The following is a 42,452-nucleotide window of genomic DNA, read 5'->3' on the forward strand; positions in this document are numbered from 1 at the left end:
TTCTTCCTGCGTCATCGTGATTTCTCCATGTGCAAGCGAAGCGCGCAGCGAGGCGGAGTCCTCGGAGCCGAGCGAAGTCAATGCGGTAGCGCGCGCGACGCGAGCTGGCCGTTCGTCGTGATCGGCGCCGGCGCAGCGGGGCTCCTCGCGGCGCTGTTCGCGGCGCGCGCAGGCGTGCGCACGCTGCTGCTCGAGTCGCACGCGAAGCCCGGCGCGAAGATCCGCGTGAGCGGCGGCGGGCGCTGCAACGTGCTGCCGAGCGCGGCCTCGCTCGCCGACTTCCACACCGAGGGCTCGCGCAACGCGCTCCGCAACATCCTCTTCTCGTGGCCGCTCGCCGAGGTGCGCGCGTTCTTCGAGCGCGACCTCGGCATCGCGCTGAAGGTCGAGGCAACGGGCAAGGTGTTTCCCGCGAGCGACGATCCGAGCGAGATCACGCGCGCGCTGCTCGGCGCGTGCGAGCGCGCGGGCGTGACGCTGCGCGCCGGCGTCCGAGTGCGCGAGTTGCGCAAGCACGAGAGCGGCTTCGAGCTCGCGCTCGCGAGCGGCGAGACGCTGCGCGCCGAGCGCGCCGCCTTGTGCACTGGCGGTCTCTCGCTGCCGAAGACCGGCAGCGACGGCTGGGGTTATCAGGCCGCCGAGCGCCTCGGTCACACGCTGCGCCGCCGCTATCCCGCGCTCGTCCCGTTGCTCGCGAGCGACTCGCGCTGGGCCGATCTCGCCGGCGTGAGCGTGCGCGCGCGCCTCAGCGCCGTGCGCGAGAGCAAGCTGCTCGAAGCGCGCACCGGCGACATGCTCTTCACTCACCGCGGCTTCAGCGGCCCTGTTGCGCTCGACATCTCGCACCAGCTCGCGCGCGCGGACCACGGCGACGTGCGGCTCCTCGCCGCGTGGCTCGGCGACGACGCGAGCGCGTGGGACGCGCGCCTGCGAGAAGCGGGCGCGCGCACCGTGCAGGCCCTCGCGCGCGCCCACCTCCCGAAGCGCCTCGCCGACGCGCTGGTCGCGCGCGCCGGCGTCGACCCCGAGCGCGCCTGCGCGCGCCTGACGAGAGACGAACGCACGCGCGTCGCGGAGATGCTCGGCGCCTGCGAGCTCGAGATCGCCGGCGACGAGGGCTACCGCACCGCCGAAGTGACGGGCGGCGGCGTGCCGCTCGAAGAGGTGCACACGCGCACGCTCGAGTCGCGCCGCGTGCCGGGCCTCTACTTCGCGGGAGAGATCCTCGACGCGACGGGACGCATCGGCGGGTTCAACTTCTTGTGGGCGTGGGTGACGGGGCGGAAGGTGGGAGAGGCGGTGGCGGAAGCGCAGGGCGATTAGGTCCGCCTCCCCTCCAGCTCCTCCCACCGCGCATACACCGCCTCCAGCTCCGGCGCGATCGCCGCCACGCGCGCTTGCACGCGCGCCTGCTCCTGCGCGTCGCTCTTGTAGAACGCCGGCTCGCTGATGCGCGCGTGCAGCTCGGCTTGCTCGCGCTCGAGCGCTTCGATCTTCGCGGGCGCTTCGTCGAGCTCGCGCTGCTCCTTGTACGAGAGCTTCGCGCTGCGCGGCTTCTCGCGCGGCGGCGCGGCGGGCGCGGGCTTGTCAGGCGCGCGGGCGACGCGCGCGGCGGCTTGCTTGTCGGCGAGGCGGCGCCAGTCCGAGTAGCCGCCGACGTATTCCTGCACGCGGCCCTCGCCCTCGAACACGAGCACGGAGGTGACGACGTTGTCGAGGAACGCGCGGTCGTGGGAGGCGATCAGCAGCGTGCCGGGGTAGTCGACGAGCAGCGCTTCGAGCAGCTCGAGCGTCTCGAGGTCGAGGTCGTTGGTCGGCTCGTCGAGTACGAGCAGGTTCGCGGGCTGCGCGAACAGCCGCGCCAATAACAAGCGGTTGCGCTCGCCGCCGGAGAGCGCCTTCACAGGCGTGCGCGCGCGCTCGGGCTCGAACAGGAAGTCCGCGAGGTAGCCGAGCACGTGGCGGCGCTCGCCGTTCACCTCGGTGTACTCGCGGCCCTCGGCGATGTTGTCGAACACGCTCTTCTCGAGCTCGAGCTGCGCGCGCAGCTGATCGAAGTACGCGACCTGCAGGCGCGTGCCGAGGCGAATCGTCCCTTTGTTCGCCGCGAGCTCGCCGAGCAGCAACTTCAAGAGCGTGCTCTTGCCGGCGCCGTTGGGGCCGACGAGGCCGATGCGGTCGCCGCGCATGATGCGCAGCGAGAGCTCGCGCACGATCTCGTGCTCGCCCCACGCGAAGCTCGCGCGCTGCGCGTCGACCACGAGCTTGCCCGAGGCCTCGCCGGCGTCGATCGCGATGCGCGCCGTGCCCTCCACCTCGCGTCGCTGCGCGCGCTCCTCGCGCAGACGCACGAGGGCGCGCACGCGGCCCTCGTCGCGCGTGCGGCGCGCCTTGATGCCCTTGCGAATCCACACCTCTTCCTGCGCGAGCTTCTTGTCGAACTCGGCGTCGTGGCGCTCCTCTTCTCCGAGCGCGGCGGCGCGGCGTTCGAGGAAGCGCGCGTAGTCGCCGGGCCAGCTCGTGAGATGGCCGCGGTCGAGCTCGAGGATGCGCGTCGCGAGGCGCGTCAGCAGCGCGCGGTCGTGCGTGACGAAGAGGACGCCGCCGCGGAACTCGGCGAGCTGCGCTTCGAGCCACTCGATCACCTCGATGTCGAGGTGATTGGTGGGCTCGTCGAGCAACAACAAGTCGGGATCGCACACCAGCGCGCGCGCGAGCGCCACGCGCCGCTTCCAGCCGCCCGAGAGGGCGCCGAGCTTCGCGTCCGCCGGCAGCGCGAGCCGCTCGATCATCGCATCGACGCGCTGCGAGAGGCTCCAGCCGCCCCGCGCTTCGAGCTCGTGCTGCAGCTCCGTCATGCGCCGCAGCGCGTTCGCATCGTTGCCCGCGTCGTGCGCCGCGTGGTGGTACCGCGCGAGCAGCGCGCCCAGCTCCGCAAGGCCGTCCGCGACCGCGTCGTAGACCGTGGTGTCGTCGCCGAGCGGGAGCTCCTGCGCGAGCCGCGCGATGCGCAGTCCCGGCGCGCGCCACACCTCACCCGCGTCCGGCGTCACCTCGCCATCGACGACGCGCAGCAAGGTCGATTTGCCCGCGCCGTTGCGCCCGATCAAGCAGACGCGCTCGCCCGCATCGATCTGGAAGCTCGCGTCTTCGAGCAGCGGCGCGCGGCCGTAGGAAATCGCGACGCGGTCGAAGGAGAGCAGCGGCATGGGCGCGGGAAGATAGGGAGGTGAGGCGCGCGGTCAGCAGCGCGGTGCGCCCTCGAGGTTCGCGAGGTCGAGGAGATGACACGCGACCGGTGCGATCGACGCGCCGAGACCATCGCGCACGGTGTGATCTGCCGGGAGCAGCGGCTTCGAGGTGCCACAACGCGCCATCGAGTCCGCCCGGCGAGGTCGGCTGAAGGCTCGGATCGAACACGCGTCACTGGTGCCATGCCCTGTGTGCTCGTTGCCGAGATTCCGGCGAGTCGAGGAAGGCAAGCCTCGTGAGGAGATCGCCAGTCTCGAGAATCGGACCACCGCCCCAACAGTCGGTCGCATGGGAGCGCGTGGAGTCAGCAACCGCGAGCAGCATCAAGAAGCCGCTGTCGCCGAAGTGCATGGAACAAGGGAGCGGCTTCGCCGGGAACCAGAACCAATCGCGCGGCTCGCCGTGAAGAAATGTGAGGGGAGCCGGCAGACTCCAGTAGTCGGCGGTCGCGAGGCCATCGGCTAGCGCTGTCCAGTCGTCCCAGCCGAGTGTTCGCTCGACGATTCGCCTCGGTTCCTCACCCCGCCGGAAGGCGAGCCCTCGCGGAGATGAGAACTCTCGCGCGATGAGCGTTCGCTCCGCTCCGGTCGCATCCACCTCAACCTCGACGCTGCGCTGGCCCCACTCGAACAGCCAGAAGCGCAAGGTTCGTACCGGCGACGAATTCGGCGCGCGTTCGAAGATCGCACGGTGCGGTTTCGGCCACGTCGCAAGCATCCACGTCACTGCCATCGCGACGACCAGTACGACGGACGTTGCATACGCGCCGAAGTCTTCTTGCTCACACGCTCTCGCTCGTGCACGCATCGCGTCGCCTCCTCGTCCGGGACTCACGCCCCACGTCGGCAAGCCTATGCGTCACGGCGAGTGGTTCGAGCGAGCGCTTCATCGCGCGTTCATGTGAGCGCGGCGCGCTGTCAGCTCAGCGGTCTGCCGGCCCCTTCAGCTCCACCACGTTGCCGTCGGGGTCGCGCACGTACATGGACGGCCCGTTGCCTTCGGCGCCGTAACGAGTCCCGACTTCGCCGGGGTCGATGCCGTGCGCGCGCAAGTGCGCGGCGAGCGCGTCCGCATCGAACGCGTCGATGCGCAGGCAGATGTGGTCGACGTTCTTGCCGTCGGGCGCGGGCGTGCCGCCGCCGGCTTTGCCGAGCGGCGAGTCGATCGGGACGAGATCGATGAGGGACGCGCCGGCGCGGAGCTGCACGAGACCGAGCGCATCGATGCGACGCTCGATCGCGCAGCCGAGGGAATCGCGGTAGAAGCGCAGCGCGGCATCGAGATTGCGCACGCGCAGCACGACGTGATCGAGGCCGAGGATGCGCAGAGGCATGGCGCGCAATCTGCTCGATCGAAGCAAGCGCGCCAAGTGACGCCGCGTCCCGCCAAGCGGATCAGCCGCGACGCGCAGCGTCGCCGGCTGCATCCGCCATGCGCGTCGCCACGGCCATCTCCCGCAACCTGCCCGCACCCAGCTCGCTGCTCACACCTTGTACGAGCGCTCCAGCTTCTCGCGGCTGCGCCCGCGCATCAGCGCGAGCTCGATCAGGCGATCGAGCAGCGCCGGGTAGGAGACGCCGCTCGCCTGCCAGAGGCGCGGATACATCGACACCTGCGTGAAGCCGGGCAGGCTGTTCAGCTCGTTCAGCCAGATGCGGTCCGTACCCTTCTCGACGAAGAAGTCGACCCTCGCGAGGCCGGCGCCTTCGAGCACGCGGAACGCCTCCACTGCGAGGCGCTGCAGCTCCGCCGCGAGCTTCTCGCTCACTTGCGCGGGCACGATCAGCTCGGTGGTCTCGTCGAGGTACTTCGCCTCGTAGTCGTACCACTCCTTGTGCGGAACGATCTCGCCCGGCACCGAGGCTTCGGGCCGCTCGTTCCCCAACACCGCGATCTCGATCTCGCGCGCGTTCACGCCCTGCTCGACGAGCACCTTCTCGTCGTAGCGGAAGGCCTCGCGCAGCGCGGGCGCGAGCTCGGCGCGCGTCTTCACCTTGCTGATGCCCACGGAGGAGCCGGTGTTCGCGGGCTTCACGAAGCACGGGAGGCCCACCACTCTTGTTAGGTGGTCGACCAGCGTGTCGAGCATCGCGAGCTCGTGCTTGCGTACCGTCACCCACGGCACGACGGGAATGCCGGCCGCGGCGAGCAAGCGCTTCGAAACGTCCTTGTCCATCTGGATCGCGGAGCCGAGCACGCCGGCGCCGACGTACGGCACCCCCGCGAGCTCGAGGAAGCCCTGCAGGCAGCCGTCCTCGCCGCCGGTGCCGTGCACGATGGGCACGATCACGTCGAGCTGCGCAGCGGGCTTGCCGCTGTCGGCCGACACCAAAGTGCGTTGCCCCGGAATCGCGGGCAGCGTGACCTCGGGCGCAGCGACGACCGCGGCGGGCAGCATCTTCGGTCCGCCGATGTGCCAGCGGCCATCGTGCGAGATCGCGATCAGCGAGACGTCGTATCGCGCGGGATCGAGCGCCTGCAGGATCGAGGTCGCGGAGTTGATCGAGACTTCGTGCTCGACCGAGCGACCGCCATACACGATGCCGACGCGAATCTTCGCCACGCGTTCCCCCTCAGCCTCGAATCTCTCACAGACTCGCAGCAACAAGACAACGGCGCAGCCGCGCGGGTTCTGAAGCGACGAATCAAGGGCTAGCGTGCGCGGCCATGGCAGACGTGACCGCCGACACGCTCGCGAAGCAGGACGCGCTGTTTGCGCGCCTGCGCGCCGCGGGCCGCGTGATGGTCGCGTTCAGCGGCGGCGTGGATTCGAGCTACCTCGCCTGGGCGGCGCACCGCGCGCTCGGCGCCGGCGCGCTCGCGGTCACGGCGGTGTCGCCCTCGTACCCCGAGAGCCACCGCAAGCTCGCAGACGAAGTCGTCGCGCAGTTCGCGCTCGCGCACCGCTTCGTCGACACGCACGAGATGGAGCGCGCTGGCTATCGCGCGAACGGGCCGGACCGCTGTTACTTCTGCAAGACCGAGCTGTTCGAAGTGATGGCAAAGCTTCGCAACGAGCTGCGCTTCGACGCGGTCGCCTACGGCGTGAACACGGACGACCAGGGCGACTTCCGGCCCGGCCACCGCGCCGCGCAGGAGCACGGCGTGCTCTCGCCGTTCCTCGATGTGGCGCTCTCGAAAGCGGAGATTCGCGCGCTCTCTCGCGCCGTGGGCTTGCCGACCGCCGACTTGCCCGCGAGCGCGTGCCTCGCTTCGCGCCTCCCGTACGGCACTCAGGTGACGCCGGAGCGCCTGCGCCAAGTCGAGCGCGGCGAGGAGGCGCTGCGCGCGCTCGGCTTCCGGCAGGTGCGGCTGCGCCACCACGGCGCAATGGCGCGCGTCGAGATCGAGCCGAGCGAGCTCGCCCGCGCCCTGACGCCTGAGATGGCGCGCGCGATCTCGGCGGCGATCAAGCCGCTCGGTTTCCGTTACGTCGCGCTCGATCTCGACGGCTACCGCACCGGCGCGCTCAACGAAGTGCTCACGATCGCCGGAGCCCCGAAGACGGCATGAGCGGCTTCCCGCGCGTCCGTTGTCACGGCGCGCCGCGTGATCTCGGGCTCGATCAAGGCGCGGCGTTCGGCGCCGAGATTCGCGCCCTCGTGGCGAGGCGAGGTGGCGGCGCGTTCGCGCGAATGCTCGCGACGCTGCGCCCGCCCGCGGCGCAGCGCGCGGTCGAGCGCGACACGTACCGTTACTTCCCGCACATGGCGGAGCGCACGGCCGGGTTCGCGCGCGGCGCAAAGGTGCCGGTGCTCGCGCTCGCGGAGATCTCTGCGCTGCCCGAGCGCGCGCCCGCCGATGCGCTGCGCGTGGTGACGGGCGCGCGCGGCCCGGCGCTCGCTCGCGCGCTTCCGCCGGACGCGCTGATCGCGCTGCGCGAGAGCGCGCCCGATACCGACTACCGCTCGCTCGAGCTGATCGCCCTCGCGCACGTCGCGCCGCTACTCGGCGTGAACGAGCACGGGCTGGCGGTGGGCGCGGTGTTGTTGGGCGCGCCCGCCGGCGAGTGCAGCGCGCCCGCCGCACTCCTCGCGCAGGACTGTCTGCAGCGCTTCGACCGCGTCGAGAAAGCCGTCGAGTGGATCGAACGCCGCCGCGGCGGCGGGTGCGCGCTGATCGTGCTCGCGGACACGACGGGCGCGGCTGCCGCGGTCGAGGTCGAGCACGCAGAGCGCAGGCGTGTCGCGCCGCCCGAGCTTCCGCTCAGCGGCAGCACCGCCGATCGCTGCTGCATCGCGGTGGCGGATCCCGCTTCACGCTCGCTGGCGTGGACCCACGCGGACGGCGCGACGGGCGAGGCGAATCTCTCGTAGCGAAGTGATCGCCTGACTCGGCTAAGCGCGCGCGGCGACCCGCGTAGAGGCGCGCCCACGCGAAGCGCTCGCGCAGCATCTAGCCGAGGGCGAGCTCGCCGCGGTCGACGCCGACGATGAGCTCGCGCGAGAGCGCAGTCAGCTCGCCCGCGGCGCGCAGCGCGTCGTGAAGGCCCGTCTCGTGGTACTTCGGCTGCCACACGCGCACGCGCTCCAGCGCGGCCCGCTTGTACGAGACGTTGAGGTCGCTCACGAACTGCGCCGGGCCCGCGTCGAGCGGGTTCTGGTAACGGCCCGCGTCGTAGAAGAAGAGGGCCCAGTTGAGCGCCTGGTCGCGCTCGTTCTCGATCGCCCCGCCGATCGCTGCGTGCGCTTGCGCTGCGTGCAGCGCTGCGATGCGCGCGCACCAGTCGGCGCGCGGGCGCGCGTGCTCGTCCGTGAGCGCGACGATCTCGCCGCGCACTGCCGCGATGCCGGCACTGCGGCGCAGGTCGATCGCTTCGTGCGCGATGCCCGGATCGCGCGAGCGCGAGAGCTCGGCGGTGCCGCTTACCGCGACAAAGCGCACGCGCGAAAAGCGCGCGGCCAGCTCGGCGTGCGCGATCGACTCGTCGACCGGAACGATCACCTCGAACGGGGGCGCATCGCGCTGCGCGGCGAGCGCCCCGAGCGCGCCCGCGAGAAACGCACCGCGCGCCGCGGTGGGCGCGACGACGACGGAGAGGGTGGGGTCCCGGTGGTGCGTCATGAGCTTTGATCGGCCGCTCGCTTCAGCGGCAAGCGAGATGGCCGAAATTTACGGCTAGACTGCAGCGAGTCCATTGCCAAGGAGAACCAGCATGCCGAAGCGAGAAGTCGCCGTCGGGGATTTCCGGCAGCGGGCCACGGAGCTGGTTCGCCTCGTCGAAAAGACTCGCCAGCCGATCCGCATCACGCGGCACGGTGTCCCGGTCGCGGAGCTGCGTCCAGTCTCTTCGGCGTCGGACGACCTGCTCGGTTCGGTGACGTTCCTGGATGACGACCTGACGAGGCCGGTTCTCGAACCAGAGGACTGGGAAGCCGCTCGGTGATCCTGCTCGACACTTCGACGTGGATCTGGAGGACGAGTGAGCCGGCTCGTCTCTCGCGTGCGGCAAAACGCGCGCTCGAGAGTGCAGATCGCCTGTTGGTCAGCGCAATCAGCATCTGGGAGCTCTCGATGCTCGTCGCGAAACGGCGAATCGCGTTGGATCGGCCCATCGAGGACTGGGTCGAGGCGGCCCTCGCGCTGCCGGGCGTGGATGTCGTTCAACTCGAGGCGCGGATCGCGATTCGCAGCACACGGCTGCCTGGCGCGTTTCACCCGGACCCGGCCGATCGCATCATCGTCGCCACTGCCTTGGAGCGCTCGGTCCCGCTCGTCACTCCGGACGACAGGATCCGCGATTACCAGCACGTCCAGTCAATCTGGTGATCGATGCGATGCGGCGAGTCTCCTCTCTATATCTCCCCCAGCCCCCAGCGGATGCTGCGCCGTAACAACTCGTAGTACTCCGGCTTGTCCCACGAGCAGCGCTCGATCTTCGGGTAGAAGTCGACGACGGGGCGCATGTCGTAGTGGCCGCGGCAGTGGCCGAGCGTGTTGTAGAGGACCGAGCCGCTGCCGAGCGGGCGCAGGTACATCACGAGGTGCTGCTTCGTGTGCGACCAATCCTCGGCCGCGAAGCCCTGCGCTTTGCCCGAGTACTCGGTCTCGAGCAGCGCCGTGAGCTTGTCGCGGTCGTGGTACTCGGAGAGGTAGAGCTCGTCGTCGGTGTCGAACTCCTTCACGCCGCTCACGAGCGGATGACTCGGCGCGCTCACCTTCACGTGGTACGGCTGGATCGGCGGGTGCGCGATGAACTGGCTGCCGAGCGTGTGCGCGAGCGTTCGGATCGTGCGCGGCGCGTCGACGCCCTTCGGCGTGAAGTCGAGCGCCGCGTTCGTGCCGTGCAGCGCGATCCAGCGCCCGCCGCCCTTCACGTACGCCGCGAGCGCGTCTTGCTGCGCCTGCGTCGGCCGCACGTCGCAGCAGTAGGTGACGAGGAACTTCGCCTTCGCAATCGCGTCCGTGTCGGCGTAGTCGGCGCACACCTTCACGCGCAGGTTGTCGTGCTCGGCGAGCAGCTTCAGCAGCTCGAGCCGCGCGAAGTCGATGTCGTGGTACTTGCCCGCGGCGACCAGCACCGCGTCGAGAATGGGCTTGCTCATGTCGCCTCCTCGCAATCGGGGAGACCAAGCATGCACGAGCGCGCAGCGCGCCAGCAACACGCACGCAGGTGCCGGGCCGCGATTTCCCGCCGCAATGGCGCTCTCTCGGCGCGTGCGGAGTGCCGATGAAGCGCAGTCACTCGCGCCCGCGAGCGGCCGGTAGCTCTACGGAATTGGCGCCGCATCGCTCGAACTCGGAAGCCCCCGATGAAGCTCGAAAAGAAGAAGCTGTGGCCGCTCCTGGTGCTGACCGGCGCGCTGCTCGCGAGCACTGCGCTCGTGGCGCTGAAGCCCGACCCGAAGCCGCGCGCCATCGAGTCGATCCTTCCTGTGGTGGAAGTGCTCGCGGCGCAGCCCGCAGCGCAGCGCGTCACGGTGCGCGCGCAGGGCACGCTCGCGCCGCGCGACGAAGTCGATCTCGTCGCGGAGGTGGCCGGGCGCGTCGAGTGGATCTCGCCCAGCTTCGATGGCGCAGGCGAGTTCGCGAAGAACGAGCCGCTCGTGCGCATCGCGCGCGCGGACTACGAGATCGCCGCCGAGCGCGCGCGTGCCGCGGTCGCGCGCGCCGAGAGCCAGCTCGCGCTCGCGCGCGCGGCGCAGTCGCGCAGCGACGCTCTCTTCGACGCCGGCGCCGCGAGCCCCGCGGCGAAAGAGCAGGCTGCGGGCAACGCGCTCATGGCGGAAGCGAGCCTGCGCGACGCGCAGGCCGCTCTCGCGCAGGCCGACCTCGCCCTCTCGCGCACGCAGATCCGCGCGCCGTTCGCGGGCCGCGTGCGCGAGCGCAGAGTCGCGCTCGGCCAGTACCTCGCGCCGAGCGCTCCGGTGGCGCGCGTCTACGGGGGCGACGGCGCCGAAGTGAAGCTCGCGCTGCGCGCGGAAGACGCCGCGTTCGTGGAGCTGCCGAGCGATCCGACGCAGCCGGGCCCGCGCGCGAAGCTGTTCGCGAACGTGGCGGGCGAGACGCGCGAATTGTCAGGGCGCGTGGTCGCGAGCGCGGGCGCGCTCGATCCGCGCACGCGCATGCTCGCGATCACGGTTCGCCTCGACGACGCGCGGGCCGCGGACGCAGCGCTCGCGCTCGGCAGCTTCGTCGAGGTCGAGATCGAGGGCCGCGAGCTCGCGAGCGCAGTGAAGCTGCCGCGCGCCGCGCTGTCCGGAGACGGCGCGGTGTACGTGGTGGGCGACGGCGACACGCTCGAGCTGCGAACCGTCGAGGTCGCGCGCGCCGACGATGCGGCCGCATGGGTGACGAGCGGGCTGCGCGCCGGTGAGCGCGTGTGCGCGCACGCGCCGAGCTCGCTCGCGCCGGGCACGCGCGTGCGCATCGCAGCGAACGAGAGCGACCCGCGATGAGCGGCGTCGTCGCCTGGTTCGCGCGCAACCCAGTCGCCGCGAACCTGCTGATGGGCTTGATGATCGCCGGCGGCCTGCTCATGGGGCCGCGCATCAAGCAGGAGATGTTCCCCGACGTCGAGCTCGACGTCGTGACGATCGCAGTGCCGTATCCAGGCGCGTCGCCGGTCGAAGTCGAAGAGGGCGTGTGCGTGCCCGTCGAAGAGGCGCTGCAAGGCCTCGCCGGCATCAAGCGCATTCGCGCGACGCCTCCGAGAACGTGGGCATGATCGCGGTGGAGCTGATGAGCGGAGAAGACGTCGCGCGCCGGCTTGCCGACATCCGCGCGCGCGTCGATTCGATCGACACGCTTCCCGAAGAGGCGGAGCGGCCGATCGTCTCGCAGGCTGAGCTGCCGAGGCAGGTGCTCTCGGTCGCGGTGTACGGCGACGTCGACGAGCGCGTGCTCAAGGAAGCGGCGAAGCGCGCGCGCGAAGAGCTCGCGGCGTTGCCCGAGATCTCCGAAGTCGCGCTCGCCGCGGTTCGCCCATACGAGATCGCGATCGAGATCTCCGAGAGCGCGCTCGAGCGGCACGGGCTCACCTTCGACCAGGTGGCGCTCGCGGTGCGGCGCAGCTCGCTCGACCTGCCCGCGGGCGTCGTGCGCGCGGATTCGGGCGAGATCTTGTTGCGGGCGCAGGGCAAAGCGCGCAGTGCGGAAGAGCTCGCGCGCATCCCCGTGCTGACACGCCCCGACGGCACGCGTCTCGCGCTCGGCGATGTCGCGCACGTCGTCGACGGCTTCGCCGAGAGCGACCAGAGCTCGACCTTCGACGGCGATCGCGCGGCATTGGTCCAGGTCTCGCGCGTCGGCGATCAACGCGTGACGGACGTCGCCGACGCCGCGCACGCCTACGTCGAGCGCGCGCGCGGGTCGCTGCCGCCCGGCGTGCAGATGGTCGTGTGGCAGGACATGTCGGCGATTCTCAAGGACCGGCTCGACAACATGAAGTCGACCGCGTGGCAGGGAGCGCTGCTCGTGCTCGCCGCGCTCGCGCTGTTCTTGCGGCTGCGCCTCGCGTTCTGGGTCGCGTTGGGCGTGCCGACGGCGCTGCTCGCCACGTTCGCGGTGCTGCCCTTCTTCGGCGTCTCGATCAACTGGATCTCGCTGATGGGCCTCGTGCTCGTGCTCGGCATCCTCGTCGACGACGCGATCGTCGTGGCCGAGAACACCTACGTCGAGCAGCAGCGCAGCAAGAGCAAGCTCGACGGCGCGATCAAGGGCGCGGAAGACATCGCGATCTCGGTCGTGTTCGGCGTGCTCACCACGATCGCCGCGTTCGCGCCGATGCTCGCGGTGCCCGGATCGATGGGGAAGATGACGCGCGCGCTGCCGGTCGTGGTGATCGTGAGCCTCACCTTCTCGCTGCTCGAAGCGCTCTGGATCCTTCCCGCGCACCTCGCGAGCGGCGGGCCGGTCGATGCGCCGGCGCGCAGCCTGCTCTCGAAGCGCTGGCGCGCGCTTCAGGATCGCGTCGCGAGCGGCTTCGATGCGTTCGTGCGCGGCAAGCTCGCGCCCGCGCTCGATCGTGCGCTCGAGTGGCGATACCTGACGATCGCGAGCGCCCTCGGCGCCGTGATCTTCACCATCGCGCTGATCGCCAGTGGGTGGATGCGCTTCACGTTCCAAGAGCCGGTCGACGGCGACGTGATCATCGCGTACCTGACGATGGAGCCGGGCACGCCGGCGCACGTGACGGCCGCGGCGATCCGCGAGATCGAGGCGGCAGCGACGCGCGTCCAGCGCGAAGCCGACGCGACCCGCGACATGGCGGGGGGCAGCATCTTCACGCACATGCTCGCTGCGGTGGGCGAGCAGCCGTTCCGCAACTTCCAGTCGCAGCTGCCGTCCGGCGGAACTTCGGCAGGCTCGGGCTCGCACCTCGGCGAGATCCAAGTCGAGATGATCGCCGCCGACGAGCGCGACATCTCCACGTCCGAGATGCAGCGCCGTTGGCGCGCAGCGGTGCCGCCGATCTCGGGCGTCGCCGAGCTCACGTTCATGAACGCGATGGTGAACTCGGGCAAGCCGATCGAGCTGGAGCTGCGCGGGCAGGACCTCGCGCAGCTGCGCGCCGCGGCGGCGTGGCTGCGCGGCGAGATCGCGCAGTACCCGGGCGTGTTCGACGTGGCGGACTCGTTTCGCGCGGGCAAGCAGGAGCTCGGGTTCGCGGTGAAGCCGGGCGCGGAGGTGTTAGGGGTCGGGCTCGCCGACGTCGGCCGCCAGGTGCGGCAGGCGTTCTGGGGCGAGGAAGTGCAGCGCGTTCAGCGCGGGCGCGACGAGGTGAAGGTGGTCGTGCGCTACCCGGCCGAGGAGCGCCTCTCGCTCGCGGATCTCGAGCGCATGCGCATTCGCAGCGCGGACGGCGTGGCGCTGCCGTTCGCGAGCGTGGCCGAAGCCAAGCTCGGCGCCGGCCACGCCTCGATCCAGCGCGTCGACCGCGAGCGCGTGATCTCGGTGAGCGCCGACGTCGACGTCGCGCTCGGCAACGCCAACGCGATCACGGCGGACCTGCGCGAGCACGCGCTCGCCGATCTCGCGCAGCGCTTCCCGGGCGTGCGCTTCGCGTTCGCGGGCCAGCAAGCCGAGCAGCGCGACTTCCTCGACGCAATGCTGCGCGGTCAAGTCTTCGCGCTGCTCGCGATCTACGCGCTGCTCGCGGTTCCGCTGCGCTCGTACCTGCAGCCGTTCATCATCATGAGCGTGATCCCGTTCGGAATCGTCGGCGCCGCGATCGGTCACTTGTTGTTGGGATACGACCTCTCGATGTACTCCGTGATCGGGCTCGTGGCGCTCTCGGGCATCGTCGTGAACTCGAGCCTCGTGCTCGTGGATCAGGTGAACGCGCTGCGCGCCTCGGGCGTGCGCCTCGCGGAGGCGGCGCGCGAGGCCTCGATCTCGCGCGTGCGGCCGATCTTCCTCACGACGCTGACGACCTTCCTCGGCCTGATGCCGATGATCTTCAGCAACTCGATCGCGGGAAAGATGACGGTGCCGCTCGCAATCACGCTGGCGTTCGGTGTGCTGTTCTCGGCCGTGCTCACGATGTTCCTCGTGCCCTGCCTCTACCTCGCGCTGGAAGACGCGACGATGCTCGTCGCGGGCCGCAAGCGAACGCGCAGCGGCGAGCGCCGCGAGCGCGGCAGCGACACGGCGCGCAGCGCGGAGAGCGCGGAGCAAGAAGCCTCCGCGTGACGCAGCGGTGCTGCGCTTCGCGCTAACGAGGCGCGAAGGAGCACCGCCGATGGCTCGCCCCACCGCACTGGAAGCACGCCTCGATCGCCTCGAGTCGGAGAGCGAGATTCGCCAGCTCGTGGCGAAGTACTGCGTCGCGCTCGACATGCGCGACCTCGACGCGCTGTGCGGACTCTTCCCCGCGGACGTGCGCGTCGGGAAGCACGAGCGCGGGCGGCGCGCGCTCAAGCGCTGGTTCGACGAGACGCTGCGCACGCAGTTCACGGGCACCGCGCACGTCACCGGGAACCACATCATCGAGTTCGACGACGCCGACCGTGCGCGCGGGCTCGTCTACAGCCGCAACGAGCACGAGACCGGCGAGCGCTGGATCGCGATGACGATGATCTATTGGGACCGCTACGAGCGCATCGACGGGCGCTGGCTGTTCCGCCGCCGACTCCCGCTCTACTGGTACGCGTGCGACCTGCGCGATCCGCCGATCGGCGCAAACAAGATGCGCTGGCCGGGCCGCGAGCCGTACGAAGGCGGCTACGCCGATTTCTTCCCGAGCTGGCGCGAATTCTGGACGCCGGGCTTCGACGCTGACTCGGATGTCGCGGAGCCGGCGGCGGTGGACGAGTTCCTCGCGCGCCTACGACCGGGCGACGAGAGCGCGTCCGTCCGCGTGCGCTGAGGCGTACTCCGCGCGGAATACCTACCCGCGGTATAAAAAGATTGACTCGCGTCGCCGAACCGGTGTAGGGAAGCGCGTCGCGCGGCAGACCATCTCGCAATGTCGGAGGAATCTCGCAATGTCGGAGGATTTTGTGCACGCGAAGTCAAGGCTGTCTCTTGCTTTCCTCATCGCTAGCTGTCTCGCTGCGACCGCAAGCGCACAGGACTCGGCGCCCGAAGCGCCGCCGGCCGCGGAGCCCGCCCCCGCGGTTGCAGAGCTGCCGAGGGGCATCGAGGAGATCGTGATCACCGCGCGCAAGCGCGAGGAGAATCTGCAGCAGGTGCCGATCGCGGTGACGGCGTTCGGCGAAGTGCAGATCGACAACCAGTATGCGAACGACATCGGCGAGCTCTCGAAGTTCACGCCGAACGTGATCCTCGCGCGCCAGCCTTACGCCGGGAACGCGCTCTTCGGCGGCATGCGCGGCATCGTGTTCGGCGACCTCGAGAAGAGCTTCGATCCCGCGGTGGGCGTCGTGATCGACGGCGTGCCGCTCGTGACGAACACCGGCGCGCTGATCGACGCCTTCGACCTCGAGAGCGTCGAAGTGCTGCGCGGCCCGCAGGGCACGCTCTACGGCCGCAACACGATCGCCGGCCTCGTGAACGTGCGGCGCTCGCGGCCGACCAAGGAATGGGGCCTCAAGATGCAGGCCCGCTACGGCTCGTTCGACGAGATCGACGTGAAGGCGGTCGCGAACGCGCCGATCGGCGAGACGATCGGCGTGAAGCTCGGCGTCTTCTACGACAAGAGCGACGGCTTCACCGAGGACGCGATCTTCGACCTGCCCAGCGCGGCGATCACCGGCACGGGCAAGCAGACCGACGGCGAAGACACGATCAACCTGATCGCGAGCGCGCTGTGGGAGCCGAGCGAGAACTTCGACGCGCTGCTCACCTACGAGTACACGGACGACGACTCGACGCTCGCGACACCGACGAATCTCACCGTCGAGGGGCTCTCGCGGACTCCGCTCGCCGACCCGATCGGTGCGCCCATCGGCTTCGCGAACGACTGGGACGACGTGACGAACCGGATGTTCTGCAACTTCCTGCCGGCGGGTACGCCTTGCGCCGGCTTCGGTGTGCCTGGCGTCTCGAGCGGCGGAGGACCGGGAGCTGCGATCGGCGGAGCGATCGGCCAGACGCTCGGCAGCGGCGGAAACTTCTGTGACCTCTACGCCACGGTGTTCACGCAGCTGTTCGTCAACGCGGTGCGCGACGTCGCGTGCGCCTCGCAGGGCTATCTGCGCGGCGAGGCGAACGGATACAAGTACTCCTACACCGCCGTTCCGTTCGTCAACAACATCAAGCAGCACGGCGTGACGTTCGAGATGAACTGGGACATCGGGGAGTACACGCTGACTTCGGTGACCGGGTACCGAAAGTCCGACGAGATCCTGAACGAGGACAACCTCGGCGCGGCCGTTCCGATCTTCAATCCCGTGCGCCCGCAGAGCTTCGATCAGTTCAGCACGGAGCTGCGCGCGGCGTCGAGCTTCGACGGCATCTTCAACTTCGTCGCCGGCGCCTACTACGTGCAGTCCGAGTACGAGATCAGGCAGTCGATCTTCGTGTTCGGCACGCAGTTTCCGTCGGGCTGCCCCGGCTGCGCGCTTCCGCCGGCGGGCCCCTCGCCCGACGGCGACGCCGGCCAGGATCTGCGCTCGGTCGCGCTCTTCGGCGAGGCTTACGTCGACCTCACCGAGAAGGCGAAGCTCACCGTCGGAGCGCGCTGGACCTGGGAGGAGAAGGACTTCTTCATCTTCCAGCGCGTCTCGGGCGACAGCAGCGGACTTCTGCCGGGGACTTGGGGCTGCGGGAATCTCTCGAGCTCGCAGCAAGCGGCCGCGGATGCAGCGCTGGCGGCCCATCTCGCGATTCCGCGCACGCCCGCGCAGCAGGCCTTGGTCGTTGCGGGCAACATCTGCAACGACAGCGACGGGAAGGAGACTTGGACCGAGATCACGCCGCGCATCGCGATCGACTACTCCTTCACGGAGGACGTGCTCGGATACGTCTCCTGGTCGCGCGGCTTCCGCTCGGGTGGTTGGAACGGGCGCGCGACGACGCCGACTTCGATCGGCGCCTACAACCCGGAGACGGTGGACAACTACGAGCTCGGCCTGCGCTCGGACTGGTTCGAGAACCGGCTGCGCCTCAATCTGACCTACTTCCATGCGAAGTACGACAACAAGCAGGAGAGTCAGATTTACGCGTTCGGCACCGCGACCGAGACGATCGTCGATAACGCCGCCCAGGCGATCATCAACGGGATCGAGGCCGAGACTCAGTACCTACTGACCGACGAGCTGATGCTCCGCGGCGCGTTCGGGTGGGTGAAGGGCAGCTACGACAAATTCGAGGCGTTCAACCGGGTTACTGGGCGAATCGAAGATGTCTCCGACATTCGCGCATTCGGATTCGCGCCCGAGTTCAACGTGAACGTCGGCTTCGACTACCGCATGCCGCTGCCGGGAGAGTTCGGCGAGCTCAACTGGCTCGCGAACTACTCATGGGCCGACGGCACGACCGGCAACTTCGGCCAACCCGATCTCACGGGGCTCGGCCGCAACGTCTTCGACTCGCGCGGCGAGGCGGACTTCACGCTCGCGTGGGAGAAGGAAGGCTGGTTCCGGTTCGCGGCGTTCGTGAAGGATGCCTTCCACGAGAACAACTACCTCGCGACCTCGGTCGACGTGGGCGTGTTCTGGTTCGGCGCCGTCGCGCCGGGCCGGACGTGGGGCATCGAGCTCACGAAGGAGTTCTGAGAGGTCCCTTCGAGGGTCCCGCCAAGGCAAGCGGGGGGCTGGCGCGAGCCGGCCCCCGCTTGGTCTTTTCGCGCGAGACTGCGCGACCTGGAGGAACGCCAGATGCCGCGCACTCACCGCCACGTCGTCCTCGCCGCTCGCCCACGCGGCATGCCGGTAGAGAGCGACTTCCGCGTCGAGGAGGCGGCGCATCCGCCGCTCGGCGACGGCCAGTTGTCATTGGAGAACGCCTTCGTCTCGCTCGACGCGGGCTTTCGCAACTGGATGGACGAGGGCAGCGGCGACAACGTGCTGCCCGCGATGAAGCTCGGCGCGCCGGTGATGGGTCTCGTGCTCGGGCGCGTCGCCGAGAGCCGCCACGCGGCGCACGCCGTGGGCGACTGGGTGATGGCGCGGCTTGCCTGGGAGGAGCGCTCGCTCACCGACGCGAGCGACTTCCTCGTGCCCGTGCCGCGCGACACGAAGTACCCGCGCAGCTTCTATCTCGGTGTGCTCGGCGACACCGGGCTCTCGGCGTACTTCGGTCTCTGCGACCACGCGGCGATCGCGCCGGGCGAGACCGTGCTCGTGAGCGCAGCGGCCGGCGCCGTCGGCAGCATCGCGGGGCAGGTGGCGCGCATTCTCGGTGGACGCGCGGTCGGCATCGCGAGCGGCGCCGACAAGTGCGCGCGGCTCGTGCGCGAACTCGGCTACGCGGCGGCGGTAGATCGCACGCGCCCCGACTTCGCCGAAGCGCTCTCGCACGCGTGCCCGCACGGCGTCGACGTGTACTTCGACAACGTGGGCGGCCCGCTGCTCCAGCTCGTGCTCGAGCGCATCAACGAGGGCGCCCGCATCGTGATGTGCGGGGCCGTAGCGAGCTACAGCGCGCAGCAGCCGCTACCCGGACCGAGCAACCTCTTCCAGATCGTGACGAAAGAGGCGCGCGTGTTCGGTCTGATGACGCACATGCACGCGGCCCGTTACGACGAGGGCCGCGCGGCGCTCGGCCGCTGGATCGACGCGGGCGAGCTGCGAGTGCCCGAGTACGTGCTGGCAGGCATCGCCAGCGTGCCGCGCGCGTTCTGCGACCTGTTTCGCGGCGCGAACTTCGGGAAGACGATCGTGAAGCTGTGAGGGCGCGCGCCTTCAACGCGCGCGCCCGAGCGGGAATCGTCGCGGCCTAGAGCCCCGGCGCGAAGCTCGCGCGCCGACGCTCCTGCACGCGGCGCCGAGCTACCCGGCCACGCGCTCGCTCAGCGCGGCGGCAGGCCGCGGCGCGCGCGCTCCGCGTTCATGCGGTCTTGGTCGACGGCGAGGCGCGGGCCGAGATCCTTCTCGTCGATGGCGCCCGCCATGTGCGCGCCGGCCTTCTTGCCGTTGTACATGATCTTCTTCACCGGCGTGATCGAGAGGACCGTGCGCAGCGGGGAGTCGAGCAGGCTCCAGAAGAACTTCTCGCCGGCCGCGTTGTTGGGGTTCAGCTTCTTCGAGAGCTGGGTGTAGAACCAGTGACGCGTCTTCTCGTCGTCGTGGAACTGCGCGTGGCCCTTGAACGTGATCGCGCCGCCCGGAAGCGTGTCGGGCGCGCCCGGCGGATAGCCGTGGCTGCTCACGTTCACCGACACGCGGTTGTCGCGCTTGATCGCCTCGGTGCGATGGCGATGCGCCGAGAACGTGAGCCAGATCTTGCTGCCATCCCACACGAAGGCGTGCGTCACGCCGACGGGCCAGCCGTCTTTGGTCGCCCACATCAGCACGCACTCGACCGCGCCGTTCATCAACTGGTCGATCTCGGCGTCGCTGAAGGGATAGATCGAGACGATCTCGTGGTCGTGGGTCTGGGCCATGGGGGGTCCTCGGTGTGATGGGATGGAGATGAAGCGCGAAGAGTGGCTCAGTCTGCGGCGAGGAGCAGCTTGCCGGTGTGGCCGCCGGTGAACAGCGTCGCGAGCGCGGCGGGGAAATTCTCGATGCCGCGCATCACGTGCTCGGGCAGGCGAACGCGCCCGCTCACGAGCCAATCGGTGAGCGCCTTCTCACCCTCGGCATACAGCTCGGGGAAGTGATTCACCGCGAAGCCTTCCATGCGCGACTGGCGCTCGGCGAGGCGCAGGTAGAGCGCGGGGCCGCGCACGCCCTTCGACATGTCGCCCGAGTACTGCGAAATCGCGCCGCAGATCACGACGCGCGCGCGCAGGTTGATCTGATCGAGCACGACGTCGAGACCTTCGCCGCCGACGTTGTCGAAGAACACGTCGACGCCCTTGGGCGCCGCCTCCTTCAGCTGCGCTGCGAGATCGCCGCGCTTGTAGTCGATCGCGGCGTCGAAGCCGAGCTCGCTCGTGAGGAACTTGCACTTGTCAGGGCCGCCCGCGATGCCGACGACCCGCGCGCCGTCCACTTTCGCGATCTGCCCCGCCATGCAGCCGACCGCGCCCGCTGCTGCGGACACGACGAACGTTTCGCCCGCGCGAACTTGACCGATGCGCCGCACGCCCACGTACGCGGTGAGCCCCGTCGTCAGCCCCAACACGCCGAGGTACGCAGAGGCCGGCACGCGCGTCACGTCGAGCTTGCGCAGCATCGCTGCGGGCAGCGTAGCGACGGTTTGCGCCATCAGCGGCCCGTTCACCCAGTCGCCCGCCGCGAGCTCGGGCGCGCGGCTCTCGCGCACGCGACCGACGCCGAGCGCCACGACCGTCGCGCCGATCGGCACCGAGCCGTGATAGCCCGCGGTCTCGAGCGTGGTGCGAATGAACGCGTCGATCGAGAGCCGCGATACGTCGATGCGCACCTGTCCGTCGCCGAGCGGCGCGAGCGCCTCCTCTTCGACACGAAAGTTGCTCGCCGCCGGAATGCCTTGCGGACGCGAGGCGACGACGACTTTGCGATTCACTGATGCAGTCAAGAAAACCTCACTTCACTCGTAGAGCGGACACCACGACTGAGGAGCGGATTCGCCCGGCTGGCGAGGCGCCGCGGAGCGAAGCTGTATCGAGAGATACAGCGAGCTCCGCGCAACGAACCCAGACTGGCGAAGACGCCCTTAGTCGCGGATCCAGCTGCCGTGGAACCCGTAAGGAACGCGGCGCGGCAGCTGAACGCGAGCGACGGGCCCCTTCGAGAAGTTCTGGGCGTCGATCACCACCAAGTCACTCGCGTTGCGCTTGGCGTCGTACACGAAGGTGAGGACGTATCCCTCATCTTCGCCGTGGCCCGCGCGCGCGAACACGGGCTCACCAGCACCGTTGCCCTTGCCGCACTCCCACACTTCGCTGCGCCCGCTCGCCAGGTCGTACTTGATCAGGTGGCCGCCGAACTGGTCCATGTCCTTCAGGCCCGTCATGTAGCCGTAGCGGTGCTTCAGGCCGACGCACTCGTCCGCGACGCGGGGGAAATCTGCGGCGCGGTCGTCGAGCGGGATCTCGCGCACCTTGCCGGCCTTGCGGTCGATCACCCAGCGGTGCAGCAGCGCCGGCGTGCCTTGTCCGTCGGCGGGGCTGAACGCGAGCTTCTTGAAGCGCGCGACGTCGATCACGATGTCGTCGCCGTCTTCGTACGCGTTCATCGGATGGAACACGTAGCTCGGCTCGACCTCGTACCAGACCACGTCTTTGTTCGTGCCGTTGCGCGGCATCACGCCGAGGCGCGCGCCGTAGTCGTCGCTCCAGCGGATGGGCATGCCACCGCTCGCGAGCATCGAGAGGTCGAAGATCATCGGGAGATCCATGAACACGACGTAGTTCCGCGTGATGTTCCAGTCGTGCATCATGGTCGGGCCCTTGACTGTGATCTCTTCGCTCTGGACGAGCGTGCCGTCGGCCGCGACGCGGTGGTACGTCAGATACGGCGGCAGCGCGCCGTAGCCGAAGAACAGCAGCTCACCCGTGACGGGGCACAGACGCGGGTGCGCGGTCATCGCCGACTTCAGCTTTCCGCCGAAGTCGTGGCAGCCGACCGTTTCGAGCTCCGGCGACACGATCCACGGGAAGTGACCCTCTTCGAGCGCGAGGATCTTGCCCGCGTGCGCGACCACGTGCGTGTTCGCGAGCGAGGCGCTCATGTCGGTCTTGCCGTCGGGCCCGATCGCCGCGGCGTTCGCGTCCTTGAAGAGCGTCGTCTTCACGTAGCGATTGCGGTACCAGCGCGCGCGCCCGTTCTCGAGCCGCACGCCGTGCAGCATGCCGTTGCCGAGGAACCAGTGCGGCGACGTTCCGCTCTGCGGGTTCGAGCCGTTGCGGAAGAAGCGGCCGTTCAGCTCCTTCGGCAGAGCGCCCTGCACGGGCAGGTCGGTGAGCGTCACTTCGTCCATGACTGGCGCGAAGTTTCCTTGCAGATGAAACGGGGTGGAGAACATCGAGGGGGCGGTAGCCATTGGATCCTCCGAGTTGCGCCGAAGCGCGGGCGCGATGTGAATCGAAACAGTCTGGAGCGCTCAGCTCATGGAGCGCCTGCAACCTTGATGACTTGCCCGGTGACCCAGCTCGACGCGGGCGAGGAGAAGAAGAGCACCGCGGCGCCCAGATCCTCGGGCGTGCCGAGCCGGCGCATCGGGAGGCGGATCGCCTTCTCGAACGCGGGCAAGTCGCTCTGCTTCAGCTTGAGCGCGGTCATCATGATCTCGGTCGGGACCGCGCCCGGAGAGATCGCGTTCACGCGCACCTTGGGCCCGAGCTCCGCCGCGAGCGTCATCGTGAGGTTGTTCACGCCGGCCTTCGCAGCGGCGTAGTGACCGCTGCCCGGGAACGGACCGTGCGCTGCGAGCGACGAGATGTTCACGATGCGCCCATCGTCGCGCATGCGCTTTGCAGCCACGATGCTGCACACCCACACCGCGGTCAGATTCAGCGCAATCGTCGCGTCCCACTCGGCGCGCGGCAGCTCGGTGAGCGGCGCTTGAATCGGCGAGCCGCCGGCATTGTTGACCCAGATGTCGAGCGCGCCGAACTCGTGGATCGCGCGCTCCGCGAGGCGTTCGACTGCGGCCTCATCGGTGACGTCCGTGGGCGCCGCGACGGCGCGCCGCCCGCGGTCGCGCAGCGCCTTCGCGACGCGCTCGACTTCCTCGGCACGCCGCGCGGCGAGGACGACGGCGGCGCCGGCCTCCGAGAGCACGTGCGCAATGCCTTCGCCGATTCCGCGGCCCGCGCCGGTCACGACCGCGACCTGGTCGGAAAGATCGACGAAGCGTGCGATCGTCACCTGAACTCCTGTCCGTGGCGACAATTAACCTACTCGTGGTAGAGAATTCAAGCATGGCCGCACGAAAGAGCGCTCGCAGCCGCGCCGAACCGCGCCCGGACGGGCGGGCCTCCGCCGTCCCGCGCCGCCGCGGCCGGCCGCCGCTCGCGGACAGGGCGCGCCTGCTCGACGCCGCTGAGAGCGTGATTCGCCGCCACGGCGCGACCGTTTCGCTGGACCGCATCGCGGCGAAGGCGGGCGTGACGAAGCCAGTCCTCTTTGCGCACATCGGCGACCGGCGCGCGCTCGTGTACGCGCTCTCCGAGCGCCTGCTCACGCGCATGGAGGCTGCAGCGCAAGCCGCGGTCGCCGCGGCGGGCGGTGGCTCCGCCGTGCTCGAGCGCCTGATCCGCGCGCAGCTCGAGACGATCGCGGCGGACAGGCACCTCTACGCGTTCGTGAACGGCGCCGGCGCCGGCGACACCGACCTCGCCGGCACGCTCGAGTTCGCGAACCGCTCGGCGGCGCCGCTGATCGCCGGCATCGCGGACGCGCGCGTGCGGGCGGGGCTAGACCCCGCGCCCGCCGAAGCGTGGGGCCACGCGATCATCGGCGTGCTGCACATGACGGGGCTGTGGTGGCTGCAGAAGCCCGCGGCCGAGCGAGACGCCGCGCAGCTCGCGGCGCAGCTGACGGACTTGTTGTGGAACGGACTCGCGCCGCGTGGGCGCGCACAGGAGTGAAGATGAAGACGCTCGAAGGCAAGGTGGCAGTTGTTACGGGCGCGAGCCGCGGCATCGGGAAGGGCATCGCGATGGCGCTCGGCGACGCCGGCGCGACGGTCTACGTCACGGGGCGCACCGTGGCTGCGGGGCAGGCGAAGCTGCCGGGCACGATCGGCGAGACGGCGGAGCAAGTGACGAAGCGCGGCGGGCGCGGCATCGCGGTTGCGTGCGATCACGGCGACGACGCGCAGATCAAGCGCCTGTTCGAGCGCGTCGCCGACGAGACCCGCGGCCAGCTGGATGTGCTCGTCAACAACGTCTACAAGATCCCGGACCCGCCGGCGTGGGGCGGCGGCTTCTGGGAGCACCCCATCTCGATCTGGGACGACCAGGTCGGCATCGGGCTGCGCAGCCACTACGTCGCCTCGGTGTACGGCGCGCCGATGATGGTGCGCGCGAAGCGCGGGCTGATCTTGAACATCTCCTCGCCCGCGGGCGGCATGTACATCTTCAGCGCTTCCTACGGCGTCGGGAAAGCGGGGATGGACCGGCTCGCCAAAGACATGGCGCACGAGCTGAAGCCGCACGGGGTCGCGGCGGTGTCGCTCTGGCCGGGGGCGGTGAAGACGGAGTTCGTGATCGAGGCGGCGAAGACGGGGAACATGGACATCTCGAAAGCGGAGTCGCCGCTGTTCACCGGCCGCGCGGTAGTGGCGCTTGCGAGCGATCCGAAGGTGATGGAGAAGAGCGGGCGCGTGATGATCGTGGCGGATCTCGCGAAGGAGTACGGGTTCCGCGACGAGGCGTAGTTGTTATTGGCGGCGCTGGTTCGTGGCTTGGGTGCGCGGCTCTCGCTTCGCTCGAGCGCGCGTGCGCGGTGCTTGGTTGCTGGCGCTCTCGTTCGTGAAGCCGCCGCGCGGTCCGGCGGGGGCTCGCTCTGCTCGACCGCGTGGGCGCGTCTGGTGGTTGCCGTGCGGAGACCGAGGATTTTGGCGCCGAGATTCGAGCGTAAGCGCGCCCACGCCCGGGTACTCGCGCCGCGACCCCCGCCTCCCCGCGCGGCTCCTCGGCGGTGCGGCGTCATCACGCGCCGTGTGGGTGGCGTTGTGACGCGACTGCGCCATCGAGGCGCAGTCGCGTCACTTCCGAGGTGGGTTGCGCGTCGCGCGGTTGGGTCGTGTCTCGCGCTCGTGGCTCGGGTGCGCGGCTCGCGAGGTAGTCGGGCTTCGGCGCGGGTTCGCGCTCGGGCTTGTTAGGGGCTAGTGGCGGCCGCCGCGGCCGCCGCCTCCGCCGCCGGGGCGTCGGCGTCCGCGGCCGCCGCCTCCGCGGCGTCCGCCGCCGTCGCGCCGGCCTCCGCCGCCGTGGCCGCGTTCGAGGAATTCGGGCGCGCGAGGCGCTTCGGCTTGCTGTAAGTCGGCGCTCGCGGAGGCTTCGTCGTGGACGCCGGTGTCGGGGCGGTGCTCTTTGAGATAGAGCGCGGCGATGGCGGCGAGGTCTTTCAGGCCTTCTTCGTGGCTCGCCATCTTGCGGATGAGCGGGACGATGCGGTCGATCTTCCACTCGCGATCGCGCGGGGTCATGTGGCGCGACTCGTGCTCGATCTTGACTTCGAGGCGTTCGCGGATGCGGTCGAGCAGCATTTCTTCCGTCGGCAGCGGGCGCTCTTGGATGGCGATGCCCGTGACTTTCTGGATGTTGCGGAAGTTGCCGATGTCGAGGCCCGAGACGAGAGAGAGTGCGACGCCAGCTTTGCCTGCGCGGCCGGTGCGGCCCGTGCGGTGCACGTAGACCTCGGCGTTCTCGGGCGCGGCGTAGCCGATCACGTGCGACAGGTCGCTGATGTCGATGCCGCGCGCCGCCACGTCAGTCGCGACGAGGATGCGCAGCTCGCCCGCTTTGATGCGTGCCATCGCGCGCTCGCGCGCGGCTTGCGTCAAGTCGCCGCTGATCTGGTCGGCGTCGAAGCCGTGGCGCTGGAGGTACGACGTCACGAAGCGCACGTCGTCCTTCGTGTTGCAGAAGATGATCGCGCTCTCGGGATCTTCCATTTCGAGAACGCGGCGCAGGTTGGACTCTTTCTCCTGCGCGGTCGTCACGTAGTACGCATGCTCGATCTCGCTCGGCGAGGCGTGTCCCTCGACGAGCGAGAGGAACTTCGGCTCGTGGAGGAAGTTGCGCGAGAGCGACAGGACTTTCTCCGGCATCGTCGCGGAGAAGAGGCAGCTCTGGCGCTTGTTAGGGAGATAGCTCTTGATCTCCTTCATGTCGGGCCAGAAGCCGAGCGAGAGCAGCTCGTCGGCTTCGTCGAACACGACGACCCGCACTTCGCCGAGCTTCATGCGGCCGGCGCCGAGGTGATCGAGGATGCGTCCCGGCGTGCCGACGACGACGTGTGCGCCCTTCTCGAGGCCCTCGTTCTGCGGGCCGTACGCGACGCCGCCGTAGATCGGCAGACAGCGCACGCCGAGGTGTTTGCCGAGCGCGGTGATCTCGCCGGTGATCTGGTTGGCGAGCTCACGCGTGGGAGCAAGTACGAGCGCCTGGGTCACGGGTAGCGCGGTGTCGATCGCGCTGATGATCGGGATGCCGAAGGCGCCGGTCTTCCCGCTGCCGGTGCGCGCCTGCACGATGATGTCGGAGCCTTCGCGCATGAGCGGGATGGCCTGCGCTTGCACGGGCATCGGCGCGGTCCAACCGAGGTCGGCGATGCCGAGGCGGAGGGGTTCGGGGAGGTCGGAGAAGAGCGTGTCGGTGGGTTCGGTGGTCAAAGTGCGCGGCATCGTACAGACATGAGGTGGTGATCGCTGCGGGGTGGAGTGCTCGTTCGTGGCTTGGGTGCGCGGCTCTCGCTTTGCTCGAGCGCGCTTGCGGGGCTGATTGGGTGTTGGCGCTCTCGTTCGGGGCGCCGCCGCGCGGTCCGGCGGGGGTCGCTTTGCTCGACCGCGTGGGCGCGTCTGGGTCAAGCCTTGCGCTGACCGAGGATTCTGGCGCGATGCATCCGAGCGTGAGCGCGCCCACGCCCGGGCACTCGCGCCGCGACCCCCGCCTCCCCGCGCGGCTCCTTGCCATGCGTCGTCGTCACGCGACGGGTGGGTGGGGAGGTGACGCGACTGCGCCGTCGAGGCGCAGTCGCGTCACTTCGGAGGTGCCGTGCTCTCGCGAGCTTGGGATGGTCTCTCGTTCGTGGCTCGGGTGCGCGGCTCGCGCTTTGCGCGAGCGCGCGTGCAGCGATCTGGGTGGCGCCGTTCCATCTCCGTAGGAGCGCGGAGTCGAGTGTTGTCGCGGCTAAGGTGTCGCGCCTATGTCGTCTGTTTCGCGGGCAGAGGTTCGGCGCATCGCGCGGCTGGCGCGGATTCGCGTTGGGGATGAGGAGGCGGATGCGCTGGGGCGCGATCTCGCGGCGACGCTCGAGTACGTGAAGCTGCTCGATGAGGTGGATGTTTCGGGGGTTGCGGAGACGTCGACCGTGATGCCGCTGGCGACACCGTTTCGTGTCGACGAGGTGGCGGCAGCGATGGAGCCGGAGAGCGTGGTGATGAATGCGCCGGCGCACGAGGGCTCGGCGTTTGCGGTGCCGAAGGTGCTCGGCGCGGAAGCGGAAGGCTGAGCGCGGTGGCGGAGGCGCTCGGCACGGTGGCGGAGCTGCGCGCGGCGCTCGATGCGGGTGCGCTGAGCGCGGTGGAGTTGGTGCGGCGCTCGGTCGCGCGCGGGCGGGCGCTCGATTCGGTGCTGAATGCGACGCGGTCGTGGCGTGCTCGCGCGGAGGAAGAGGCAGCGGCTTCGGATGCGCGGCGGGCGCGCGGCGAGAAGCTGTCGGCGCTCGACGGGATTCCCGTCGCGATCAAGGACTGCATCGTGCAGGCGGGCGAGCCTGCGACGGCGGCGTCGAAGATCCTCGCCGGGTACGTCTCGCCGTTCGATGCGACGGCGGTAGCGCGGCTGCGCGCGGCGGGCGCGGTGATCGTGGCGCGCACGAACATGGACGAGTTCGCGATGGGCTCATCGACGGCGCACAGTTGTTATGGACCGGCGCGCAATCCGTGGGACTTGGAGCGCTCGCCGGGCGGCTCGTCGGGCGGGTCGGCGGCGGTGGTGGCTGCGGGCATCGTGCCGCTCGCGCTGGGCAGCGATACGGGCGGCTCGGTGCGGCAGCCGTCTTCGCTGTGCGGCGTGACGGGGATGAAGCCGACGTACGGGCGCGTCTCGCGGCTCGGGCTGATCGCGTACGCGTCGTCGCTCGATCAGATCGGGCCGTTCGGGCGCACCGCGGCGGACTGCGCGGCGCTGCTCGACGTGATCGCGGGGCACGACGCGGCGGACTCGACCTCGCTACCCGAGGGCTCGCCGCGCGCCTCCGCTGCCCTGACAGGTGACGTCTCGGGCCTGCGCATCGGGGTTCCGCGTGATGCGCTCGCGCTGCCTGGCGTCTCGCCCGCGGTGATCGCGCGCGTGCTCGAAGCGACCGACCAGCTCGCCCGCGCGGGCGCGAAGCTCGTGGACGTGTCGCTGCCGCACACGCGCTACGGGATCGCGGCCTACTACCTCGTGGCGACGGCGGAGGCCTCGAGCAATCTCGCGCGCTTCGACGGCATGCGATACGGGCTGCGCGTTCCGGGCGACGGAGTGACCGCGACGATGGAGGCGACGCGCTCGCAGGGCTTCGGCGCCGAGGTGAAGCGGCGCGTGCTGCTCGGCACGTACGTGCTGAGCGCGGGTTATTACGACGCCTACTACAAGAAGGCGCAGCGCGTGCGCACGCTCCTGCGCCGCGATTTCGAGGAGGCATTTCGCGCCTGCGACGTGATCGCGACGCCGACGTCGCCCGAGGTGGCGTTCCGTTTCGACGCGAAGTCGGACCCCATCTCCGAGTACGTCGCCGACGTCTTCACCGTGCCGGCGAATCTCGCGGGCATTCCCGCGATCTCGGTGCCCTGCGGAACGGCGCAGCCGGAGGACGGCGGGCCGGAGCTGCCCGTCGGGCTTCAGCTGCTCGGGCGACCGCTCGAGGACGCGACCGTGCTGCGCGCGGCCGACGCGTATCAGCGTCTCACCGACCACCACACGCGGAGGCCGCCGCCGTGAGCTGGGAGGTCGTGATCGGGCTCGAGGTGCACTGTCAGCTGCGCACGCGCAGCAAGCTGTTCTCGGCGTCGCCCGTCGCGTTCGGCGAGGAGCCGAACCACAGCGTGACGCCGCTCGACCTCGCGCTGCCGGGCACGCTGCCCGTCATCAACGGCGCCGCGGTCGAGCTCGCGATCCGCGCAGCGCTCGCGACGCACTGCACGGTGCACGAGCGATCCATCTTTGCGCGCAAGAACTACTTCTATCCCGATCTGCCGAAGGGCTATCAGATCTCGCAGTACGAGGAGCCGCTCGCGACGGGCGGCTGGGTCGAGATCGAGAGCGCGAGCGGCGGCGCGCTGCGCGTGCGGCTCACGCGCATCCACATGGAAGAGGACGCGGGCAAGTCGATTCACGACGCGGCGCACGACGACACGCTGATCGACTTGAACCGCGCCGGCGTGCCGCTGATCGAGATCGTGTCGGAACCGGATCTGCGCAGCCCCGCCGATGCCGCGGAGTATCTGCGCAAGCTGCGCGAGATCGTGCGCGGCGTGGGCGCGTCGGACGCGGAGTTGGAGAAGGGGCAGTTCCGCTGCGACGCGAACGTTTCGATTCGCCGGCCGGGGGATTCGAAGCTCGGAACGCGCAGCGAGATCAAGAACCTCAACTCGTTCCGCTTCGTCGAGGCCGCGATCGAGCGCGAGGTGACGCGCCAGATCGAGATCCTCGAGGGCGGCGGCAAGATCGTGCAGGCGACCCTCGGCTACGACGCCGAGCGCGATCGCATCTTCACGATGCGCACCAAAGAGAACGCGGACGACTACCGCTACTTCCCCGACCCGGATCTGATTCCTCTCGTCGTCTCCGCTGCGCGCATCGCCGAGATTCGCGCCGCGTTGCCCGAGCTCGCCGATGCGCGCGAGCAGCGTTTCGCTTTGCAGTACGCGCTCGCGGCGAAGGACGCGGCGCTGCTCGCGGGCGACGCGCAGCTGTCGGCGTGGTTCGAGGCGGCGGCGCGCGCGCACGGCAGCGCCAAGTCCGTGGCGAACTGGGTGATTCGCGACGTGCTCGGCGCGCTGAAGGAGAGGGGCGCCGAGCTCGCCGCGGTGAAGCTCGCGCCCGAGGCGTTCGGCGCGCTCGTGAAGCTCGCGGACGACGGCAGAGTCACGGTGAAGAACGCGCGCGCCCTGCTCGCCGAGCTGTTGTGGGCGGGCGGCGACCCCGCGGCGCTGATCGCCGAGCGCGGCCTCGCGGCCGTTTCGGATACGGGAGCGCTCGAAGCCGAAGCGAACGCGGTGATCGAGGCGAACGAGAAGGCGGTCGCGTCGTTCCGCGCGGGCGATGCGAAGTCGCTGAACTTCCTGATGGGCCAGGTGATGAAGCGCACCCAGGGCAAGGCCGACCCCGCCGCAGTTCGGGAGATTCTCACGCGCAAGCTCGGAGGCTGAGGCGATGAAGCTCGCGGTCCGCGTGTTGTTAGGGCTCGGAGCGCTCTTCGCCGTCGCGCTGATCGCGCTCGCGATCGCGCTGCCGCGCATCGCGCGGCGACCCGAGGTGCGCGACGAGGTCGCGCGCGCCGCGCTCGAAGCCACGGGGCGCGAGCTGCGCTTCGGCGAGCTCGATGCCGGCGTGCTGCCCCCGCGCCTCATCGTCGCGAGCCCTGAGCTCGTCGCGCGCGAGGGCGACGCTCCGCTGCGCGCCGATCGTGTGGCGCTGCGCATCGCGCTCCTGCCGCTGCTCACCGGCAGTGTCGCGATCGACTCGCTCGTGCTCGAGGGCGCCGAGCTCTCGTTAGCGCGCACGCCGGCGGGCTTCGAGATTCCGGTCGTGCTCGCCGAGGGTGAGGCGGAGCCGACGACCGCGGAGTCGAGCCTCGATCTCGGCGTGCGCGAGGTGCGCATCGAGAGCTCGCGCGTCGCGCTGGTCGATCGCATCGCCGTGCCCACCACGACGTGGCAGCTCGAAGACGTGAACGCACGCGCCTCCGGCGAGCTTCTCGCGCAGCGCCTCACGTTCGATGCGAGCGCGAAGCTCGCGAGCGGCGGCGACCTCTCGGTGTCGGGGAAGCTGAGCGGCGACGGCGAGCTCGGTGTTCAGGTGAAGCTGTCGACGCTCTCGCTCGCCGCGGCGAAGGCGTACTTCCCGGAAGGCGCGAGCGCCTCGGGTGAGGGCGACTTCGAGGTGACGCTCGCGGGGCCGACCGACTCCCTCTCGGGGCCGATCGCGGTGGATCTCGATGCCGCGCAGCTCGCCTTCACCGACAATTTCCGCAAGCCCGCGGGCGACACGCTGCGCATCACGGGCACGCTGTCGCTCGCGGGCGACGCGATCGCACTGACGGATGGTGCCCTCGAGCTGCGCGACCTCGAGACGCCGCTCGAAGTCGAGATGGCGCAGAAGACGCGCGCGAAGCTCGGTGGCGGCTCGCTCGACCTCACCGGGTGGGACGCGATCCTGCCCGCGCTCGCGGGCCTCGGCCTCACCGGCAAGCTCGCCTTCGACGATCTCGCGATCGGCATGGACCCGCTCTCGGTGCGCGGGCGCATCTCGCTGAACGAAGTCGCGATGCCGCTCGGCGAAAGACAAGTCGCGACCGTCACGATGAAGCTCGAAGGCTCCGGCGACGCGATCGAGGGCGCGGGGCCCCTAATAATCGGTGGCCAGCAGATTCCGCTCGAGCTGGGCGTGACGCGCCTCTCGCGTGAGATGCACCTCGCACTCGGCGCGAAGGCCAAGGGCCTCGACAGCGGCGCGATGGCCGTCGCCTTCGGCGCGCCCAAGGGCTCGATCGACGGGCCGCTCGCGATCGACGCCGATCTGCGCGCGCCGCTCGGCGGCGAGAAGTCGCTCACCGAGGCGCTCTCGGGTCCGCTCTCGTTCTCGATCGCGCCCGGCCGCTTGCCCGGCGTTTCGCTGCTGCGCGATGCGATGGACGCGCTCAGCGCGATCTCGAGCGTGGCGTCGATCTTCGGCAAGGCAGGCCAGAACGAGACCTTGCAGAAGTTCTACGACGACGAGTTCGAGGAGCTCGGCGGGTCGTTTCAGCTCGGCGGCGGCAAGGCGAGCACGGACGACCTCGCGATTCTCTACCGCGACTACCGCGTCGACCTAACAGGCGACATCGCGCTCGCGGACACCGCACTCGACCTCGAGGGCACGCTCACGATCTACGAGTCGGTCGACCAAGCCATCGCGAGCACGCCCGGCGCCTCCGCACCCGCGCGCACCGTGAAGCGCGAGCTGCCGCTCGCCGAGGTGACGGGCACCGCGAGCGATCCCAGCGTTTCGATCTCGCCAAAGGGCGCCGTGAAGTTCGCGGCGGCGTATCTCGGCGGCGGCAAGCTGCGCGAGACGATCGACGAGAAGGTGCCCGGCGCAAGCGGCGTGATCGACGCGCTCGGCGGGCTCTTCGGGGGCAAGAAGAAGAAGGGCGAGGACGCGGAGTGAGCTGGCGGACGCTGCGTTGGGCGGACGACGGTGTCTACCTGCTCGATCAGCGTGCTCTCCCCGAGCGCGAGGTCGAGGTCGCGTGCCGCAGCGTGGAGGAAGTGGCGCGCGCGATCGAGGAGCTCGTCGTGCGCGGTGCGCCCGCGATCGGCTGCGCGGCGGCGCTCGGCGTTGCGCTCGCGGCGCGGCGCAGCGAAGCGCGCGACATCGCCGTCCTCGCGCGCGAAACGGCACACGCGCGGGCACGCTTGTTACGGACGCGGCCCACGGCGGTGAATCTCGCGTGGGCCCTCGCGCGCATGGAGCGCTGCGAGGCCGAGGCAATGCGCGCGCCTGGCGCGAGCGCGGTGTCGCTGCGCGCCGCGCTGCTCGCCGAGGCGCACGCAGTCGTCGCCGAAGACGAGCGCATCTGCCGCGCGCTCGGCCGCGCCGGCGCGGAGCTCGTGCCCGATCCTGCGCGCGTGCTCACGCATTGCAACGCCGGCGCGCTCGCGACCGCGGGCTACGGCACCGCGCTCGGCGTCGTGCGCGCCGCGGTCGCGCAGGGCAAGCGCGTCTCGGTGCTCGCGGACGAGACGCGCCCATTCCTGCAGGGCGCGCGCCTGACGGCTTGGGAGCTGCACCGCGACGGCATCCCCGTCACGGTGATCGCGGACTCGATGGCCGCGCACCTCATGCGCCTGCGCGAGGTCGACCTCGTGATCGTGGGCGCGGACCGCATCGCGGCGAATGGCGACGTCGCGAACAAGATCGGCACGTACGGCGTCGCGCTCGCCGCGCGCGCGCACGGCATCCCGTTCTACGTCGCGGCGCCGCTCTCGACGCTCGATCCGCACACGCCGAGCGGCGCAGCGATCCCCATCGAGGAGCGCGGGCGCGAGGAGATGGCGCGCGTCGCCGGGCGCACGCTGATTCCCGACGGCGTGCCCGTGCGGCACCCCGCGTTCGACGTGACGCCCGCCGAGCTGGTCACCGCAATCGTCACCGAGGCAGGCGTCGCGCGCGCTCCCTACGACGCGAGCCTCGCCGAGCTGTTGCGGGCCTCTCGCGCCTGAGTTGCGCGCGCGTGGTGTGACCGCGTTCACGCGGCTCGCACGCAGAATTCCGATGCAACGGGGTGAGAGGGACGCCCCATGGCTTCGACCGCCACCATCCTTTGCGCGGACGACGACCGCGGCTTCTGTCAGATCCTGTCGCGCGCCTTCACACACGCGGGTTATCAGGTCGAGACGGCGCACGACGGCTACGACGCGCTCGAGCGCGCGATGAAGCTGAAGCCCGCGCTGCTCACGCTCGACGTGATGCTGCCGCGCATGGATGGCTTCCGCGTGCTCGAGATGATTCGCAGCGAGAAGTCGCTCGCGAAGACGCCCGTGATGTTCGTCTCGGGCTGCACGTTCACGCCCGACTACGAGGCGCGCGCGAAGGCGCTCGCGGCGACCGCGGTGCTGAAGAAGCCCGTGCCGCTCGATCAGCTGCTCGCTGCGGTCGAGAGCGCGATGGCGATGTCGCCCGCGAAGCCGCGCGGCGCGCTCACGCTCGACGGCTCGCTCGAGCAGCTGCCGTTTGCCGAGCTGCTGCATCACCTGCATGGCCTGCGCGCGACCGGCGTACTGGATCTGAAGCACGGCAAGAAGAAGAAGCAATTGCAGCTGAAGGACGGCGTGCCCGAGGCGGTGCGCTCGAACCTCATGCAGGAGACGCTCGGCGCGCTGCTCGTCGCGAGCGGCACGATCACCGAGGACGTGCTTCACGCTTGCGTGTCGCGCATGAAGACGAGCGGCGGCCTGATCGGGCAGATCCTGCTCGCGAGCCAGATGCTCGACGAGGAGAACCTGACGCGCGCGCTACGACGTCAGGCGGACGAAAAATTCTTCGAGCTGTTCGGCTGGCGCGCGGGCAGCTTCGTGTTCCACCAGCGCGCGCGGCTCAAGGGCGCAAACGCCCTCTACCTGAACCGGAGCCCCGCGGACTTGTTGCTGCACGGCGTGCTCGAGCGGATGCCGCGCGACGTGATCGAAGCGCGCCTCGCGCACCGCAACCAAGCGGTGCCCGTGCCGGGCGGCAGCCGCTTCTACCAGTTCCAGAGCGCGCAGCTCGACGCGCAAGGGCGCGCTCTGCTCGGTCAGGTCGACGGCGTGAAGACCGTCGCGCAGATCGAGGCGAGCAGTGAGCGCGCGCGGCGCCTGCTGTATGCGCTGATCGCGCTCGAGATCGTCGAGCTCGCCGAGGCGCCTGCCGGTTCGCCTCCCGCGAAACAGCCGAAGGCTGCGCCCGCGAATGCGGCGCTGCGCGAGGTGCGCCGAACCTCGGCGCCCGATCCGCGCGCGGATCGCACGACCGAGCAAGCTCTGCGCACCGAGTTGTCAGGGCTCGCGGAGCGCCTGCGCAGCGGCGACCCGTGGCGTGTGCTCGGTGTCGGCCAAGAGGCGGGCGACGAGCACATCCGCGCCGTCTACGCCGAGCTCGCGAAGCGCGTACACCCCGATCGCTGCGTGGGCGCGAGCGACGCAACGCGTCGGCTCGCCGAGGAACTGTTCGGCTTCGTGACGAAGGCCTTCGACGCGATCCGCGACGACGCCGCTCGCGTCGACTGGCGCCGCCAGCAGCGGCAGGAGCAGGAGGACGCCGTCGCGCGCGAGGAGAGTGAGCGCGCGGTCTACGCCGAGAGCGAGTTCACGCGCGGCGAAGGGTTGTTACGGGCGAAGCGTCCGAGCGAGGCGCTGCAGGCGTTCCGCAACGCGGTCGAGTCGTACCCCGACGAGTGCGACTACCACGTCTACCTCGGCTGGGCGCACTACATGACGGCGCCCGAAGCCGAGGGCCGCGTCGACCAAGCCATCGCGATGGTGATGCGCGGGCGCAAAATCGCACCCGACCGCCGCACGCCCTACCTCTTCCTCGCGCGCCTCAGCCAGGCCGCCGGCCGGATCGATCACGCGGAGAAGATGTACGCGCGCGCGATTCAGATCGATCCGGGCTGCGTCGAGGCGATGCGAGAGCTGCGGCTCGTTCGCATGCGGCAGGACAAGAGCAAGGGCATCGTTGGGAAGATCCTCAGGCGCTGAGGCTCGCGTCTTTCCTTGTTTACTTCGCAAGCGCCTCCGAAGACTCCGGCGCTTGCTGCGCGCTTCGCTTGCGGCCTCGGCCGACCCGCTCTGGCGGAGCGTTCGTCATCGGAGTTCTTCTGACCCGGGTGCCGGTGCGTCAGCTACCGAGGCGTTCTGTCGGGCAGGGGCGTTCGCGGCCTGGGCGCACTCGCGCTGGTGCGGGGGTCGCGTCACCTTTCGCGCTTCCTTTGAGCGAGGTGCGCGATGGCGAGTGTGCGGGTGAGTGGCGAGAAGATCTGGCTCGATGGGCGGATGGTGAATTGGGACGACGCGAAGGTGCACGTGCTCACGCACACGCTGCACTACGGCCTCGGCGTCTTCGAAGGCATTCGTTGTTACCGCACCGATGACGGGCGCTCCGCGGTGTTCCGCTTGCCCGAGCACGTGCGGCGCCTCTACGAATCCGCGCACATCAACATGCTCGAGATTCCGTTCACGCGTGAGGCGGTGACGGGCGCGATCTGCGAGACGCTGCGCGCGAACAAGTTGGCCGAGGGCTACATCCGGCCGCTCGTGTTCGTCGGCGACGGCGTGATGGGCATCAATCCGGCCGACAACCAGATTCGCGTCGCCGTGATCACGTGGGCGTGGGGCAAGTATCTCGGCGAGGAAGGCATGGAGCGCGGCATCAAGGCGCGCATCTCGTCGTTCCAGCGCCACTACGTGAACGCGAAGATGACCAAGGGCAAGACGTGCGGGGACTACGTGAACTCGATCCTCGCCAAGCGCGAGGCGCTGCTCGACGGCTACGACGAGGCGATCCTGCTCGACACGAGCGGCTTCTTGTCCGAGGCGACGGGGGAGAACGTCTTCATCGTGCGCGACGGCGTGCTGAAGACGCCGCCCGTGGAGACGGTGCTCGACGGCATCACGCGCGCCTCGATCCTCCAGCTCGCGCGCGAGAAGGGCATTCCGGCGCAGGAGGCGATGATCACGCGCGACGAGCTCTACATCGCGGACGAGGTCTTCATGACCGGCACCGCGGCGGAGCTGACGCCGGTGCGCGAGATCGATCACCGCGCGATCGGCGCGGGCAAGCGCGGGCCGATCACGAAGGTGCTGCAGGACGCGTTCTTCGATGTCGTTACGGGGCGCGATCGAAAACACGAGAGCTGGCTGACCTACGTCTGAGCCGAGCGTGCGCGACTGCATCTTCTGCAAGATCGTCGCGGGCCTCGCGCCCGCGGCGCGCGTGCACGAGGACGAGCTCACCGTCTCGTTCATGGACTTGTTCCCGGCGAGCCGCGGGCATCTGCTCGTCGTCCCGAAGCGTCACTTCAGCGACATCCTCGGCGCAGACGAAGCCTCGCTCGTGCGCGTGGCCGCGAACAGCCGACGCATCGCGCTCGCGTTGAAGCGCGCCCTCGCGCCCGACGGCATCGGCGTGCATCAGCTGAACGGCGCTGCCGCGGGCCAGACCGTGTTCCACTACCACATGCACCTCATCCCTCGGCGCATGGGCGACCCGCTCGGCCTCCACGGCCGGCGGCAGGCGAGCGAGCTGGAGCTCGCGGAGGTGGCGGCGCTGATCTCCGAGGCGCTCCTCGGGATTCCCTAACAAACCGTGCGCGCCCACCCTGCGACGCGTTTCGCTGCATTGCCCACGCCGTCTTCGCGCCGCATGCGCACGGCGCGTTACCGCACCTCGATCCTGCGGAACGCAGCGGCCAGAACGCCGAGGCTCGCGGCCGCCCACACGAGACCGCGCGCGAACACGGCGGCGAAGTCACTCGGCAGCTGCGCGCTCGGGCCCCACGGCGCGAGGGCGCGCAGCATCGCGCTCGCGATCGGCGGACCGAATTGGTCGAGCGTGCGCAGGAAGCCGCCGCTGCTCGCGGGATCTGAGGAGGGAAAGAACGCGGTCGCTGCGGCGATCGTCGTGAAGAACACGAGCCCGAACACGAGCAGCCAGATCGCGATGCGCGGCAGCGTGAGTGAAGCGGCCATCGCGAGCGCCGCGACCGTCACGCACGCGACCGCGCACGCGGCGCCTGCGAGTAGCGCTGGCGTCAGCGCGACGCCGCTGCGCGTGACGAGCCAGAAGCTCGTCATGCCCATGAGCACGATGCCCGCCGCGAACGCGACGGTCAGCGCGCCGGCGAGGCGCGCGAAGGCGAACTCGTGGCGGCGCACGGGGCGAGCGAGCGCTGCCGTCGCGTGGCCATCCTCGATCGCTTGCGCAAGGTGATCGGACGCGAGCAGGCCCGCGAGCGTCACGACCCAAAGGCCGACGATCGTGAGCAGCGCGATGCCGAGCAGAGGCTGCACGTTCGCGGCGTCCTGCGGGACGCCCTGAGTCGTTACGGCCGGCGCGCAGCCCGCGCAGTTGTCGAGCACCATCAGCGACAGGATCGACGCCGCCGCAATCGCGAACACGAGCTTGCGCCGCAGCGCGTCGAGCAGCGCCTCGCGCCAGAGCAGGAGGAACGCGCTCATCCTCGCACCAGCCGCACGAAGGCGTCTTCGAGGCTCTCGCCCTCGCGCACGATCTCGGCGATCGGGCCGCCCGCGGCGAGCTTGCCGCCGTGCAGGATCGCCACGCGATCGCAGGTGCGCTCGATCTCGGAGAGCACGTGCGAGCAGAGCAGCACCGCGGCGCCGTCGTCGCGCGCGCGCTGGATCCACGTGCGCGCGTCGCGGATGCCGAGCGGATCGAGGCCGCTGGTGGGCTCGTCGAGCAGAAGCAGCGCGGGCTTGCCGATCAGTGCCATCGCGAAGCCGACGCGTTGGCGTAGTCCCTTCGAGAGCGCGCCAATGCGGTCGCTCGCGCGGTCGCCGACGCCGACGTAGTCGAGCATCTCCGCGACCGCCGAATCTCGCCCCGCGCCTGACAAGCCGGCGAGCCCCGCCGAGAGCGTGACGGCACCGCGTACGCTCGCGCGCTCGGGCAGTGAGACGCGCTCGGGCAGGAAGCCGACGCCGCGCCGCGCTTGCGGGTCGCGCGGATCGTGACCGCGCAGCGTGACGACGCCTCGCGTCGGGGCCGCGAATCCGAGCAGGAGGCGCAGCGCCGTGGTCTTGCCCGCGCCGTTCGGACCTAACAATCCCAGCGCGGCGCCTTCCTCGAGCGCGAAGCTCACGCCGTCCAGCGCAGTGCGTGCGCCGTAGCGCTTCGTCACGTCCACGAGCTCGAGGGCGGTCACGCGCGCACGGTAGGCGGCGGCTCGCGCGCATCAAGCGCGGACTACGCTGCGCGCATGCCCCGCGCGCACATCGAGCTCGCCGACGCGAAGAGCATCCTCACGCGCACCTCGGGCTACCTCGCGGGCTTTACGCACACGCTGCAGCCCTACGCGGGCTGCCAGTTCTCGTGCGAGTACTGCTACGTGCGCGAGCTGGCGGTGCAGCGCACGAACCGCTTCGGCCTCGCGTGGTCGCGCTGGCTCGTCGCGAAGCGCAACGCGCCGGCGCTGCTCGCGCGCGCGAAGCTCGACCGTGCCCGCATCTTCATGTCGTCCGCGACCGACCCGTACACGCCGATCGAGCGCAAGCTAGGCCTCACGCGAGCGTGTCTCGAAGTGCTCGCCGCGCGTCCCCCCGCGGCGCTGATCGTGCAGACGCGCAGCCCCCTCGTCGTGCGCGACGCCGCGCTGCTCGCGCGCATCCCGCGCTGTGCGGTGAGCTTAACCGTGACGACCTGCGACGAGCAGGTGCGCCGCCTGCTCGAGCCCGACTCGCCGCGGTTCGCGCGCCGCGTCGCGACGCTGCGCGCGCTGCACGAAGCCGGCGTGCGCGTGCAGGCCGCGCTCTCGCCGCTGCTCCCGGGCGACACACGCGCCCTCGCGCGCGCGATCGCGCCGTACGTGCAGCGCGTCGTGCTCGACGACTTCTTCCGCGGCGACGGCGCCGGCGGCCGCCGCAGCGTGCGCGCGCTGCGCAGGCTCGAAGCTGCGGGCTACGCGAAGTGGGCGCAGCCCGGGTATGCGAGCGAGGCGGAGGAGTTGTTACGAAGAGAGCTGGGGAGAGAGCGGGTGGTGGTGTCGAAGGAGGGGTTTGCGGAGCTGGGCTGGCTCGGCGCTTAGCGTTGGACGCGGCGCGAGATGACGGTTCTCATTGCGATGACAAGAGCCGCAGCAAGCTCTCGTGGCCGCCGGTGGCGAAGATCTCGACCGCACGGCGTGCTTCCGCGAGCGAGAGCTCGCGAGTCGGAGCGGATATCCGGCCTCGGCTGGACAAGAGACCGAACAGTCGCCGGACCTCGCCTCGGTATGAGTAGTCGTTCACGAAGAACATGTCGTCGGGCTCGCCGCAGCCCGACACCCAAAACAGCCGGTCCTCTTCGATGTCCAGGACCGAGAACGTGGGCGAGACCTTCTGCAAGCGGTTCGCGGCGACGATCTGGCCCGCCCAATCGAAGGCATCGAACGCCTCGAGGATCTCGCGCGCGCTCGCGACGCCGCGATCATCGACCTGACGAGGGTCGAACTCGGCGAACTGAAGGTTGTAGGAGTAGGTCGGCACTCAGCGGACGATGCGACCACGCCGACCTGGCAGCAACGTGCGCGCGGCTCGCCGTCGCCGCAGCGCAACCGGGGGCGCGGCAGCGTGATGCTGCGCGCCCTCCGGTGCGCTTTCCCGACTCCGCGTGCGACTCGCACCAGCGCGACTGTGCGCCGCGCGGCCAGCGGTCTCGCGCGCGAGCCGGAGAAGAGAGAGGCGCGGCGACTGATTCGCGTCGCCGCGCCGAGAGCTCAGTGCGATCCGATCGGATCCTGGAACACGTAGCGGTACGGCTTCTTGATCAGCATCTCGGTGGGCTTGCCGATCTCGGACGGCTGAATCGCGGCGGTCATGCCGGCGGCCGGCAGCCACAGCACCGCGCCGACGCCCATCGCGACGAGTCCGAGCGGGCGCATCACGAGCACGTCGAACATCGGGCCCGTGTGGGAAGCTTCGGATTCACCGAACTGCTTGCCGGCGAGCGCGGGGCTCGCGAAGAGAGCCGCGGCAACCGTCACCGCAGCGAGCTTGGAAGCGAGTCGCATGATGTGTCCCTCCGTGGGATGCGAATGAGGACTCATCGGCGCGCTTTCGCCCTCGCTGAAGCCCCGCGCGCGGTTTGCCGATGGCGCCCCTTCACGAACCGGCAACTGCGCGGCAGTTTCTCGCGAATCCCGTGACGCACGCCCCAAAAGAGACCTCGATGTCCGCTGCTTCGCCTCCCCGCCGACCGCGCTCGCTGCTCGCTTTCGCCGTGTTTCTCACGGCGCTGGCGCTGGTTGCCTCCGCGCACTGGTACTGGCTGAAGGGGTTCGTGCTCGATCCTGCAGTGCCCGGGCCGTGGCGCACGCTCGCGGTCGCGCTCGTGCCGGTCGCGTTCGTGGGCATGTTCATCGCGCTCGCACTCGAGCGCGCGCTCCGGCCCCCGCTGCTGCGAATCGTGTCGTGGCCCTTCGCGCTCTGGATGGGCGTGTTCTGGCTCGGCTTCGTCTCGCTGCTCTTCACCGACGCCGCGTTCGTGCTGATGGGCGCGGCGAGCAGCGCGAGCGCGCTCGATCTCTCGCGCGGCCGGGCGCTCGCCGCGGGAGCGCTGACGCTGCTCACCGCGCTCGTCGCGCTGCGCAGTGGCCTGCGCGTGCCGCGCGTGAAGCGCAGCGAGATCGCGCTCGCGAATTGGCCGCGCCAGCTCGACGGCTTCCGCATCGTGCAGATCAGCGACATCCACATCGGTCCGCTGCTCGGGCGGCGCTTCGCGGAGCAACTCGTTGCGCGCGTGAACGCGCTCGCGCCCGACCTCGTGGTCGTTACGGGAGATCTCGTGGACGGCGCCGTCGACAAGATCGGCGACGACATCGCGCCCTTCGGCGAGCTGCGCGCCGAGCACGGCGTGTGGTTCGTGCCAGGCAATCACGACTTCTACTCGGGCGTCGACGGCTGGGAGAAACGCCTGCGCGAGCTGGGCATTCGCGTGCTGCGCAACGAGCGCGTGCCGGTCGGCGGCGATGCGGGCTTCGATCTCGCGGGGGTAGACGATCACCGCGGCGACTGGTCGAAGGGCACGACGGAAGACGTCGACGCCGCCGTCGCCGGCCGCGATCCGCAGCGCGCGCTGATCCTGCTCGCGCACGATCCGCAGACGTTCCCGAAGGCGGCCGAGCGCGGCGTCGATCTCCAGATTTCCGGCCACACCCACGGCGGACAGCTGTGGCCCTTCAGCGCACTGGTGCGCCTAATCACTCCCTACGTCGCAGGCCTCTACTCGCGCGGCCCGAGCCAGATCTACGTGAGCCGCGGCTCCGGCTTCTGGGGCCCGCCGATGCGCCTCTTCGCGCCTAGCGAGGTGGGGGAGTTGGTGATTCGGTCGCAACGGACGGATTTGCCGAAGTTTGTTTGACGTTCTTTGGCGGCGTGGCTGCCTTTCGAGCGTGATAGAAGCCGAGGATGGCTTGGACGAATGCGCCACTCGAGCTGTTTCACGGGACGGACGCAGCTTCTGCCCACTCGATCCTCGGCAGTGGAGTGAGCCTTTCCTACTGCAGCCCGCTCACGGACTTCGGCGCCGGCTTCTACACAACGACGAATCTGACGCAGGCACGCGACTGGGCGATTGCGCGAGCAACGCGTGCAGGACGTGCGCCTGCGGTCGTCGGATTCGCGGTCGACCGCACCTGGCTTTCACGCCTCGAGGGGCTGACCTTCGTCCAGTCCGGGCACGCGACGGGCTATCAAGACTTCGTCCGGTACTGCCGCGCGGGCCACGCTCCGCACAGGCCCGGTGGAGTTGACTACGAAGTCGTTTCCGGGCGTGTCGCAATCTGGCCCAGGCGCACAGCGACTCTGCTCACGTTCCGCCGATACGACCAGTTCAGCTTCCACACCAGTAAAGTGATCTTGGCCCTCAACGCGCTGTGGATCACGCCGCACGGGAGGATCGTGCCATGAAGGGGATCGAGGTCGATTTCTGGGAGGAAGTCTGGAAGGCGATGGAGCGACTCGCCCGAGTTGACCTGATCTGGGTTTCTCGGCCCAGCTGATTCCTGGGAGAATGGCTCCCGACGAAAGGAAGCCCCCCGTGAAGAAGAGCCGGTTTTCGGAAGAGCAGATGGTGAAGATCCTGCGCGAGGCGGATC

At 69.9% G+C, this 42,452-nt stretch carries 40 protein-coding genes (1 of these 40 only partly in view); 24 read left to right on the top strand and 16 right to left on the bottom strand.

The features are described 5' to 3' along the window. Positions 1-15: the 5' end (the start) of a nuclear transport factor 2 family protein gene (locus FJ091_13385; protein ID MBM4384343.1), read on the bottom strand. 414 nt of this gene lie to the left of the window's left edge; only the first 15 of its 429 coding nucleotides appear in the window; it begins with the start codon at positions 13-15; its stop codon lies beyond the left edge, outside the window. A 12-nt stretch (positions 16-27) separates the two neighbouring features. Here FJ091_13385 and FJ091_13390 point away from each other — a divergent pair, with 12 nt between their 5' ends. Next, positions 28-1,323, top strand: a complete 1,296-nt coding sequence (locus tag FJ091_13390; GenBank protein MBM4384344.1) for an aminoacetone oxidase family FAD-binding enzyme — start codon at positions 28-30, stop codon at positions 1,321-1,323. Here FJ091_13390 and FJ091_13395 read toward each other — a convergent pair. The 4 genes from FJ091_13395 to FJ091_13410 all read right to left on the bottom strand — a co-directional run bounded on the left by FJ091_13395 (position 1,320) and on the right by FJ091_13410 (position 5,815). After that, on the bottom strand, positions 1,320-3,209 hold the full coding sequence (locus FJ091_13395; GenBank protein MBM4384345.1) for an ATP-binding cassette domain-containing protein: 1,890 nt from the start codon (positions 3,207-3,209) through the stop codon (positions 1,320-1,322). The two genes, FJ091_13390 and FJ091_13395, sit on opposite strands and share 4 nt — an antisense overlap. Positions 3,210-3,423: 214 nt before the next feature. Further along, a complete protein-coding gene (locus FJ091_13400) occupies positions 3,424-4,059 on the bottom strand; it encodes a hypothetical protein (protein ID MBM4384346.1) in 636 nt (211 codons plus the stop codon). A gap of 115 nt (positions 4,060-4,174) precedes the next feature. Continuing rightward, positions 4,175-4,585, bottom strand: coding sequence for a VOC family protein (locus tag FJ091_13405; protein ID MBM4384347.1), 411 nt, complete (start codon positions 4,583-4,585; stop codon positions 4,175-4,177). Positions 4,586-4,735: 150 nt separating this feature from the next. After that, positions 4,736-5,815, bottom strand: a complete 1,080-nt coding sequence (locus tag FJ091_13410; protein ID MBM4384348.1) for a D-alanine--D-alanine ligase — start codon at positions 5,813-5,815, stop codon at positions 4,736-4,738. 104 nt (positions 5,816-5,919) lie between these two features. Here FJ091_13410 and larE point away from each other — a divergent pair, with 104 nt between their 5' ends. Next, positions 5,920-6,765: an ATP-dependent sacrificial sulfur transferase LarE gene (gene larE / locus FJ091_13415; protein MBM4384349.1), complete on the top strand. Its 846-nt coding sequence runs from the start codon at positions 5,920-5,922 to the stop codon at positions 6,763-6,765. Continuing rightward, the gene (locus FJ091_13420; protein ID MBM4384350.1) at positions 6,762-7,568 is read left to right on the top strand and encodes a hypothetical protein; all 807 of its coding nucleotides are present in this window, start codon (positions 6,762-6,764) and stop codon (positions 7,566-7,568) included. The genes larE and FJ091_13420 overlap by 4 nt, the downstream gene beginning before the upstream one ends. Positions 7,569-7,647: 79 nt before the next feature. Here the strand turns inward: FJ091_13420 and FJ091_13425 are convergent, their stop codons facing one another. After that, complete coding sequence (locus FJ091_13425) at positions 7,648-8,316, bottom strand: hypothetical protein (protein ID MBM4384351.1); 669 nt, start codon at positions 8,314-8,316, stop codon at positions 7,648-7,650. Between the two features lie 91 nt (positions 8,317-8,407). On the opposite strand from FJ091_13425, the gene FJ091_13430 reads away from it, so the two are divergent. Then, complete coding sequence (locus FJ091_13430) at positions 8,408-8,638, top strand: type II toxin-antitoxin system Phd/YefM family antitoxin (GenBank protein MBM4384352.1); 231 nt, start codon at positions 8,408-8,410, stop codon at positions 8,636-8,638. Continuing rightward, complete coding sequence (locus FJ091_13435; protein ID MBM4384353.1) at positions 8,635-9,021, top strand: type II toxin-antitoxin system VapC family toxin; 387 nt, start codon at positions 8,635-8,637, stop codon at positions 9,019-9,021. The genes FJ091_13430 and FJ091_13435 overlap by 4 nt, the downstream gene beginning before the upstream one ends. Positions 9,022-9,047: 26 nt before the next feature. On the opposite strand, the gene FJ091_13440 is transcribed toward FJ091_13435, so the two are convergent. Continuing rightward, entirely contained in the window at positions 9,048-9,797 is a 750-nt protein-coding gene (locus tag FJ091_13440) for a ThuA domain-containing protein (GenBank protein MBM4384354.1), read from the bottom strand. Between the two features lie 207 nt (positions 9,798-10,004). Between FJ091_13440 and FJ091_13445 the strand changes: the two genes are divergently transcribed. The 6 genes from FJ091_13445 to FJ091_13470 all read left to right on the top strand — a co-directional run bounded on the left by FJ091_13445 (position 10,005) and on the right by FJ091_13470 (position 18,989). Then, complete coding sequence (locus FJ091_13445) at positions 10,005-11,150, top strand: efflux RND transporter periplasmic adaptor subunit (GenBank protein MBM4384355.1); 1,146 nt, start codon at positions 10,005-10,007, stop codon at positions 11,148-11,150. Beyond that, positions 11,147-11,419, top strand: a complete 273-nt coding sequence (locus tag FJ091_13450; GenBank protein MBM4384356.1) for an efflux RND transporter permease subunit — start codon at positions 11,147-11,149, stop codon at positions 11,417-11,419. The genes FJ091_13445 and FJ091_13450 overlap by 4 nt, the downstream gene beginning before the upstream one ends. After that, positions 11,416-14,385, top strand: a complete 2,970-nt coding sequence (locus tag FJ091_13455; protein ID MBM4384357.1) for an efflux RND transporter permease subunit — start codon at positions 11,416-11,418, stop codon at positions 14,383-14,385. Before FJ091_13450 ends, FJ091_13455 begins: the two co-directional genes overlap by 4 nt. Positions 14,386-14,434: 49 nt before the next feature. Next, positions 14,435-15,061: a nuclear transport factor 2 family protein gene (locus FJ091_13460; GenBank protein ID MBM4384358.1), complete on the top strand. Its 627-nt coding sequence runs from the start codon at positions 14,435-14,437 to the stop codon at positions 15,059-15,061. A gap of 283 nt (positions 15,062-15,344) precedes the next feature. Beyond that, a complete protein-coding gene (locus FJ091_13465) occupies positions 15,345-17,873 on the top strand; it encodes a TonB-dependent receptor (GenBank protein MBM4384359.1) in 2,529 nt (842 codons plus the stop codon). Between the two features lie 102 nt (positions 17,874-17,975). Then, positions 17,976-18,989: an NADP-dependent oxidoreductase gene (locus tag FJ091_13470; GenBank protein ID MBM4384360.1), complete on the top strand. Its 1,014-nt coding sequence runs from the start codon at positions 17,976-17,978 to the stop codon at positions 18,987-18,989. Positions 18,990-19,108: 119 nt separating this feature from the next. Here FJ091_13470 and FJ091_13475 read toward each other — a convergent pair whose 3' ends face one another. The 4 genes from FJ091_13475 to FJ091_13490 all read right to left on the bottom strand — a co-directional run bounded on the left by FJ091_13475 (position 19,109) and on the right by FJ091_13490 (position 23,081). After that, complete coding sequence (locus tag FJ091_13475; GenBank protein MBM4384361.1) at positions 19,109-19,702, bottom strand: hypothetical protein; 594 nt, start codon at positions 19,700-19,702, stop codon at positions 19,109-19,111. Positions 19,703-19,749: 47 nt separating this feature from the next. After that, positions 19,750-20,763 carry an NADP-dependent oxidoreductase gene (locus tag FJ091_13480; protein MBM4384362.1) on the bottom strand — a complete coding sequence of 338 codons (1,014 nt, stop codon included), beginning with the start codon at positions 20,761-20,763 and terminating at the stop codon, positions 19,750-19,752. Between the two features lie 138 nt (positions 20,764-20,901). Then, the gene (locus tag FJ091_13485; protein MBM4384363.1) at positions 20,902-22,230 is read right to left on the bottom strand and encodes a carotenoid oxygenase family protein; all 1,329 of its coding nucleotides are present in this window, start codon (positions 22,228-22,230) and stop codon (positions 20,902-20,904) included. A gap of 65 nt (positions 22,231-22,295) precedes the next feature. After that, positions 22,296-23,081, bottom strand: coding sequence for an SDR family oxidoreductase (locus FJ091_13490; protein ID MBM4384364.1), 786 nt, complete (start codon positions 23,079-23,081; stop codon positions 22,296-22,298). A gap of 29 nt (positions 23,082-23,110) precedes the next feature. Here FJ091_13490 and FJ091_13495 point away from each other — a divergent pair, with 29 nt between their 5' ends. Both FJ091_13495 and FJ091_13500 read left to right on the top strand, forming a co-directional pair. Continuing rightward, entirely contained in the window at positions 23,111-23,779 is a 669-nt protein-coding gene (locus FJ091_13495; protein ID MBM4384365.1) for a TetR/AcrR family transcriptional regulator, read from the top strand. A 2-nt stretch (positions 23,780-23,781) separates the two neighbouring features. After that, entirely contained in the window at positions 23,782-24,570 is a 789-nt protein-coding gene (locus tag FJ091_13500; protein ID MBM4384366.1) for an SDR family NAD(P)-dependent oxidoreductase, read from the top strand. A 450-nt stretch (positions 24,571-25,020) separates the two neighbouring features. Here the strand turns inward: FJ091_13500 and FJ091_13505 are convergent, their stop codons facing one another. Further along, positions 25,021-26,529 carry a DEAD/DEAH box helicase gene (locus tag FJ091_13505; GenBank protein MBM4384367.1) on the bottom strand — a complete coding sequence of 503 codons (1,509 nt, stop codon included), beginning with the start codon at positions 26,527-26,529 and terminating at the stop codon, positions 25,021-25,023. 533 nt (positions 26,530-27,062) lie between these two features. On the opposite strand from FJ091_13505, the gene gatC reads away from it, so the two are divergent. The 8 genes from gatC to FJ091_13545 all read left to right on the top strand — a co-directional run bounded on the left by gatC (position 27,063) and on the right by FJ091_13545 (position 36,940). After that, positions 27,063-27,368, top strand: coding sequence for an Asp-tRNA(Asn)/Glu-tRNA(Gln) amidotransferase subunit GatC (gene gatC / locus FJ091_13510; protein MBM4384368.1), 306 nt, complete (start codon positions 27,063-27,065; stop codon positions 27,366-27,368). After that, the gene (gene gatA, locus FJ091_13515; GenBank protein MBM4384369.1) at positions 27,365-28,843 is read left to right on the top strand and encodes an Asp-tRNA(Asn)/Glu-tRNA(Gln) amidotransferase subunit GatA; all 1,479 of its coding nucleotides are present in this window, start codon (positions 27,365-27,367) and stop codon (positions 28,841-28,843) included. Before gatC ends, gatA begins: the two co-directional genes overlap by 4 nt. Next, positions 28,840-30,273: an Asp-tRNA(Asn)/Glu-tRNA(Gln) amidotransferase subunit GatB gene (gene gatB, locus FJ091_13520; GenBank protein ID MBM4384370.1), complete on the top strand. Its 1,434-nt coding sequence runs from the start codon at positions 28,840-28,842 to the stop codon at positions 30,271-30,273. The genes gatA and gatB overlap by 4 nt, the downstream gene beginning before the upstream one ends. A 4-nt stretch (positions 30,274-30,277) precedes the next feature. Continuing rightward, entirely contained in the window at positions 30,278-32,272 is a 1,995-nt protein-coding gene (locus tag FJ091_13525) for a DUF748 domain-containing protein (protein MBM4384371.1), read from the top strand. Further along, positions 32,269-33,327: an S-methyl-5-thioribose-1-phosphate isomerase gene (mtnA, locus tag FJ091_13530; GenBank protein MBM4384372.1), complete on the top strand. Its 1,059-nt coding sequence runs from the start codon at positions 32,269-32,271 to the stop codon at positions 33,325-33,327. Before FJ091_13525 ends, mtnA begins: the two co-directional genes overlap by 4 nt. Before the next feature lie 78 nt (positions 33,328-33,405). Then, entirely contained in the window at positions 33,406-35,340 is a 1,935-nt protein-coding gene (locus FJ091_13535) for a response regulator (GenBank protein ID MBM4384373.1), read from the top strand. Positions 35,341-35,586: 246 nt separating this feature from the next. Then, positions 35,587-36,513, top strand: coding sequence for a branched-chain amino acid transaminase (locus FJ091_13540; GenBank protein MBM4384374.1), 927 nt, complete (start codon positions 35,587-35,589; stop codon positions 36,511-36,513). A 7-nt stretch (positions 36,514-36,520) separates the two neighbouring features. Continuing rightward, positions 36,521-36,940, top strand: coding sequence for an HIT family protein (locus tag FJ091_13545; GenBank protein ID MBM4384375.1), 420 nt, complete (start codon positions 36,521-36,523; stop codon positions 36,938-36,940). Positions 36,941-37,017: 77 nt separating this feature from the next. Here the strand turns inward: FJ091_13545 and FJ091_13550 are convergent, their stop codons facing one another. Further along, complete coding sequence (locus FJ091_13550) at positions 37,018-37,818, bottom strand: hypothetical protein (protein MBM4384376.1); 801 nt, start codon at positions 37,816-37,818, stop codon at positions 37,018-37,020. Beyond that, complete coding sequence (locus FJ091_13555; protein MBM4384377.1) at positions 37,815-38,525, bottom strand: ABC transporter ATP-binding protein; 711 nt, start codon at positions 38,523-38,525, stop codon at positions 37,815-37,817. Before FJ091_13555 ends, FJ091_13550 begins: the two co-directional genes overlap by 4 nt. Positions 38,526-38,579: 54 nt before the next feature. Here FJ091_13555 and FJ091_13560 point away from each other — a divergent pair, with 54 nt between their 5' ends. Next, positions 38,580-39,404 (top strand): radical SAM protein, encoded by an 825-nt coding sequence (locus FJ091_13560; GenBank protein MBM4384378.1) that lies wholly within the window; start codon positions 38,580-38,582, stop codon positions 39,402-39,404. Positions 39,405-39,432: 28 nt separating this feature from the next. Here the strand turns inward: FJ091_13560 and FJ091_13565 are convergent, their stop codons facing one another. Continuing rightward, entirely contained in the window at positions 39,433-39,843 is a 411-nt protein-coding gene (locus FJ091_13565; protein MBM4384379.1) for a hypothetical protein, read from the bottom strand. A 230-nt stretch (positions 39,844-40,073) separates the two neighbouring features. Beyond that, a complete protein-coding gene (locus tag FJ091_13570) occupies positions 40,074-40,367 on the bottom strand; it encodes a hypothetical protein (protein MBM4384380.1) in 294 nt (97 codons plus the stop codon). A gap of 158 nt (positions 40,368-40,525) precedes the next feature. Between FJ091_13570 and FJ091_13575 the strand changes: the two genes are divergently transcribed. Both FJ091_13575 and FJ091_13580 read left to right on the top strand, forming a co-directional pair. Beyond that, positions 40,526-41,716: a metallophosphoesterase gene (locus tag FJ091_13575; GenBank protein ID MBM4384381.1), complete on the top strand. Its 1,191-nt coding sequence runs from the start codon at positions 40,526-40,528 to the stop codon at positions 41,714-41,716. 47 nt (positions 41,717-41,763) lie between these two features. Beyond that, entirely contained in the window at positions 41,764-42,264 is a 501-nt protein-coding gene (locus FJ091_13580; GenBank protein MBM4384382.1) for a DUF3990 domain-containing protein, read from the top strand. Positions 42,265-42,452 lie beyond the last annotated feature (188 nt).

The sequence above is a fragment of the Deltaproteobacteria bacterium genome (assembly GCA_016875395.1).
GTDB lineage: Bacteria > Myxococcota_A > UBA9160 > UBA9160 > UBA6930 > VGRF01.

Excerpts from the sequence above, each read along its gene's own strand:
- FJ091_13570 (MBM4384380.1), bottom strand. The coding sequence starts at position 40,367 with ATGCGACTCGCTTCCAAGCTCGCTGCGGTGACGGTTGCCGCGGCTCTC.
- FJ091_13420 (MBM4384350.1), top strand. The coding sequence starts at position 6,762 with ATGAGCGGCTTCCCGCGCGTCCGTTGTCACGGCGCGCCGCGTGATCTC.
- FJ091_13560 (MBM4384378.1), top strand. The coding sequence starts at position 38,580 with ATGCCCCGCGCGCACATCGAGCTCGCCGACGCGAAGAGCATCCTCACG.
- FJ091_13450 (MBM4384356.1), top strand. The coding sequence starts at position 11,147 with ATGAGCGGCGTCGTCGCCTGGTTCGCGCGCAACCCAGTCGCCGCGAAC.
- FJ091_13500 (MBM4384366.1), top strand. The coding sequence starts at position 23,782 with ATGAAGACGCTCGAAGGCAAGGTGGCAGTTGTTACGGGCGCGAGCCGC.
- FJ091_13485 (MBM4384363.1), bottom strand. The coding sequence starts at position 22,230 with ATGGCTACCGCCCCCTCGATGTTCTCCACCCCGTTTCATCTGCAAGGA.
- FJ091_13405 (MBM4384347.1), bottom strand. The coding sequence starts at position 4,585 with ATGCCTCTGCGCATCCTCGGCCTCGATCACGTCGTGCTGCGCGTGCGC.
- FJ091_13390 (MBM4384344.1), top strand. The coding sequence starts at position 28 with ATGTGCAAGCGAAGCGCGCAGCGAGGCGGAGTCCTCGGAGCCGAGCGA.
- FJ091_13535 (MBM4384373.1), top strand. The coding sequence starts at position 33,406 with ATGGCTTCGACCGCCACCATCCTTTGCGCGGACGACGACCGCGGCTTC.
- FJ091_13540 (MBM4384374.1), top strand. The coding sequence starts at position 35,587 with ATGGCGAGTGTGCGGGTGAGTGGCGAGAAGATCTGGCTCGATGGGCGG.
- larE (MBM4384349.1), top strand. The coding sequence starts at position 5,920 with ATGGCAGACGTGACCGCCGACACGCTCGCGAAGCAGGACGCGCTGTTT.
- FJ091_13470 (MBM4384360.1), top strand. The coding sequence starts at position 17,976 with ATGCCGCGCACTCACCGCCACGTCGTCCTCGCCGCTCGCCCACGCGGC.
- FJ091_13440 (MBM4384354.1), bottom strand. The coding sequence starts at position 9,797 with ATGAGCAAGCCCATTCTCGACGCGGTGCTGGTCGCCGCGGGCAAGTAC.
- FJ091_13580 (MBM4384382.1), top strand. The coding sequence starts at position 41,764 with ATGGCTTGGACGAATGCGCCACTCGAGCTGTTTCACGGGACGGACGCA.
- FJ091_13575 (MBM4384381.1), top strand. The coding sequence starts at position 40,526 with ATGTCCGCTGCTTCGCCTCCCCGCCGACCGCGCTCGCTGCTCGCTTTC.
- FJ091_13400 (MBM4384346.1), bottom strand. The coding sequence starts at position 4,059 with ATGCGTGCACGAGCGAGAGCGTGTGAGCAAGAAGACTTCGGCGCGTAT.
- FJ091_13460 (MBM4384358.1), top strand. The coding sequence starts at position 14,435 with ATGGCTCGCCCCACCGCACTGGAAGCACGCCTCGATCGCCTCGAGTCG.
- FJ091_13455 (MBM4384357.1), top strand. The coding sequence starts at position 11,416 with ATGATCGCGGTGGAGCTGATGAGCGGAGAAGACGTCGCGCGCCGGCTT.
- FJ091_13425 (MBM4384351.1), bottom strand. The coding sequence starts at position 8,316 with ATGACGCACCACCGGGACCCCACCCTCTCCGTCGTCGTCGCGCCCACC.
- gatC (MBM4384368.1), top strand. The coding sequence starts at position 27,063 with ATGTCGTCTGTTTCGCGGGCAGAGGTTCGGCGCATCGCGCGGCTGGCG.
- FJ091_13550 (MBM4384376.1), bottom strand. The coding sequence starts at position 37,818 with ATGAGCGCGTTCCTCCTGCTCTGGCGCGAGGCGCTGCTCGACGCGCTG.
- FJ091_13525 (MBM4384371.1), top strand. The coding sequence starts at position 30,278 with ATGAAGCTCGCGGTCCGCGTGTTGTTAGGGCTCGGAGCGCTCTTCGCC.
- FJ091_13430 (MBM4384352.1), top strand. The coding sequence starts at position 8,408 with ATGCCGAAGCGAGAAGTCGCCGTCGGGGATTTCCGGCAGCGGGCCACG.
- FJ091_13395 (MBM4384345.1), bottom strand. The coding sequence starts at position 3,209 with ATGCCGCTGCTCTCCTTCGACCGCGTCGCGATTTCCTACGGCCGCGCG.
- FJ091_13495 (MBM4384365.1), top strand. The coding sequence starts at position 23,111 with ATGGCCGCACGAAAGAGCGCTCGCAGCCGCGCCGAACCGCGCCCGGAC.
- FJ091_13445 (MBM4384355.1), top strand. The coding sequence starts at position 10,005 with ATGAAGCTCGAAAAGAAGAAGCTGTGGCCGCTCCTGGTGCTGACCGGC.
- FJ091_13475 (MBM4384361.1), bottom strand. The coding sequence starts at position 19,702 with ATGGCCCAGACCCACGACCACGAGATCGTCTCGATCTATCCCTTCAGC.